51 protein-coding genes and 1 pseudogene (2 of these 52 running past the window's edge) are annotated in these 57,052 nt (G+C 55.8%); 29 read left to right on the plus strand and 23 right to left on the minus strand.

The annotated features are described in order from the left end of the window. On the minus strand, positions 1 to 168 hold the start of the coding sequence (locus JEM67_RS14160; RefSeq protein ID WP_199635881.1) for a MarR family winged helix-turn-helix transcriptional regulator. Its footprint begins 357 nt before the window's first position; 168 of the gene's 525 nt are visible here — the first part of the coding sequence; the start codon lies at positions 166 to 168; its stop codon lies beyond the left edge, outside the window. A 68-nt stretch (positions 169 to 236) separates the two neighbouring features. On the opposite strand from JEM67_RS14160, the gene JEM67_RS14165 reads away from it, so the two are divergent. Together JEM67_RS14165 and JEM67_RS14170 are read left to right on the plus strand one after the other, a co-directional pair. Beyond that, positions 237 to 1,109, plus strand: a complete 873-nt coding sequence (locus JEM67_RS14165) for an EamA family transporter (protein WP_199635882.1) — start codon at positions 237 to 239, stop codon at positions 1,107 to 1,109. A 34-nt stretch (positions 1,110 to 1,143) separates the two neighbouring features. Beyond that, positions 1,144 to 1,761, plus strand: coding sequence for a nitroreductase family protein (locus JEM67_RS14170; protein ID WP_199635883.1), 618 nt, complete (start codon positions 1,144 to 1,146; stop codon positions 1,759 to 1,761). A 1,125-nt stretch (positions 1,762 to 2,886) separates the two neighbouring features. On the opposite strand, the gene JEM67_RS14175 is transcribed toward JEM67_RS14170, so the two are convergent. From JEM67_RS14175 to JEM67_RS14190, 4 genes are all read right to left on the minus strand, one after another. Beyond that, a complete protein-coding gene (locus tag JEM67_RS14175; RefSeq protein WP_199635884.1) occupies positions 2,887 to 3,495 on the minus strand; it encodes a class I SAM-dependent DNA methyltransferase in 609 nt (202 codons plus the stop codon). A gap of 142 nt (positions 3,496 to 3,637) precedes the next feature. Further along, the gene (locus JEM67_RS14180; RefSeq protein WP_199636099.1) at positions 3,638 to 4,345 is read right to left on the minus strand and encodes a GNAT family N-acetyltransferase; all 708 of its coding nucleotides are present in this window, start codon (positions 4,343 to 4,345) and stop codon (positions 3,638 to 3,640) included. A gap of 95 nt (positions 4,346 to 4,440) precedes the next feature. Beyond that, positions 4,441 to 5,394 (minus strand): 2-hydroxyacid dehydrogenase, encoded by a 954-nt coding sequence (locus tag JEM67_RS14185; protein ID WP_199635885.1) that lies wholly within the window; start codon positions 5,392 to 5,394, stop codon positions 4,441 to 4,443. Positions 5,395 to 5,583: 189 nt separating this feature from the next. Continuing rightward, a complete protein-coding gene (locus JEM67_RS14190; RefSeq protein WP_199635886.1) occupies positions 5,584 to 6,480 on the minus strand; it encodes a LysR family transcriptional regulator in 897 nt (298 codons plus the stop codon). Positions 6,481 to 6,564: 84 nt separating this feature from the next. On the opposite strand from JEM67_RS14190, the gene JEM67_RS14195 reads away from it, so the two are divergent. Continuing rightward, complete coding sequence (locus JEM67_RS14195; RefSeq protein ID WP_199635887.1) at positions 6,565 to 7,350, plus strand: NAD(P)H-dependent oxidoreductase; 786 nt, start codon at positions 6,565 to 6,567, stop codon at positions 7,348 to 7,350. 43 nt (positions 7,351 to 7,393) lie between these two features. Here the strand turns inward: JEM67_RS14195 and JEM67_RS14200 are convergent, their stop codons facing one another. Beyond that, positions 7,394 to 7,948: an NAD(P)H-dependent oxidoreductase gene (locus tag JEM67_RS14200; protein ID WP_199635888.1), complete on the minus strand. Its 555-nt coding sequence runs from the start codon at positions 7,946 to 7,948 to the stop codon at positions 7,394 to 7,396. A gap of 105 nt (positions 7,949 to 8,053) precedes the next feature. On the opposite strand from JEM67_RS14200, the gene JEM67_RS14205 reads away from it, so the two are divergent. Beyond that, positions 8,054 to 8,422 carry a winged helix-turn-helix transcriptional regulator gene (locus JEM67_RS14205; RefSeq protein WP_199635889.1) on the plus strand — a complete coding sequence of 123 codons (369 nt, stop codon included), beginning with the start codon at positions 8,054 to 8,056 and terminating at the stop codon, positions 8,420 to 8,422. On the opposite strand, the gene JEM67_RS14210 is transcribed toward JEM67_RS14205, so the two are convergent. From JEM67_RS14210 to JEM67_RS14225, 4 genes are all read right to left on the minus strand, one after another. Further along, the gene (locus tag JEM67_RS14210; RefSeq protein ID WP_199635890.1) at positions 8,403 to 9,359 is read right to left on the minus strand and encodes a bifunctional helix-turn-helix transcriptional regulator/GNAT family N-acetyltransferase; all 957 of its coding nucleotides are present in this window, start codon (positions 9,357 to 9,359) and stop codon (positions 8,403 to 8,405) included. The genes JEM67_RS14205 and JEM67_RS14210 overlap by 20 nt on opposite strands. Positions 9,360 to 9,429: 70 nt before the next feature. Next, positions 9,430 to 10,620 (minus strand): MFS transporter, encoded by a 1,191-nt coding sequence (locus JEM67_RS14215; RefSeq protein ID WP_199635891.1) that lies wholly within the window; start codon positions 10,618 to 10,620, stop codon positions 9,430 to 9,432. Between the two features lie 92 nt (positions 10,621 to 10,712). Continuing rightward, positions 10,713 to 11,186: a cyclophilin-like fold protein gene (locus JEM67_RS14220; protein WP_199635892.1), complete on the minus strand. Its 474-nt coding sequence runs from the start codon at positions 11,184 to 11,186 to the stop codon at positions 10,713 to 10,715. A gap of 97 nt (positions 11,187 to 11,283) precedes the next feature. Further along, complete coding sequence (locus JEM67_RS14225) at positions 11,284 to 12,312, minus strand: alpha/beta hydrolase (RefSeq protein WP_199635893.1); 1,029 nt, start codon at positions 12,310 to 12,312, stop codon at positions 11,284 to 11,286. Positions 12,313 to 12,617: 305 nt separating this feature from the next. On the opposite strand from JEM67_RS14225, the gene JEM67_RS14230 reads away from it, so the two are divergent. From JEM67_RS14230 to JEM67_RS14245, 4 genes are all read left to right on the plus strand, one after another. Then, positions 12,618 to 13,508, plus strand: coding sequence for a LysR family transcriptional regulator (locus JEM67_RS14230; RefSeq protein ID WP_199635894.1), 891 nt, complete (start codon positions 12,618 to 12,620; stop codon positions 13,506 to 13,508). Positions 13,509 to 13,951: 443 nt separating this feature from the next. Continuing rightward, the gene (locus tag JEM67_RS14235; protein ID WP_199635895.1) at positions 13,952 to 14,905 is read left to right on the plus strand and encodes a LysR family transcriptional regulator; all 954 of its coding nucleotides are present in this window, start codon (positions 13,952 to 13,954) and stop codon (positions 14,903 to 14,905) included. 41 nt (positions 14,906 to 14,946) lie between these two features. Further along, entirely contained in the window at positions 14,947 to 15,186 is a 240-nt protein-coding gene (locus JEM67_RS14240; RefSeq protein WP_013812957.1) for a hypothetical protein, read from the plus strand. A gap of 266 nt (positions 15,187 to 15,452) precedes the next feature. After that, positions 15,453 to 16,949, plus strand: coding sequence for a serralysin family metalloprotease (locus tag JEM67_RS14245; protein WP_013812959.1), 1,497 nt, complete (start codon positions 15,453 to 15,455; stop codon positions 16,947 to 16,949). A 51-nt stretch (positions 16,950 to 17,000) separates the two neighbouring features. Here JEM67_RS14245 and JEM67_RS14250 read toward each other — a convergent pair whose 3' ends face one another. Beyond that, entirely contained in the window at positions 17,001 to 17,633 is a 633-nt protein-coding gene (locus tag JEM67_RS14250) for a helix-turn-helix transcriptional regulator (protein ID WP_013812960.1), read from the minus strand. 671 nt (positions 17,634 to 18,304) lie between these two features. Here JEM67_RS14250 and JEM67_RS14255 point away from each other — a divergent pair. Together JEM67_RS14255 and JEM67_RS14260 are read left to right on the plus strand one after the other, a co-directional pair. After that, a complete protein-coding gene (locus tag JEM67_RS14255) occupies positions 18,305 to 19,579 on the plus strand; it encodes a Glu/Leu/Phe/Val family dehydrogenase (protein ID WP_199635896.1) in 1,275 nt (424 codons plus the stop codon). Between the two features lie 164 nt (positions 19,580 to 19,743). After that, positions 19,744 to 20,313 carry a DJ-1/PfpI family protein gene (locus JEM67_RS14260; RefSeq protein WP_004944657.1) on the plus strand — a complete coding sequence of 190 codons (570 nt, stop codon included), beginning with the start codon at positions 19,744 to 19,746 and terminating at the stop codon, positions 20,311 to 20,313. 284 nt (positions 20,314 to 20,597) lie between these two features. On the opposite strand, the gene JEM67_RS14265 is transcribed toward JEM67_RS14260, so the two are convergent. From JEM67_RS14265 to JEM67_RS14285, 5 genes are all read right to left on the minus strand, one after another. Next, on the minus strand, positions 20,598 to 20,975 hold the full coding sequence (locus JEM67_RS14265) for a DUF1493 family protein (RefSeq protein ID WP_199635897.1): 378 nt from the start codon (positions 20,973 to 20,975) through the stop codon (positions 20,598 to 20,600). A gap of 187 nt (positions 20,976 to 21,162) precedes the next feature. Next, positions 21,163 to 22,617, minus strand: a complete 1,455-nt coding sequence (locus JEM67_RS14270) for an efflux transporter outer membrane subunit (protein WP_199635898.1) — start codon at positions 22,615 to 22,617, stop codon at positions 21,163 to 21,165. A gap of 1 nt (position 22,618) precedes the next feature. Then, positions 22,619 to 25,795 carry an efflux RND transporter permease subunit gene (locus JEM67_RS14275; protein WP_199635899.1) on the minus strand — a complete coding sequence of 1,059 codons (3,177 nt, stop codon included), beginning with the start codon at positions 25,793 to 25,795 and terminating at the stop codon, positions 22,619 to 22,621. Positions 25,796 to 25,797: 2 nt separating this feature from the next. After that, complete coding sequence (locus JEM67_RS14280; protein WP_199635900.1) at positions 25,798 to 26,952, minus strand: efflux RND transporter periplasmic adaptor subunit; 1,155 nt, start codon at positions 26,950 to 26,952, stop codon at positions 25,798 to 25,800. A 115-nt stretch (positions 26,953 to 27,067) separates the two neighbouring features. Continuing rightward, the gene (locus tag JEM67_RS14285; RefSeq protein ID WP_199635901.1) at positions 27,068 to 28,582 is read right to left on the minus strand and encodes an MDR family MFS transporter; all 1,515 of its coding nucleotides are present in this window, start codon (positions 28,580 to 28,582) and stop codon (positions 27,068 to 27,070) included. 43 nt (positions 28,583 to 28,625) lie between these two features. Between JEM67_RS14285 and JEM67_RS14290 the strand changes: the two genes are divergently transcribed. Both JEM67_RS14290 and JEM67_RS14295 read left to right on the plus strand, forming a co-directional pair. Next, entirely contained in the window at positions 28,626 to 29,333 is a 708-nt protein-coding gene (locus JEM67_RS14290) for a TetR/AcrR family transcriptional regulator (protein WP_199635902.1), read from the plus strand. 153 nt (positions 29,334 to 29,486) lie between these two features. Then, the gene (locus tag JEM67_RS14295) at positions 29,487 to 30,536 is read left to right on the plus strand and encodes a type II asparaginase (protein WP_199635903.1); all 1,050 of its coding nucleotides are present in this window, start codon (positions 29,487 to 29,489) and stop codon (positions 30,534 to 30,536) included. 46 nt (positions 30,537 to 30,582) lie between these two features. Here the strand turns inward: JEM67_RS14295 and JEM67_RS14300 are convergent, their stop codons facing one another. After that, a complete protein-coding gene (locus JEM67_RS14300) occupies positions 30,583 to 31,776 on the minus strand; it encodes a benzoate/H(+) symporter BenE family transporter (RefSeq protein ID WP_233527671.1) in 1,194 nt (397 codons plus the stop codon). A 297-nt stretch (positions 31,777 to 32,073) separates the two neighbouring features. On the opposite strand from JEM67_RS14300, the gene JEM67_RS14305 reads away from it, so the two are divergent. After that, complete coding sequence (locus JEM67_RS14305) at positions 32,074 to 33,468, plus strand: PLP-dependent aminotransferase family protein (RefSeq protein WP_013812970.1); 1,395 nt, start codon at positions 32,074 to 32,076, stop codon at positions 33,466 to 33,468. 32 nt (positions 33,469 to 33,500) lie between these two features. On the opposite strand, the gene JEM67_RS14310 is transcribed toward JEM67_RS14305, so the two are convergent. Next, a complete protein-coding gene (locus JEM67_RS14310) occupies positions 33,501 to 34,070 on the minus strand; it encodes a helix-turn-helix domain-containing protein (protein ID WP_199635904.1) in 570 nt (189 codons plus the stop codon). A 128-nt stretch (positions 34,071 to 34,198) separates the two neighbouring features. Between JEM67_RS14310 and JEM67_RS14315 the strand changes: the two genes are divergently transcribed. Then, positions 34,199 to 35,104, plus strand: a complete 906-nt coding sequence (locus JEM67_RS14315) for a DMT family transporter (protein ID WP_199635905.1) — start codon at positions 34,199 to 34,201, stop codon at positions 35,102 to 35,104. Positions 35,105 to 35,112: 8 nt separating this feature from the next. On the opposite strand, the gene JEM67_RS14320 is transcribed toward JEM67_RS14315, so the two are convergent. Beyond that, positions 35,113 to 36,096 (minus strand): LysR family transcriptional regulator, encoded by a 984-nt coding sequence (locus JEM67_RS14320; protein ID WP_199635906.1) that lies wholly within the window; start codon positions 36,094 to 36,096, stop codon positions 35,113 to 35,115. Positions 36,097 to 36,594: 498 nt separating this feature from the next. Here JEM67_RS14320 and JEM67_RS14325 point away from each other — a divergent pair. The 8 genes and pseudogenes from JEM67_RS14325 to JEM67_RS14360 all read left to right on the plus strand — a co-directional run bounded on the left by JEM67_RS14325 (position 36,595) and on the right by JEM67_RS14360 (position 44,733). Continuing rightward, positions 36,595 to 37,834 (plus strand): annotated as a pseudogene (locus JEM67_RS14325) (SfnB family sulfur acquisition oxidoreductase). An 11-nt stretch (positions 37,835 to 37,845) separates the two neighbouring features. Then, positions 37,846 to 39,051, plus strand: coding sequence for an SfnB family sulfur acquisition oxidoreductase (locus JEM67_RS14330; RefSeq protein WP_199635907.1), 1,206 nt, complete (start codon positions 37,846 to 37,848; stop codon positions 39,049 to 39,051). Then, positions 39,051 to 40,421 (plus strand): LLM class flavin-dependent oxidoreductase, encoded by a 1,371-nt coding sequence (locus JEM67_RS14335; protein ID WP_199635908.1) that lies wholly within the window; start codon positions 39,051 to 39,053, stop codon positions 40,419 to 40,421. The genes JEM67_RS14330 and JEM67_RS14335 overlap by 1 nt, the downstream gene beginning before the upstream one ends. A gap of 32 nt (positions 40,422 to 40,453) precedes the next feature. Continuing rightward, a complete protein-coding gene (locus tag JEM67_RS14340) occupies positions 40,454 to 41,266 on the plus strand; it encodes a MetQ/NlpA family ABC transporter substrate-binding protein (RefSeq protein ID WP_199635909.1) in 813 nt (270 codons plus the stop codon). 3 nt (positions 41,267 to 41,269) lie between these two features. Beyond that, positions 41,270 to 42,361: a methionine ABC transporter ATP-binding protein gene (locus tag JEM67_RS14345; protein WP_013812979.1), complete on the plus strand. Its 1,092-nt coding sequence runs from the start codon at positions 41,270 to 41,272 to the stop codon at positions 42,359 to 42,361. Beyond that, positions 42,345 to 42,998, plus strand: a complete 654-nt coding sequence (locus JEM67_RS14350) for a methionine ABC transporter permease (RefSeq protein ID WP_013812980.1) — start codon at positions 42,345 to 42,347, stop codon at positions 42,996 to 42,998. The genes JEM67_RS14345 and JEM67_RS14350 overlap by 17 nt, the downstream gene beginning before the upstream one ends. A gap of 23 nt (positions 42,999 to 43,021) precedes the next feature. Then, positions 43,022 to 43,972 (plus strand): sulfonate ABC transporter substrate-binding protein, encoded by a 951-nt coding sequence (locus tag JEM67_RS14355; RefSeq protein WP_199635910.1) that lies wholly within the window; start codon positions 43,022 to 43,024, stop codon positions 43,970 to 43,972. 338 nt (positions 43,973 to 44,310) lie between these two features. Then, positions 44,311 to 44,733, plus strand: coding sequence for an energy transducer TonB (locus tag JEM67_RS14360; protein ID WP_020439079.1), 423 nt, complete (start codon positions 44,311 to 44,313; stop codon positions 44,731 to 44,733). Positions 44,734 to 44,939: 206 nt separating this feature from the next. On the opposite strand, the gene JEM67_RS14365 is transcribed toward JEM67_RS14360, so the two are convergent. The 4 genes from JEM67_RS14365 to JEM67_RS14380 form a co-directional block, all read right to left on the minus strand. Continuing rightward, on the minus strand, positions 44,940 to 46,769 hold the full coding sequence (locus JEM67_RS14365) for a family 2A encapsulin nanocompartment cargo protein cysteine desulfurase (RefSeq protein WP_199635911.1): 1,830 nt from the start codon (positions 46,767 to 46,769) through the stop codon (positions 44,940 to 44,942). Next, on the minus strand, positions 46,744 to 47,676 hold the full coding sequence (locus JEM67_RS14370; protein WP_199635912.1) for a family 2A encapsulin nanocompartment shell protein: 933 nt from the start codon (positions 47,674 to 47,676) through the stop codon (positions 46,744 to 46,746). The genes JEM67_RS14365 and JEM67_RS14370 overlap by 26 nt, the downstream gene beginning before the upstream one ends. A gap of 142 nt (positions 47,677 to 47,818) precedes the next feature. Further along, entirely contained in the window at positions 47,819 to 48,772 is a 954-nt protein-coding gene (gene epsC, locus JEM67_RS14375; protein WP_063199520.1) for a serine O-acetyltransferase EpsC, read from the minus strand. A 53-nt stretch (positions 48,773 to 48,825) separates the two neighbouring features. Then, a complete protein-coding gene (locus JEM67_RS14380; RefSeq protein ID WP_197927214.1) occupies positions 48,826 to 49,266 on the minus strand; it encodes a rhodanese-like domain-containing protein in 441 nt (146 codons plus the stop codon). Between the two features lie 349 nt (positions 49,267 to 49,615). Here JEM67_RS14380 and JEM67_RS14385 point away from each other — a divergent pair, with 349 nt between their 5' ends. From JEM67_RS14385 to JEM67_RS14415, 7 genes are all read left to right on the plus strand, one after another. Continuing rightward, entirely contained in the window at positions 49,616 to 50,566 is a 951-nt protein-coding gene (locus tag JEM67_RS14385; RefSeq protein ID WP_199636101.1) for a 2-hydroxyacid dehydrogenase, read from the plus strand. A gap of 126 nt (positions 50,567 to 50,692) precedes the next feature. Beyond that, positions 50,693 to 52,000 (plus strand): MFS transporter, encoded by a 1,308-nt coding sequence (locus JEM67_RS14390; RefSeq protein ID WP_199635913.1) that lies wholly within the window; start codon positions 50,693 to 50,695, stop codon positions 51,998 to 52,000. 88 nt (positions 52,001 to 52,088) lie between these two features. Then, on the plus strand, positions 52,089 to 52,823 hold the full coding sequence (locus JEM67_RS14395; protein ID WP_013812988.1) for a MurR/RpiR family transcriptional regulator: 735 nt from the start codon (positions 52,089 to 52,091) through the stop codon (positions 52,821 to 52,823). 261 nt (positions 52,824 to 53,084) lie between these two features. Next, positions 53,085 to 54,521 carry a 6-phospho-beta-glucosidase gene (locus JEM67_RS14400; protein WP_199635914.1) on the plus strand — a complete coding sequence of 479 codons (1,437 nt, stop codon included), beginning with the start codon at positions 53,085 to 53,087 and terminating at the stop codon, positions 54,519 to 54,521. Between the two features lie 369 nt (positions 54,522 to 54,890). Beyond that, on the plus strand, positions 54,891 to 55,619 hold the full coding sequence (gene pcaH, locus JEM67_RS14405) for a protocatechuate 3,4-dioxygenase subunit beta (protein WP_199635915.1): 729 nt from the start codon (positions 54,891 to 54,893) through the stop codon (positions 55,617 to 55,619). Beyond that, a complete protein-coding gene (gene pcaG, locus JEM67_RS14410) occupies positions 55,619 to 56,242 on the plus strand; it encodes a protocatechuate 3,4-dioxygenase subunit alpha (protein ID WP_199635916.1) in 624 nt (207 codons plus the stop codon). The genes pcaH and pcaG overlap by 1 nt, the downstream gene beginning before the upstream one ends. Before the next feature lie 98 nt (positions 56,243 to 56,340). Then, a protein-coding gene (locus tag JEM67_RS14415) for a LysR substrate-binding domain-containing protein (RefSeq protein WP_199635917.1) crosses the window boundary here: on the plus strand, positions 56,341 to 57,052 show its 5' portion. The gene runs 224 nt beyond the window's last position; only the first 712 of its 936 coding nucleotides appear in the window; it begins with the start codon at positions 56,341 to 56,343; its stop codon lies off the right edge, out of view.

The raw sequence follows: 57,052 nt of genomic DNA on the forward strand, positions 1-57,052 counted from the left end.
CTCAAATTCCGCAAACGCTAATTCAAGCCTCTGATCCAGCAGTGCCGCACAACGTTTTACTCGCCCAATCGGCCCCATCGGGCTGCAATCCAGGTCTGGTCGTTCACGCTGCCACTGCTCAAGAATGGCATCAACGGCATCATGTGATGGATTAATAAGATCGCTCATTTATCTTGACTTCAAGTTAATTGGTGGACAAACTGATTTTATCTTGAATTGAAGGTAAAGGCAAAATTATGGGTACTTCATTTTCTCTTTCTCACTGGCGTGACGTCCTCCTGACGGCTCTGGCTCCGATTATCTGGGGGTCAACTTATATTGTGACAACGCAACTTTTGCCACCAGATCGACCCTTCACTGCGGCACTGATCCGGGTTCTTCCTGCTGGGCTCTTGCTATTGCTGTTCACACGCCGCATTCCTGCGTACCGTGAAATAGGGCGATTGTTGATCCTCAGCGCACTTAATATCGGCATTTTTCAGGCGCTATTATTCGTTGCTGCCTATCGGTTGCCCGGCGGCCTGGCCGCAGTGCTGGGTGCGATCCAGCCGCTTCTGGTGATGGTGCTACTCTGGGCGGTTGACCACCATTCGCCCAAAAAAACCACGTTATGGGCTGCGTTGGCGGGGGTATTTGGCATGGCAATATTGCTACTTTCACCCCAGACAATATTTGAGCCTATTGGCATAGCCGCAGCTTTGCTGGGAGCGGGGTGCATGGCAACCGGCGTCTGGTTAACACGCCGCTGGCAGATCAACATGCCTGTAATGGCGTTGACTGGTTGGCAACTGGTGTTGGGCGGAATGATGTTAACCCCCGCGGCGTGGCTTTTAGACGCACCTTTACCCACACTGACCGCTTCACAATATGCCGCTTACACCTATTTGAGCCTTGCCGGCGCGTTTGTGGCTTACGGCTTGTGGTTCCGTGGCATCACCCGTCTTCCTGGTGTTGCGGTGGCTTCATTGGGATTACTCAGCCCGTTAACTGCCGTTTTGCTCGGCTGGATCATGCTTTCTCAGACCCTCAGTAGCACGGCTCTCTTTGGATTCATCATCGTGTTGATTAGCGTGCTGGTTGTACAGCGCACGTCAGTTCGCGCTAGTTAAAACCATCAACTCTTCATTTAAACAGGGTATACAAATGACAATTTCGGTGCTTGACGCAATCACCTCACGCGTTTCCATTAATCGTTTTCAACCTGATCGCCCGCTTGAGGATCAAACTATTGCTGAGCTGGTGCGCCAGGCAACCAAAGCACCTTCAGCCTATAACATGCAAAACTGGCGATTTATCGCGGTGCGTACTCAGGAAGGGAAGGAAAAACTGAAGGATACAGCGTTTGCCCAGCAGAAAATTGCCGATGCCTCTGTTGCGTTCATTGTCTGTGGCTCGTTGGCGGCATATCGTCCTCTGCCCGCAATACTTATGCCGAGTGTTGAAGCAAAAATAATGACGCAACGCACCGCAGATGCCTGGTTATCCCAGGCCATAACAAGCCATGAAAATGACCTTATCCTTCAGCGCGATGAAGCTGTGCGCTCTGCATCACTCGCAGCAATGACGTTGATGCTGGCTGCACAGGGAATGGGGCTGGGTTCGTGCCCGATGGTTGGATTTAATCCGCAGGAAGTTGGGGAGGTATTCGGTTTATCAGACAATGAGTTACCCCTGATGATAGTTGCAGTTGGATACCCGGAAGATGACTGTTTGACGCAGAAAATCCGCCGACCGCTTAACGAGGTGCTGTCTTTCGTTTAAGTGTTGTGATGTACGCTGATAAAGATCTTTGCCAGATTTTCTCTGTTTTTATCAGCGTTCTGAAAGAGATCCAGCAACAACCAATTGCGGCTCGTGGCTGTTCAGGGCTAGCCAGTTGGTAAGATTGGTGGTCAGTGGGAGCGCGTTATGGACCAGGGGACCAATAGTGACATTTGGTGACAATGTCACTAAATTATGTTAAATGGCAGATTAGATAACCAAGTGAATAACTCCATATTATTTAGGCGATTAGATGAAGGTTGCGCGGATGATGTTTTGGTATTTCACCTGAACACATTGAAACCGCCCCTGAGGCTTTTGGCATGCTTTATGAGGAGAGCTGGCCAGAAGCCGTCAGAATTCTGCGAACTACGGCGAAGAACCTAAAGAATGCCGATGGTTACAGTGAGGAAGTGCTGAGGTATCGGCTGATTTAAGGGGGAATTAACGGTGCGTTTTGGCTAAATCTGCAAGACCATGGCAGCCAGTTCATTTCAGATTTCACGTAGCGCGATCAAAAAAGAAGGGCCTTTTGAGCGATTCCACCGGTTTCATGCCCATGCTTCAATTACTGGAGGTCCAGCTCCATCTGTAGGCGACGCCTAACAATGCAAATACCGTCGACGAATTACTGCATGACGATTTTGAAGAAACCAGCCGTTTGGAACAACGCTATGACAAAAACGGTAAACAGTTGCCGGACTGGAAATGAAAACTGGTCATCCGCAGATTTTTGCCGAGGGGTCAGCTAATGATGATTACCGAGAGCGTTGCTGAGATATAAAAGTTTACAACTTGATGCAGACGGCAAGGTGGCTCGTCGCAAAGCGCGTTCGTCAATCTGGTGTAGAAAGCAGTGGTCATTGGCAAACGCTTTTTCATCAGGACACGGCGATCGATGAGTGAGACCGGATGTTTAAACCGGGACAATCGGCAAGGATGCGCCTAGCAGATTCTGCGAAAGAAGCCGGCAAAGACTGAAGGTGAGGAGAGATAGAGTCTAAAGGAATAGCCTGGTGCATATCCATTGATACAATTTAACATAATATACATTATGCGCACCTAGGTAGGAATACGTAGATTCTGAGGTTTTGGCCTTTGTCATGACCTTATCTGCATCCTGCCTCAGATCGTGCTTTGCGCTAGCCATACTGTTCTTCCTCGGCATTCAGGATCTTCGAAAACCATCTTCACAACGCGAAAGCCATTTTCATGCAGTAACTGTCGATACTCTGCCGGCACCAGGCTCGAATGATACAATGGCTCGCCTTCAAATGTGCCAATCGCTTCGCCATCACTTGTGCCACTGGTAAACATCAATGCTGCTTTGCTGCCAGCATGCTTGCGGAAAACGTTGAACATCTGACGTTGGTCATTACGAGTAAGATGAAAAAAACTGTCCCAGGCAATCAGCCCACCAAAGGTTTCATCCAGTGCCAATGCTCGCATGTCTGCCACTCGCCACTGCTGATGCGGAAATGTCTTCAAGCATGAGTCGATCATTGATCCTGAGCTATCAATCCCCAGTACGCCAAAACCTTGTTGAATGAAATATTCAGCGATCGGCGTTCCATTACCACAACCGATATCCAGGAGCCTTGCATTTGTCGGTACCAGATTCAGGAATCTGTCCAGCCAGGGTCGCTCAAACAGATCCGTTGTCCGCAACCTTTTCCAGGCTTCAGCATGCTGTTCGTATAAAGTGATGATCTTCGCGGCCGCAGAATGTGTCATTTGCCCTCTTCTTTTTGATCGCGCTACGTGAAATCTGAGAAAGATTGGCACCTCTGGCCTTACAGAATGCGCCAATAGTTACCGATGAAAATCCTACTCAGCAACCAATTTTTCAACTTTTACTATTGCTAAGGACGTATCTTCAAGGCTTGTTGCTTAGAAAAAACGTCTCAAGCCTAAGCTTCTGTGTGCCGTCTCCAGTGAAATTTTCAGGTGAAAGCCAGCCAACAAGAGAGTGCTCGATGACCGGCCATTCAGTATCTATAACAGACAACCAATCGGTATCACGGTTACGCTGTTTACGGGTCATGGCTTGACGAAATCGCCCTTCAAATATGAACCCCATTCTCTCGGCTGCCTTCCTTGAAGCCTCATTCAGTGAATCACAACGCCATACAACGCGGCGATAACCCAGAGAAAAGGCGTTATGCAGCAACAAGTAAATGGCCTCAGTTCCCATGGCGGTTCTTTGCATCAGCGGTGACCAAGTGACATGCCCAATTTCCAGCGCACCGTTAACCGTATCCATATTGCTAAAGCAGACAACTCCAACTGGAGCGGCACTTTTTACGTCCGTCACGGCCCATGAAACAAGGCTGCTGTCTTCGATTTTATTCTTAAGCCAAAACATCATTTCCTGTAAACAGACAGGCCTTTCTGCGGCAAGCCAGGTCCAGTCTCTGTCATCCTCTGCCAGAGAGAATGCATGGAATAGGCTTTCGCAGTGGCTTATCTCAAGGGGCAAGAGATTACAGTATTGACCGTTAAGCGGCCTCTGGGCTGGGAGAGATACCGGCTGCCACTCAGGTAAGGAAAAGCCAACTGGCTGACCATAAATATTGGTATTCAACGCGCTCACCTTTTGTTCTTTCAGCAATTTTTGGGCCTGCAGATTTCGCCAAAATACGTCGTTTAGATGCTGCAAATTAACACGCCTGGCTCTTGTTAAGTGACATTGTCACCTGAAATCACCTGCGTAAGCAACGGTTCTGCCAGGAAATGTGCCGACAGATTATCAATAACCAACTGGACCGTTGCGGCAATGGCCTCGGGAGACCGCCCGGCGATATGCGGCGTTAAAATAACGTTGGTTAACTGCGCAAGTTCCGGCGGTACGGCAGGTTCGCCCTCTACCACATCAAGAGCCGCGCCGGCGATGCGTTGATGTTGCAGGGCCTTGATAAGCGCCGGTGTATCTACCACGCTACCGCGGGCAATGTTGATCAAAAAGCCGTTTGGGCCCAGAGCATCAAGCACCTCCGCGTTAACAATGTGGCTGGTTTGCCTGCCGCCAGGGGTTGCGATCACCATAAAATCGGCCCATTCGGCCAAGGCAACCGGGCTTGCACAATAGCGATACGGCGTGTCGTTACGCGGCTGGCGGTTGTGGTAAGCCACGGGCATCTCAAAACCCCTGGCCCCACGCTGGGCAATCTGCATACCGATGTTTCCGAGGCCGAGGATCCCCAGTTTTTTGCCGAAAACCATCGGGCGCGGTTGCCGTGCTTGCTTCCATTCCCCCCGGCGAACGGCCGCATCGGCCTGTGGGATCCCACGGGCAATGGCCATCAGCAGCGTTATCGCATGGTCGGCAACCGATGCATCATTGGTGCCGGGGCCATGGGTGACGACAATACCCCGCGCCTGTGCGGCCGTCAGGTCGATATTTTCGTAGCCCGCACCGAGTGCGCAGATGATTTCAAGCGCCGGCAGTGCGGATATTTCGTCTGCGCTGAGCCCAATGGAACCGTTGGTTAGCACCGCCTGTACATCGATCCTTGGTTTTTGCGCCGTCCATGCCGCTACCGAGCTGGCGGCATGGACGGTAAAACCAGCCAGTTCGAGGCGGGCATGATGTTCGTGCGCAAGTTCAACCAGTATCAGAAGATGGTGTGTCATAGAAAAGGTTCCGGCGGCAAGAAAGGCTATCGCCAGAATACCGCGACGGCGCCCGTATCTTAAGCCGGAAAGTGCTGATTAAGAATCTGCGACTCAGTTCTCTGTATTAAACCAACGACGCGAGGAAAGGCTATTTTCGCTGCCAGGCGATCGTTAACGCCCCTATTACCTCCATTAATCAATCAGCCGTTAGCTCACTGCCGCGACGATATGCTCACGCAGCCATTGATGCGCCGGATCGCGGTGGGATCGCTCGTGCCACAGCATGGCCATTTCAAATCCGGGGACCTCAATGGGCGCTTCAACCACCTGTAGCGCCCGGTTGTTGCGCACCAGCCGCCAAGGCAGCATGGCCACCAGATCGGAGCTGGCCAGGACAGACATGATAAACAGGAAATGAGGAACCGAGAGCACCACCCGGCGTTGCAGACCGGCCTCTGACAATACGCTGTCCGTATTGCCGAAAAATCCCCCGCCGTCCGGCGATACCACCACGTGCTCCAGCCGGCAGAACTGTTCCAGCGTAGGGGTTACCGCCAGTTGAGGATGACCGGCGCGGCCTGCCAAGACGTATCGTTCGCTAAACAGGGTACGCCGACGCAGATTCTCTGGCGATCCTTCATGAGTATGAAAAGCAAGATCAATTTCCCCTTGCTCCGCCTGCCGGGCGAGGCGAGCGGGCACGGCTTCGAAGACCGCCAACCGGGTGCCCGGAGCCACAGAACGCAGGCCAATCAAGGCGGGCAAGATGATGGTCGATTCACCATAGTCTGAGGCGGCCACCCGCCAGGTATTGCCGGCGCTGGCGGGATCAAAAGGGCTTGCGGGTGCCACGGCTTGCTCCAGCGCCTCGAGCGCCTGTCGCAAAGGCTCACGTAACGCCTCGGCCCGCGCGGTAGGCCGCATGCCTCGTGGCCCCGGCAGCAACAGCGGGTCGCCAAAAATCTCCCTCAGCTTGGCAAGGTGCACGCTAACCGAGGGCTGCGAGAAATTAAGGCGTTGCGCCGCTCGCGTCACATTATGTTCGGCAAGCAAGGCATCCAGCGTCACCAGCAGATTGAGATCCAGTCGTCTGAGATTAGTCATGGTAATACCTGGAATATTAGAAATTCATTTCTACTATACCGGACAAAAACCTACCCTGCTCTTATCTTGCAACGGAGGTCTACCATGAATGTTCTTCTCGTCTACGCACACCCAGAACCGCAGTCGCTGAACGGTTCGCTGAGGGATTTTTCAATCAAGCGGCTGGAGGATGCCGGGCATGCCGTCCAGGTATCCGACCTTTACGCCATGCAGTGGAAAGCCGTGCTCGACGCGGATGACAGCACGGCAACACAAACGGGTGAGCGGTTCGATCCTGTGCACGATTCCCAACGGGCATTTGCGGATGGGCTGCAAAGCAAAGACATTGAACTTGAACAGCGAAAGCTGCTGTGGGCCGATGCGGTGATCCTGCAATTCCCGCTGTGGTGGTTCTCGATGCCGGCGATCCTCAAAGGTTGGGTGGAACGGGTTTACGCCTACGGTTTCGCCTATGGCGTGGGGGAACACTCCGACACCCACTGGGGCGATCGTTATGGTGAGGGCACTCTGGTCGGCAAGCGCGCCATGCTGATGGTCACCGCCGGCGGTTGGGAAACGCATTACGGCCCGCGCGGCATCAACGGGCCTATGGATGATATTTTATTCCCGATCCAGCATGGGATTTTGCATTATCCCGGTTTTGACGTACTGCCGCCGTTCGTGATCTACCGAACCGACAAGATAGACCCGGCGCGGTTTGCCGCGGCCTGTGAGGTACTCGGGCAACGTTTGGACAGCCTGTGGGATACCCCGCCTATTCCGTTCCGGCGGCAAAATGCCGGGGAATACCATATCCCCGAGCTGTCCCTGAAAGAGCATATCGCGCCAGGTCGTTCGGGGTTCACTGTGCACAGCAGCGATAATCAATAACTCTACCGCGCGCGCCATTTAATACGGCGCGCGCGGTAGAGGGCTAGTTCAGATTGGCGATAAACGCTCGATACTCTGACGCACTGCGTTCAATATCATGATGATTTAGGGGTTCAACTTCAGCGTCCGGGGTATTTTCCTTGCCGTAGAATGCATGGAATGAGCCGTATTTTGCCCGCACATAGTTAACCGTGATTTCAAAAGGCCGCAAAATTTCATCCAGTGAATACTGATATCTGCCCTCCTGCGAGTAACCCTTCGCGCTGATCCCCGCCGTGACGGCCAATGCAACCTTGCGATCTTTCATCTTATAACCGCTGCTTGAACCATAGGCCCAGCCATAGGTCAGTACATCATCCAGCCACTTCTTCAGGAGCGGCGGCGAACTGAACCAGAACACCGGAAACTGCAGCACGATTTTTTCATGCTGCTCAATCAGTTGCTGCTCTTTTTCGACATCGAACCGCCAGTCTGGATAGGCTTTATATAATTCATGAATGGTATAAAGATCGGGATATTTCCTCAGCTCGGTCAGCCAGGCTTTATTTATCATCGAGTTTTCGATATCAGGATGAGCGACCACCACCAGTGTTTTCATTCAGACTTCCCCTTTCAATGAGTTCACCGGGGCATCATATGCTATGCTTTATTAATGTAAAATACGCACACTGACTACACATACTAACCTTTAGGAAAGTATCAAATGAACGCTGAAGATATTTGCAGCCCAACGGGCATCGACCTCGAACAGACCGGATATGGCTATACGCTGTCGGTGATCAGCGGGAAATACAAAATGATTATTATGTACTGGCTGGCGCAATATAAACCGGTATTACGCTTCAATGAATTGCAGCGCTGCATTGGCACCATCTCTTATAAAACGTTAAGTTCGACGTTAAAGGAGCTGGAAAGAGACGGCATCGTCATCAGAAAGGAATACCCGCAGATCCCGCCCAAGGTCGAATACAGCCTCTCGGAACGAGGCCGCACGTTGATCCCAGTCATCGATATGATGTGTGCCTGGGGGGAAACTCACCGTTCTGAAGCGCTCAGCCATGCGGACGAATAAATAACTGCTCAGTCATCGGTTGGCCCCACTGTTCACCTTGCTGCTCTTCTGCAAGGACAAAACCGACGCTTTCATACAGATGCCGGGCTGCATCCAGCCCTTTGAACGTCCACAGGTGCGTTTCACGGAATCCGCGTTCGTCGCAAAAGGCCACCGCCCGGTTCAGCAATTTCCGGCCCACGCCGCTGCCGCGCAGGCTGTCATCGATGATAAAGGCACGCAGATGGGCGCGGTTATCGCCCAGTGACTCGCCGTCGATGGAAACCGAACCGATAACACGGCCGCCGCTGAGCGCGGACCAAGTCTCGTTCAGCGGATGAGACAGGCGCCCGGCGAGATCGGCCAGCGCCGCCCCTACCGTAGATTCAAAAAATGCGCCGAACCCAACCGTCCGCGAATAATACTGCATATGCATTTCCAGCGTTCTGGCGACAAAGCCGGGGCGGTAACCACTGGCAATCTCTGCCTCAGGTACCGGCAATGCCCCGTCACCGACCCGGTGCGCGCGCAATGCGGCAGCATAGGTTTGCAGACCGGCGGCAATGCCGGCGCCGGCCGCCGTCGGCAGAGTGTCCAGCGCATTCAGTACCTGCCGTTCGGCAAAGCGATTAATCCCCGCCAAGGTTTGCCGCCCTTGTTCCGTCAGCCGCAGCATTTTCTCCCGCGCGTCGCGCTCGCTGGGTTGCGTAGCCAGTTCTCCTGCCTTGATTAACTTGTTCAGCATGCGGCTGACGCTGGATTTTTCCAGATTGAGCACGGTACACAGCTGCGCGGCGGTATCAACCTGCCGATCGCCGATTTCGATCAACGCATGCACGGCGGACGGCGGCAAATCGGTCCCCGCCAAAGTGCTACCCATAAAGCCCAGCTCGCGCACCAGATGGCGTGACGCATCCCTGATAGGCTGCAAATAAAGACGGCTTTCGGCGGTGGGCATAATGGCCTCTCCCATATATGGTTGCACAATACAACCATATCAGAGAAAGCCACAAATTCAAGAGTACGAATCAAAACCCCTGCTCTGGCCGTTGCAGGCGGCGTCCGTTTCCTATCATCCACGCCGCCAGCATCAGTAAAACTGCGCCGCCAATCAACGGCGCGGCCACGCCGATGGAATCCAGCAAATGCCCGCCGACAGCCCCACCCAGCATGATGGATAACTGAATGGATGCCACCATCAGGCCACCGCCGCTTTCCGATTCGTCATTAATCTCTTTGGCAAGCCAGGTAGACCAGCACACCGGAATGGCCGCGTTCAGCATGCCCCATCCGAGCATCATCACCGCAACGCCGGCAAATATATGACCTGCCCCGACCATGCCTAAGGTCACCATCGCCAGGCCGACCGGCAACCAAACCAGCAGCCGATACAGATGATTGCGCTGCAGCATGGCGCTGGCAAAATGCGTGCCTGCGAAACCTGCTGCCCCCAGGCCCAACAACAGCAAGGAGAGTTTGTCTGCGTCAACACCGGTCGCGCCTTCCAGAAAGGGGCGGAAATAGGTGAATGCGGCAAAGGCTCCGGCAAAGGTCAGCATGACCGCAAGCATACCTATGGCGACATAGCGACGTTTGAGCAAACCGAACAGGCGTGTGAGCGGAATGCTGGCCTGTGGCGGCATCGACGGCAGGCTTTTCGCCTGCCAGACGAGGTTGATCAAAACCAGAGGAACCAGGCTCGCAAAGACCCAACGCCATCCGAAGTGCCCCCCCATATAAGCGCCAATCGGCGCTGCAAACGCGGTGGCGACCGCATTACCCATGTAAATGGTGCCGAGCGCGTTGGGGACTCGGTGCGCAGGAACCAGGCGGATCACCGTGGCGGTAGCCAGCGACCAGAAACCGCCCACGGCTAAACCCAGCAGTGCGCGGGCGACCATTAGCAAGGAAAAGCTGGGTGCCAGAGCGATCAGAATCAGTGACAACAGCATAAGCACCGTCATGCTCATCAAGACATAGCGGCGATCAAAGCGGCCTGCTATCGGAGCGATAAACAAGCTGGCCAACACGGCGAACAAACCTGAGATGGAAATTGCCTGCCCGGCCATGCCCTGCGTAGCATGCAGATCGCCGGCGATAGGCGTCAGCAGGCTGACAGGCATAAACTCTGAGGCGATCAGTAGCGCTACGCACAGCGCCATGGAGCCGACGGCACTCGCCAAAGAACCTCCTGACGAGGATCGGGTTGAGGTGGTCATGGGTTACTCCGAAATGAAAATATCCCCGTAAAATAACGGGGGCATATTATGGGCAAGGAAAATGAATGAACGCAGTCAAATACACATCAGATTCAATTCCCAAGGGTGATTGTTACGCGCATTATTCCCGGTTGGTTAAGGGCCTCAATGCCTGAAGTAATTTTGCCCATTTTGATAACCCCTGCGGCTTCAGGTCCCGGGTCTCGGTAAAAAGCAATGTTCCCCCACGGGGCATAATAAGCAATATCCCCGGTGGCGCCGGCATCAGACTCGGGGGCCGCGTCTTGCGAAAGGCGATGTGGCAGCGCGCCACTGATTTTTTCCGCATCGCCGTAGTCTTTAAGCGTTAAGGTAAGTGGCAGCAGCTCAATGAAACTCCGCGCCGTCGGATTATCTTCAAGCGTTGCCGTCAGAGAGGTGGAACCAATTACGAGCTGAATATCATGCATTTTTACGGCCTCCTTCTGGTTCTCAGAATCGTCCTGGGCTGCTTGTAATGTGCCGACTGTCGACAGCATAAAGAGCAGTGCTGCATATTGGCTAACCCGCATAGAGGTCTTTTCCATGACATGTCCTTTTATAGTCGACGTCTTCTCCATGCTGTTACCCGTGAAATAAGCTCAGGTTGCAGGCCGCGTGGGTGTGCGCGGCCTGAGGAAACGCTTACTTCAGATGGCTATGGAAGAAGGAAGCCAGCTTGGCGAACGGGATCAGGTCGGTACGGTCGTACAGATCGACATGACCGGCGCCCGGCACGATGACCAGTTCTTTCGGTTGACCGGCCAGTTTATAGGCCTCTTCGCTGAACTCACGCGAGTGAGCTTCAGAACCCGTGATGAACAACATCGGGCGAGGAGAGATCGTCTCAATGTCATTGAACGGATAGAAGTTCAGGAACTTGACGATGCTGGTCAGCGTCGGATGGGTCGTCAGCGCCGGTGACGAACCTTTAGGGGTGAATTTGCCGCGTGGCGTGCGGTAGAAGTCATAGAACTCACGTTGAATAGCCGGCGTGTCCGCTGTCAATTCATGCACAGTACCACTGACGTATTCGGTTTTTCCGCCCGCGAACTCCACATCACGCTGTTCGGATGCGGCGGCGATCATCTGCTTTCTCTGCTCCAGCGTTTGCGAGTGTTTGAGTCCATTGCGCACTGCCGCCCCCATATCATACATACTGACCGTCGCAACGGCTTTGATGCGCGAGTCGATTTTCGCGGCGCTGATGACGAAGCTACCGCTTCCGCAAATGCCCAGCACGCCAATCTGCTCTTTATCAACCCAAGGTTGGGTTCTCAGGTAGTCAACCGCTGCGCTGAACGCTTCTGCGTAAAGGTCTGGCGCAACAACGTTACGGGGTTGCCCCTCACTCTCCCCCCAGAAAGACTGATCGATAGCGAGGGTGACAAAACCTTGCTCAGCGAGTTTCTGCGCATAAAGGTTCGAACTCTGCTCTTTCACCGCCCCCATTGGATGTCCGATGACTATCGCCGGGTAGCTGACGCCCTGTTTCCGATTTTTGGGCATGTACAGGTTCCCTACAATCTTCATTTTGAATTGATTGTTAAAGGTGATCTTTTGCGTCGTTACCTTATCGCTCAGGTAAAAGTTATTTGCGCCGTGAGACATATCGGCGGCCATAGAGGTGAATGAACTGACCAGCAGGGCCAGGGATAACGCTATTTTCTTCATCGGATTACTCTCGGTTGAAATAGTGAAGTTAATTTCTTCGGTATTCGTATAAGTAAATCGGGGAATCAAAAATCAAACCTGAACGCGGGTCATTTATGTAAACGACTCATTTCAAGTTGATGTAAAGGGCCTGTCGACGCAGTCAATATAGCAACAATGATTAGAACAATTAATGCCAAAAATCTTTACGCTTTTGTGAGAGAAATTCATCAATGGTTTTCCCTCAGCCTGCATTTGGGTAAGATGATATGCACTCAGGCACCCGCCCAATCAACACCTGAATCCAGCCCCAGAGGAGAAGCAAAATGGATGATCTTAAAGCCTTTCTGTGCATTGCCAGATTGCAGAGCTTTACCAAAGCGGCGGCGGAGATTGGCGTCACCCCATCAGCCCTGAGCCATACGATTAAAACGCTGGAGGAAAAACTGGGGTATCGCTTGCTGACCCGAACCACCCGCAGCGTGGCCCCCACCGAAGAAGGCGAAATGCTCATGCGCAGCCTGGGGCCCTTATTCGAGCAGATAAACGATGAGCTGGAAAAGTTGGGGGCGATGAGGAACACCCCGACCGGGACGATTCGCCTGACCGGTTCCGATGATTCCGTTCAGTACCTGATTCGGCCTGTGCTGGCCGATTTTCTAAAAAAATATCCCGAGATTAATATTGAAATCGGTATCGATTACGGCTTTACCAATATCGTCCAGGAGCGCTTTGATGCGGGTATACGCTTGGGCGAGTCTATTGACAAGGACATGGTGGCGGTAAGGATCAGCCGGGACTGGCGACTGTGCGTGGTGGCGACGCCCTCTTATTTCCAGCAATATTCCGCCCCGCAAACCCCTAACGATCTTATCCGGCATAACTGCATTAATATCCGTCATTCAATCACCAGCGGCGTTTATGCCTGGGAATTTGAAAAAGGCAAACATCAGTTCAGCGTAAAAGTTAAGGGGCAATTCACGGCAAACAGCACCCTGCATCAGTTAGACGCCGTGCTGGCGGGCATCGGCATTGCTTACCTACCCGATTACCTGGTAGCCCCTTATCTCCATAGTGGGCAACTGACAGAAATCCTCGCTGAATGGTGCCCGTATTTTCAGGGGTATCATCTTTATTATCCTCATCGCCGCCACGGTTCGCCGGCCTTTATGGCCCTGGTTGATATCCTGAAGGAAAATTACCGCAATCATCTTTAGCCACTCGCAGACCTTCACCTTCGTTATCCCCGCCAGATCTGGCGGGAAGACATCTGGAAATTGCCCCCTAAAGCCAGATCGTTTTTTTGGTAAAGATAGAAGTTCTTATATGGAAGTAATTGCCTGACTACGGTATCCCTATTTTGTTTTTTTTGCCTATAATAAATAGGAAAAGACTTAAATTTCAAGTGCTGAAAGTTTGTTTTATTATAAGCTTATGGTGTGTGGTTATATAACTTCCCTGCGTTCAATGCTCAATATGAAATTTACTCATCGACAAAGGTCAGAATTTACAGCTGATGTTTTTCAGGTAAACTGCGCACAGTCATGGAAATGTTCATTTTTGTGATTATTTTACTTATTTAAGTACAGCCTATCACCCATTTATCGCAGCCTGATATTTATGATGGGAATATCCGTATGTTTTACATGAGAATGCCCGCATGTCCGTACTTAAAACCTTACCCAAACAAATATCGTTATGGGATTTAAACTTGTTTTTCCTTGTGGCCAAATGGCTTAGCTTCAACCGGGCAGCTCAGGAAATGGGTATTACGCCTGGATACGTAACTAAGTGTATCCATTCGCTTGAAAAAGCCCTGGATACCAAGCTTTTTGTTCGTACTACCCGTCAGGTGATGCTGAGTAAAAGCGGTGAGTTCTTTTTTATTAAAGTTAAAGATATTCTTGGTGACGTCGAAGATGCCATTTTTGGCATAAATGCCTTACAGGACGTGGCCAGCGGTAATGTGAGGATCAGCTGTAATACCTATTTGGGCCAAAACCATCTGGCGCCGGTATTGTCTTTAATGGAACGGCAGAACCCCGGCTTAAACATATGGCTGGATCTGACCAATCAACAAAACGATTTGATTGCAGACGATATTGATATCGATATCCGCATTGGCAGCGTGAAAGAGCCTCATCTTGTGGCTTACAAAATAGCCACCAGCTTTCGTGTGCTTTGCGCCTCGCCGCTCTATCTCAAACGCCACGGCACCCCCGAGGAGCTTGACGATCTCAGCCATCATAACTGCATCCTGTACCGTCCGCGCGAGGAAAGTATGGGGCTGTGGAGGCTGGCGGACAGCCGCTGCGGGACAGAAAGCAAGGTTAAAGTGAGCGGTACGCTGTCCGCCAGCCACAGCGACGTGGTCAAAACCTGGGCAATTAAAAATCACGGTATCGCCATGCTGCCGCTTTGGGGGGCAGCCCCGGAATTGGCCTCTGGGGTATTGGTCAGAGTTTTACCGCACTACCGGCAATCAGCCGATATCATCGCGGTAATCAAGAATCAGGAGAAGAAGACGCACCTCATTCGTAGCTGCGTAGATTTTATAAAAACTCACTTACAGGTCGGCCTTCCCCAAAATAATCATCTTGATGATTCAAAATAGGGCTGCACTTCGTTAACGCAATAACATGGAGAGAAACCGCAATGAAGCAAGGTATAGACATCAAAATTTTTGGCCTCACCGGCGATGTGCAGGATATCAATGCAGAAGTCTATGCAATATTGGACAAATGCTTTACCCATATCTCGGCCGGAAAAAAGACCGTTAACAAATCAGGCGTATTGGCCTATTTAGTGGAGGAAATAGAAGCGCAATCCTGTGATTACACCAGGAAACTATACCGCGTCGCAATTGAAATGGTTGGGATGACGCCATCTGAATAACCATTCACCTTTATTTTCCTCAAAATAATTACTTCCTGTTTGGAAAGTGACTTTTTCCCTCGGAAGAGTGTACAGCACAAAAAGTCATGACTAGATTTTCTGGATTACGAAAATGATTCAATCACATGTAAATAGCATTATCGATTTATTTTGGCGTAACCTTCCGCCCTTCTTCCTCACCAGCGATATATCCTCGCTCACCGTGGCATTAGCAAATGCACAGGTGGCCGAACAAACCGTAACAGTAGGTAAAATGAGGGGTAGCAATGAGTGGAAAAAACTATATCTATAGCCAGTATGATAACTCCGTTTTGGCTGATGGCGACGATCAATCCGTTTATAAAAGTATCGATCTCTTCTGGCATTATCAGGAGCGCGGCAGTTTTACACTGAATGGTAAACCGTCGCAAAGCGCCGAGTCGGCAGGGATCAACCTGGCTCGCCCCCTGCTAACCTGGAATGGCACAGGTCAGGAGGCGACAGGTAAAGGCGCAACGGTCACTTTTGCTTTCCCGACCTGGAGTGAGTATGAAAAAAATGGTTCTGGTGATGGCGGGTTAAGCGGGTTGGACGCTACGCAAAAGGCTTTTGCCAAAGCATCGCTGCAAGCCTGGGCCGATGTCGCCAACCTGAAATTTAAGGAATTGCCCGCTTCTCAAAGCCAAAATGCGCAGATCAAATTCGGTAATTTTACTCAGGTTAAAGATGATGACTCTAACTATGCGTTGTATCCGCATACGTTAGAAAATAACCAACCTATCCTCGACGATTGGGGCAATGACATGTCAGGCCAGGTATGGGTTCTTGATCTGCCAGAAAACCGCGATCCTAGCTCAGGCGGGGGTTACGGCGCACAGGTTTTTACTCATGAAATTGGCCATGCGCTGGGGCTTGATCACCCGGGAAGTTATAACGGTGGCGCTCCTACCTATCGAAATGACGCAGCCTACGTGGAAGACACCAACCAGTTTTCCATAATGAGCTATTTCTCCGAGGTTAGCCCAGCGTCCAACCCAACGATCGGCGACTTCAAAGGTTATTACGCCTCTGCCCCGTTGATGGATGATATTGCCGGCATGCAATACCTATACGGTGCCAACACCACAGCGTTTAACACGAGCACCGTTTATGGCTTCCATTCAAATACCGGGCGCGGTTATCTGTCGGCCACCGACAGCAACAGCAAACTGATTTTCAGCGCCTGGGACACCGGTGGCAATGACACCTTCGATTTTTCCGGCTTTGCCGGCAACCAGCGCATTAACCTTAACGAAGGCGCGTTCTCTGACGTTGGCGGGCTGAAGGGCAATGTGTCCATTACTCAGGGAACCCACATTGAGAACGCCATCGGCGGCAGCGGTAACGATATTCTGGTCGGCAATGCACTGAACAACCAGTTGAAAGGGGGGGCCGGCAACGACTTTATCTTTGGCGGCGCAGGTGCGGATACCTTATGGGGCGGAGCAGGTAAAGACACCTTTGCTTATGCCGCCGCCTCGGATTCCACCGCCAAAGCGCCAGACTGGATCAAGGACTTCACCACCGGCGTCGACAAAATTGATTTGAGCGCGTTTGCCGGTGAAATCAACTTCGTCAAAGCGTTCACTGGCGAGGCCAATGAAGCGACCTTAACCCTCAATAGCGGCAACAGCGTTCTGGCATTGGATCTGCGCGGTCACGACGCAGACAACACCGGCTGGCAACCTGATTTCCTGGTGAAGATCGTCGGCCAGGCTAACGCCAGCACGGATTTTATCGTTTAACCCTTTACTGAGGCATAAGCGGGGATCCTCCCGCTTTTCGGCGAGGGCTTCTTAGGGGGCGCCCTCGCCTTTTTTTAGTTCTTTCAGGTATTTGTAGACCGTCGCGCGCCCAAGGGATAACACGTTGGCGATATAATCGGCGGCGCTTTTGGCCTTGAATGCGCCTTCATTGTAGAGATCGATCACCAATCGCTTTTTTTGCTCACGGCTTAATGATGACAGCGAGGTGTTCTGAAGGCGGATCCACTCATGCAGGAAGGTATTAATCTTCTCTTGCCAGTCATCCTTGAACAGCTGCTGCGGTTGTGGCTGCAGACGAGTCACCGACAAGAACATGTCCAGTGCGTTTCTGGCGTCCTCAAAGATGCTGGTGCTCAGGTTAACGCACAGCAGATAGCTCGGATTGCCCTGTTCATCGCGGGCGGGAATGCTCACCGAGCGCATTTTTTTGCCATCCCAGTTGAGCTTCTCGTAAGGGCCGGTGACCGGCGCGCCGCTGTTGATATCAAAATCGTCCAGGCCGGCATCGTCACCCGGTTTGCGTTTCGACAGATTATTGGCGAGATAGGCGACTTTGTTGGTCGACAGATCGTGTATCACCACTTCCACATTAGGGAAAAACAGCGCTGCGATACCGTCGGCGACCGACTGCAATAATTCAAGTTGAGGCGTGGGTTTCAGCACCGGGCTGTTTCTCCGTAACGATAAGCATGATGATAATGGCCGATTCTCATCATCTGGACAGCCGCTTAGCATACCTTACTTGCCGTGTAATGCCGAGCCCGCCCTCCCTTGGTTCACCGCTGCGGTGATGGAACATGTTGAGCCTGAGGCGGCAAAATGCCACCAGCCCTTTTGTTAACGGAAAGTGAATATCGCCCCGAATCATAAAACGACGGCGCGAACTGCGCTGTAGCCCACACTTTGCGTGAACAGTCCGCTAATGGCATAAGATTTTCAATATATCAGTCAGTTGACGCTATTTTCGTTTAATAAAAATACGATGACAGGCCGTGTTTACATGAATTCCACTCCGCCGTCAGGAAACGGCATTGTCAACATGGTGGTTAAATAAAATGAAACTTTTTGATCACATTCAAGCTTCTGACAAATAGATAAAGGCAAGATTTATGCGTTTTTTGTGCATAAAGCATGAATACCTCGCCAAACCTCCCGACAAAAGTACTTAACTATTCATTTTTACCCGTCAAAACCCATTGGAAACCGGCCTGCAGCCCGATCAGGGGGGGCTAACAACCGGCAGGTTTAATGGTAAATTTAGCGTCGCAAAAGTGTTATGCACTTAGTAATCCACGGTTAAACAAAATAAATACCTATATAAAAAAAGGTTGGTTATGGAAAAGCTATCCTACGCTTCAGAAAGCAGCACAACGGCCTGGGCCACCTACTTGCAACAAATCGACCGCGTTGCACCTTACCTCGGTGACCTGACTCGTTGGGTTGATACCCTCCGTCATCCCAAGCGTGCGCTGATTGTCGACATCCCCTTGCAGATGGACGACGGTTCTATCCGCCACTTCGAAGGTTTCCGCGTTCAGCACAACCTGTCGCGCGGTCCGGGTAAAGGCGGCATCCGTTACCATCCGGATGTTGATCTCGATGAAGTCATGGCGTTGTCAGCATGGATGACCATCAAATGTGCGGCGGTCAACCTGCCTTACGGCGGTGCCAAAGGCGGTATCCGCGTCGATCCTTTCAAACTGTCTGAAGGCGAGCTGGAGCGACTGACCCGCCGCTACACCAGCGAAATCGGTTTTATCATCGGGCCGCAGAAAGATATCCCTGCGCCGGACGTCGGCACCAACTCGAAAGTCATGGCCTGGATGATGGATACCTACTCCATGAACCACGGCACCACTATCACCGGCGTGGTCACCGGCAAGCCTATTCACCTCGGCGGTTCTCTGGGCCGTGAAAAAGCCACCGGTCGCGGCGTGTTCGTCACCGGCAGCGAAGTGGCCAAGCGTCTTGGCGTTGAAATTGAAGGCGCTAAAGTCGCGGTACAGGGCTTTGGTAACGTAGGCAGCGAAGCCGCTCGTCTGTTCGTTGGCGTCGGTGCCCGCGTAGTGGTGATTCAGGACCACTCAGCCACCCTGTTCAACCCGGACGGCATCGATCTGGCCGCGCTGACCGAATGGCAGACCAAGAACAAGCAGATCGCGGGTTTCCCTGGCGCCAAAGAGATTGAAAGCGAAGCCTTCTGGTCGGTTGACATGGATATCCTGATCCCAGCGGCGCTGGAAGGCCAGATCACCCGCCAGCGCGCAGAAATCCTGAGCGCCAAGCTGGTGCTGGAAGGCGCTAACGGCCCAACCTATCCAGACGCGGACGACGTGCTGCGTTCACGCAACATTACCGTAGTGCCTGACGTTATCTGTAACGCCGGCGGCGTGACCGTCAGTTACTTCGAATGGGTGCAGGATATGGCCAGCTACTTCTGGAGCGAGAGCGAAATCAACGAGCGTATGGACAAGATCATGACCGACGCTATGGTTCACGTCTGGAACAAGGCCGAAGAGAAAGCGTGCAGCCTGCGCACAGCGGCTTATATCGTCGCCTGTGAGCGTATCCTGACCGCACGTAAAGAGCGTGGCATTTACCCAGGTTAAGACGTTGTACTGCCCGGCCTGCTTTGCGGGCCGGGATATTTCCCTTTCCCCCGCGTTAAACCGTTTCACTGCCTTTCCAGTGCCGATCTTCGTTTTTCTGGTTCGCGCTCCCTGCCCGCATAAGCTATATGTTAGGGATCCTTTCCCCTCCGGAGAACTTCCTCATGAGCAAGAAAAAGATCCTGATGCTGGTCGGCGACTATGCCGAAGATTATGAAACCATGGTGCCTTTTCAGGCATTGCAGATGATTGGTCACCAGGTGGATGCCGTCTGCCCCGATAAAGTCAAAGGCGACTACATCATGACGGCGATCCATGATTTTGACGGTGCGCAGACCTACAGTGAAAAACCCGGCCACCGCTTTATCCTGAATGCCGATTTTGCCGCCGCACGGGAGGAGGATTATGACGCCCTGCTGATCCCCGGCGGCAGAGCGCCCGAGTACCTGCGCCTCAACCCGCAAGTGATCAAGTTGGTGCAGGCGTTTGACGCCGCACGCAAACCGATAGCCGCCGTCTGCCACGGCCCGCAACTGCTGGCCGCCGCCAATGTGTTGAAAGGCCGCACCTGCAGCGCCTACCCAGCCTGCGCCCCTGAAGTACAGTTAGCCGGCGGGCATTATGCGGATATTGGTATCGATCAGGCCCACGTTGACGGCAATCTGGTGACCGCTCCAGCCTGGCCGGCGCATCCGCAGTGGCTGGCGAAGTTTGCCGAGGTGTTGGAGCAATAAACCCGGCATAAAAATGGCCCGCAATCGGACATGCGGGCCAACAGCACAAGGCATCTATTCTGATGCTGCCTCTATACCCGTCGTCTTTCAAGCTGCAGCGTCGTTACCTGCACGCGTTCACCCCAGTCACTTACCGGAGTAAGCTCCTGCGGATGAACGAGCTGGGCGCCTAGCTGCAGCTTGAAAGCCATAGGGTATTCATAAGAAGTTCTCTTTTCCGCTGGCGTTAATTTAGCGTCCGGGAACAGAAAATAATGCGTTATGTTATCCGTACCGGTTTCGCATCATTTTAATTGTTCAATCAGAAAATGGATATCATAAAGCCAGCGTTTGGCACGGGCGGATCGTACCAGCATGTAAACATACAGCGGCCGGATCCTTTCCATCTCCAGATCCCAGTTATTCACGCGGCGAGGTGATGCGGAGAATAATATCCCCGACTTTGCTTCTTGCCGAAAATACAGATCGTGATTGTAGCTGCTGTTGTCTATGTCGAAGGTGTCGAAGTAGCCGCGCATCAGTGTCTTCGACATCGGTAAGGTTAAGCTAAGCTCTTTGTTTATCTCGGTATTCAGAGTGACGGCGATGCCCTTTTTAAGAAAGCCGGGCGTGTTATATCTGTCGATAACGGAAATCACTTGCTGCTGAATATCACTGTCCATTTCAACCTCAATATATTTGATATTTGGCCGCGGGAAAGATGCGATATTTCTCTGACCTTTCTTATTGTATCGAGTTCTGCGGGGCGGGGTTATTTTCCTTTTCTTTACATTTCCCTCACCGGATAAATATAAAAACGCAGGGTGATAACACCACCCTGCGTAATCGGTTTATTGGCTGCGAATACATTTAACGGGTCAGGGTCGCGCTATTGGCGACCAGGCTCTCCCCCTGCTTCTCCGCCGTAATGCCGCCCCCCAGCACCTTATACAGCGTAATCAGGTTCTGGTACTCGGTTTGCTGCGCGCCGATCAACGATTGGCGGGCGGTGTACAGCGTCCGCTGCGCGTCCAGCATGTTCAGGTAGGTATCTACGCCGTGCCGATAACGCAGTTCAGCCAGGCGGTAATATTCCCGCGAGGCTGCCACGTAGCCGGTTTGCGCCGCCAGCTGCTCCCCAATGGTGCCTTTGCGCGCCAGTGCATCGGCCGTTTCCTGGAACGCCGTCTGCACCGCTTTTTCATAGGTGGCGACGTACAGATCCTTTTGCGCTTTGGTGTAGTTGAGCTGTGAGGTGTTATAGCCGCCGGTGAAAATCGGCAGGCTGATGCTTGGCGCAAAGGACCAGACGCCGGCGCCCTTGCTGAACAGGGACGACAGCTCCCCGCTGCTCACGCCGCCGCTGGCGGTCAGGCTGATCGACGGGAAGAACGCCGCACGCGCAGAGCCGATGCTGGCATTGGCTGACTTCAGATTATGCTCGGCTTCCAGGATGTCCGGCCGGTTCAGCAGCACCTGCGACGACACATTGGCCGGCATGTCTTTCATGATGCCGGATAGCGCCTCGATCCCGTTCGGCAACAGGCTTTCGGGCACGCTTTGCCCCACCACCAGATCCAGCGCGTTTTTTGCCTGCGCGGCACTGGTGGTGTCGCTGGCGACGTCTGAACGCGCCTGCTGATAAACCGTGTCCGCCGAAGCCACATCCACCATCGACAAAATGCCGTTTTGCTGGTTTTTACGCGTCACTTCCAGCGACAACCTGGCGCTTTCCATCGTGTCTTTGGCGGCCGCCAACAGGCTGCGTTCCGCCGCCACGTTCACCCAGTCGGTGACGATATCGGCGATCAGCGTCAGGCGCGTACTTTTTGCCGCCTCGGACTCCGCCAGATAGGTCTCGAATTTTGCGTGCGACAGGCTGCGGTTTTTACCGAACAGATCCAACTCAAACGAACTGGTGCTGGCGCTGGCTTCGTAGCTCTGGCCGATCGCGGTCGCATTGACATTGCCGGTCAAAGAGCGTGAGCGCGTGCCGTCTACCCCTGCGTTGATGGTTGGGAACAGTTCGGAACGTTGTTCGCCGTATAACGCTCGCGCCGACTCAATGCTGGCGATCGCTTCACGCAGGTCACGGCTGCTACTCAGCCCCATCGCCACCACCTGCCGCAGCCGCGCATCCACCACATAATCGCGCCACGGGATATCCGGGTAGCTCAGCGAAAGCTTACCGCTCGGCGTGGCATAGGCGGCACCTTGCGGCAGGTTTGCCGGTACCGGCGCCTGCGGCCGTTGGTAGTCCGGATCCAGTGAAATACAGCCTGCCAGTAACAGGGGGAATGTCAGAGTTATCAAACGTTGCAGCACATTATTCTCCTGCCTGTGGCGTGGTGCTTTCTACCTGTTTGGCGACGACCGGTTTACGTGCAAATACCCGGCGTACCAAAACGTAGAACAAAGGAACAAAGAAGATCGCCAATAGCGTCGCGGTAAGGGTGCCGCCGATAATCCCGGTGCCAATGGCTATACGGCTGTTGGCGCCGGCGCCGGTGGAGATTGCCAGCGGCAACACCCCGGCGGTAAATGCCAGCGACGTCATCAGAATCGGCCGCAAGCGCATACGGGATGCTTCGACCGCCGAGGCGATCAGCGTTTCTCCGTGCTGGTACTTCTCTTCGGCAAACTCCACGATCAGAATGGCGTTCTTGGCCGACAGGCCAATAATGGTCAACAGCGCCACCTGGAAGTAGATATCGTTTTCCAGACCGCGCAGCGTGACCGCCAACAGCGAACCCACCACGCCCATCGGCACCACCATCATGACCGCGAACGGGATCGACCAGCTCTCATACAGCGCCGCCAGGCACAGGAACACCACCAATAGCGCGATGGCATACAAGGATCCCGCCTGGCCGCTGGTCAGACGCTCCTGATAAGAAAGCCCGCTCCAGGAGTAGCTGCTGCCCGCGGAGAACTTCGCCGCCAGTTTTTCCATTTCATCCATCGCGGTGCCGGAGCTGGTGCCCGGAGCGCCTTCGCCGGTGATTTCGAACGACGAAAGCCCGTTATAACGCGACAGGTTTTCCGGCCCGTAGATCCAGCGCGATGAGGCAAAGGCCGAGAATGGCGTCATGCTGGTCGTGGTTGTGGTCGTGCCTGAAATGATGTTGGTTGAGCTGCCGCGCACAAACCATTTATCCAGATCCTCCGGTTTTGAACGGAACTCCACATCCCCTTGCATATAGACTTTCTTCACCCGGTTGCGGTCGATAAAGTCGTTAACATAGGTGCTGCCGAAAGAACTGGTGAGCGTGCTGCTGACGTCGCTGGCGCTCAGGCCCAACGCTTGCAGCTTGTCATTATCGATATCCACCTGCAGCTGCGGGGTATCCGGCAAGGTGTTGGCGCGCACGGCGATCAGGCCCGGATTTTTACCGGCGGCGGCAATAATCTGGTCACGCATCGCCTGCAATTCCGCACGGGTCGTTGCGCCTTTGGCCTGCAACTCGAAGGTGAATCCGTTGGACTGGCCAAACCCGTCGATCGACGGCGGGCTCATCGAAAACACCTGAGCATCGCGAATGCTGGCGAAGTGCCCCATGGCGCGTTTGGCAATCGCGTCAGCGGTGTTCTCGCTGCCGCTGCGCAGGCTCCAGTCCTTGAGGCTGACGAAAGCCATGCCGGCGTTCTGGCCGCTGCCGCTAAAACCAAAGCCGTTGATGGTAAAAATGCTGTTGACGTTGGCCTTCTCATTATTGAGGAAGTAATCCTTCACCTCGTCGCTGACCACCGAGGTACGAGCGTCGGTAGCGCCAGCCGGCAGCGTATACTGCACCATCACCATCCCCTGATCTTCGTTAGGCAGGAAGCCGGTCGGCAGGCGCATATACATGACGGCGGCTGCGATCAGCAACAGGCCGTACATCAGCAGGTAACGCATTGGGCGGTGGATCACCCTGCCGACCTTGTCGGCATATTTCGCCTGCAGCCGGTCATAACCCCGGTTGAATTTGCCCAGCAGGCCTTTGTCGGTCAGTTCCTCATGCGCGGGTTTCAGCAACGTGGCGCACAGCGCCGGTGCCAGCGTCAGCGCCAGGAGCACCGAAAGCGCCATGGAAGAGACGATAGTGACGGAGAATTGGCGATAGATAACCCCGGTGGACCCGCCGAAGAACGCCATCGGCAGGAACACCGCAGACAGCACCATCGCAATGCCCACCAACGCGCCGGTGATCTCTTTCATCGACTTTTCCGTCGCTTCGCGCGGCGGCAGTTTTTCTTCGCGCATCACGCGCTCGACGTTCTCCACCACCACGATGGCGTCATCGACCAACAGCCCGATGGCCAGCACCATGCCAAACAGCGTCAGGGTGTTGATCGAATAACCGAACACCGCCAGCACGCCAAAGGTGCCGAGCAGCACCACCGGCACGGTAATGGTCGGGATCAGCGTCGTACGCAGGTTCTGCAGGAAGATGAACATCACGATCACTACCAGCACCACCGCTTCGAACAGCGTCTTCACCACTTCCTCAATCGAGATGTTGATAAAGTCGGTGCTGTCTTTCGGATACGCGACCTTGTAGCCGTCAGGCATGGATGACTGATATTCCGCCACCTTGGCCTTGACCAGCTTGGCGGTATTGAGCGCATTGGCTCCTGCGGCCAGCTTGACCGCGATACCCGCCGCCGGGTGACCATTCAGGCGTGCGCTGGAAGAGTAATCCTCATTGCCCAGCTCAACCCGCGCCACATCACCCAGGCGAACCAGGGCCCCGCTGCTGTCGCTTTTCAGGATGATATTGCGAAATTGCTCCGGGGTTTGCAGCCGGGATTGCGCCTTGACCGTGGCGGTCAGTTGCTGATCGGCGCCGGCCGGCAGATCGCCGACTTTACCCGCAGAAACCTGGGTGTTCTGCGCCTCAATCGCCGTCTCCACATCGGACGGCATCAGCGAATAAGACGCCAGTTTGGTCGGGTTCAGCCAGATACGCATGGCGTATTCCGAGCCGAATACCTGCACGTCACCCACACCGTTGATGCGCGACAGCGGGTCTTGCAGGTTACTGACTAGATAGTCGGCGATGTCTGCCATCGTCGCTTTATCGGTCTCATCATACAGACCGACGATCAGCAAAAAGCTGCTCTGCGATTTCTTGACCGTTACCCCTTGCGAGGTGACCTCGGACGGCAAGCGGCTTTCCGCCTGCTGAACTTTGTTTTGCACCTGTACCTGGGCGATGTCCGGATCGGTACCCTGATCGAAGGTGACGTTGATGCTCACCGAACCGTCGGAACTGCTGGTCGACGAGAAATACAGCAGGCCGTCCAGGCCGGTGAGCTGCTGTTCAATGACCTGCGTCACGCTGTTTTCCAGTGTTTCCGCATCCGCGCCCGGATAGGTAGCCGAAATGGCGATCTGCGGTGGGGAAACGTCCGGGTATTGCGAAATGGGCAACGAGTTGATCGACATCAGGCCACACAGCATGATGATGATCGCGATCACCCAGGCAAACACCGGCCGCCGAATAAAGAACTGCGCCATGATTACTGCTCCCCACCGTTAGCCGTGCCGGTCGCCGTCTGCTTTTGCACTTCAACCGCGTTAACTTCGACCCCGGCGGCCACCTTATTGGTGCCTTCGACGATCAGGCGATCGCCGTCGTTCAGCCCTTTACTGACCAGCCAGTTGCTGCCGATCACCCGTTCGGTGGTGACCGTGCGCTGCTCAACCTTGTTTTGCGCATTCACCACCAACGCAGTGGCCTCACCTTTGGCATTGCGGGTGATGCCCTGCTGCGGCGCCAGAATGCCTTTCGGATCGACGCCGTTATCGACTCTGGCGTGAACGTACATGCCCGGCAGCAATTCATGCTCAGGGTTAGGGAATACGGCGCGCAGTGTAACGGAGCCGGTAGACTCATCCACCGACACTTCCGTCAGTTCCAGTTTGCCGTCATGCGTATAAGGCGTGCCGTCTTCAAGCTTGATGGCGACCGGTGTGACATCGTCACGTTTTAAGGAAGCCTGCAGTTTGCGCAACCTGAGCAGTTGGCTGCTGGACTGCGTGAGATCGACATAGATGGGGTCCAGCGCGCGGATAGTGGCCAGCGCATCGGTCTGGCTGGCGGTAACCAGCGCACCCGGCGTCACCGAGGAAATACCGATACGGCCGGAAATAGGTGCGCGTACCTGGGTATAAGCGAGATTAATTTGGGTGGTTTCCAGCGCCGCCTGATACTGGTCGACAGCGGCGACCGCCTCCAGAAAGGCCGCCATCGCATCGTCCGCATCCTGTTTGGAGACGCCATTCTCTTTCACCAGCGCCGCGTAACGTTGCGCCTTCAGTCGGCTGGATTTCACCGTCGCCTGCGCGCTTTTCAACTGTGCGGCAGCCTGGTTATAACTGGCCTGATAGGTGGCGGGATCGATTTGATACAGTACCTGGCCGGCTTTTACCTCGGCCCCTTCGGTAAACAGGCGTTGTTTGATAATGCCGTCAACCTGCGGACGAACGTCCGAGGTCATGGTGGCGTTCACTCTGCCGCTCAGATCGCTGCTCAGCGTGACCGGTTGGCCATGCAGCGTCGCGACCCCCACCTCCGGCGTGCCGCCCGCTCCCATCGGGGCCCCGCTGGGTTTGCCATCACAGGCGGTCAGCAATAACGCCAGGCTGACAAGAAAAATCTGTTTGCTCTGCATCGAGTATCTATCCTATTGAGAACGTTTATTCTCAATATATAGATTCTGATCTTTCTAGTCTGACAGGGTTACGTAAGGATTCGGTAAAAGTCCTTCGCAAAGCATGAGAGACGCCCTATTTTTGCCTCAGCGGCACGTCTTTAAGCAGCCAGGTCAGCGCAAAGGCCAGCACCATTACCCAGGCGGCAATCTGGTACACCGAGTGGATCGCCCCGCCGAAAGCCTGCAGATAGTCTTGTTGCAAGGCCGCCGGTAAATGGTGCACCGCCGCCGCGCCCAAAGAACGCGGCAGTTGCGCGTCCTCCGGCAACAACACGGCCAGGCGGCTGTGCAGCACGTTGGTAAAAATCGCGCCAAACACCGCCACGCCGATCGAACCGCCAATCGAGCGGAACAACGTGGCGCTGGAGGTAGCGACCCCCATATGCTGCGGCTCTACGCTGTTTTGCGCCGCAAGAATCATCACCTGCATCACCATGCCCAATCCCAGCCCCAACAGGCTGATATAGAGATACAACAGGTGCACCGGCGTCGAATTTGTCAGCGTGCCGAGCAGGATCATGCCTGCCAACGCGCACAGGGTGCCGATAATCGGGAAGATACGGTATTTGCCCCTTTTGCTGATCAGCCTGCCGCTGACGATCGAACTGATCATGATGCCGCCCATCAGCGGCAACAGCTGCATCCCGGCCTGCGAAGGCGTCGAGTCTTTCACCACCTGCAAATACAGCGGCAGGAAGGTCACCGAACCAAACAGCGACATGCCGATGATAAAGCCGATCAAACTGCACAATACAAAGGTGCGATTACGAAACAGTCCCAGCGGAATGATCGGCTCGCTTGCCAGCCGCTCTTCGTAGATAAACCCGCCCAGCGACACCAGCCCAAAGGCCAGAATGCACCACAGTTGCCCGTCCGACCAGGCCATGACCGTGCCGCCCTGGCTGGTAAAGAGGATGATGCAGGTCAGCGCCAAGGCGAGGTAAGCCGCCCCCAGATAGTCGATTTCGTGTTTAACCCGATTGACCCGCGACTGGAATACCGCGCCGATCACCAACAGGGCGAAAACTCCCAGCGGAAGATTGATATAAAAAATCCAGCGCCAGGAGAAATGCTGCACCAACAGCCCGCCGATCAGCGGCCCGACCACCGTCGCCAGGCCAAATACCCCGCCGAACAACCCCTGATAACGCCCGCGATCGGCCGGTGGGATCACGTCGCCCACCACCGCCATGGTCACCACCAATAAACCGCCGCCACCCAGCCCTTGTAACGCGCGCATCAGGATCAATTGCGTCATGTTCTGCGCCAGCCCGCACAGTACCGAACCGAACAAAAACACCACGATGGCGACTTGCAGCACGATCTTGCGGCCGAACAGATCGCCGAACTTGCCATACAGCGGCACCACGATGGTCGATGCCAGCAGATAGGCCGTCACGACCCAAGACAAATTCTCCAACCCGCCGAACTCGCCGACGATGGTCGGCAACGCGGTCGAGACGATGGTCTGATCGAGCGCCGCCAGCAGCATCACCAGCAGCAGCGCGGAGAACAGCAAACGGATCGAGGGCGCCTGTTCAGACGCCCTGCCGTTATCTTCGTGGCCTGCCGTGTTATCAATGCCCATACGAGTGAGTCCGCTTGTAATTAATTAACTGAGTAATTAATATATGAGTTATTCTTTTCTCCGGTCAATGGATCTCGCCGCGATGACAGCACAAAACGTTAAAAAACCCACCTCTCCACGCCGCCCTGGCAGGCCCAGCGGCGCTGTCAACGGGGCAGAGAAACGGGAGCATTTGCTCGACACGGCGCTGAACTTGTTCGCCCGCCAGGGCATTGCCGATACCTCGCTGAATGCCATTGCCCGCGAGGCCGGCGTTACCCCGGCGATGCTGCACTACTACTTTCACAACCGTGAACAGCTGCTCGATGTGCTGATAGACGAACGTTTCCTGCCGGTGAGAATCGCCGCAGGCGACGTTTTCGACGCCAACGAAGACGATCCGGTAGCGGCTTTCACTGAGTTGGCGCAGCGATTTATCGATATTTCCATCGCACATCCGTGGTTCGCCCCGCTGTGGTTACGCGAAGTGATGAGTGACAGCGGCGTATTGAAGCAGCGGATGGACGAGCGCTTCGGCGACAAGCAACGCAAAACGGCGATGCAGTCCATCGTACGTTGGCAGACGGAAGGCAAACTGCATGCCGATCTGGAGCCATCTCTGCTGATTGTCACCCTGTTTGGCATGACGCTGCTGCCGTTAGCCACGGCGTCAAAATGGCAGCGCGATAACTCTCTCAGCCCGCTGCGCGCCGAAGACATTGCCCGGCATGCCATTACGTTACTCACCCACGGCCTGGGGCCGCAACGCTGAAAAGAGATCCATTCTGGTGCGGGCACTCCCGCACCGGGTGCAAGCCCCACCTTGACCCGCTCGCTTTCCCGCTATTTGCGCCCGTCGCTTAACTGGCACCCTTTTTGCTTTGGCTACTCCGCCTAATTTGGCTTTTTAATCAGGGGTAGCGCTATGTTTCAAATAATTAGAGTGGCATTTGTTTTATTGACCTTAGGATGCGCCAACGCGGCGACCGCCGCCGGGGAGTTACCGCACATCGTTATTTTGGCCACTGGCGGCACCATCGCCGGTTCGGCAGCCTCCAATACCCAAACCACCGGCTACAAAGCCGGGGCGCTCGGGGTTGAGACGTTGATCGCCGCGGTGCCGGAAATGCAGAAAGTCGCCCGGGTGGACGGCGAGCAGATTGCCAATATCGGCAGTGAAAACATGACCAGCGAGATCCTGCTCAAGCTGTCAAAACGCGTCAACGAACTGCTGGCGCGCGATGACGTCGCCGGTGTGGTGATCACCCACGGTACCGACACGCTGGACGAATCGCCCTACTTCCTTAACCTGACGGTAAAAAGCAACAAACCGGTGGTGTTCACTGCCGCCATGCGCCCGGCGACCGCCATCAGCGCCGACGGCCCGATGAACCTGCTGGATGCGGTGACCGTAGCCGCCGATAAACAGGCTGCAGGCCGAGGTGTCATGGTGGTGCTGAACGATCGCATTGGTTCCGCCCGCTTCAGCACCAAAACCAACGCCACCACGCTGGACACGTTCAAAGCGCCGGAGGAAGGCTATTTGGGAGTGATTGTCGGCGGCAAACCTTACTTTGAAACCCGGGTGGACAAAATTCATACCACCCGTTCGGTGTTTGACGTGCGCAATGTCAGCGCGCTGCCGAAAGTCGACATTATTTACGGTTATCAGGACGATCCTGAATACATGTATGACGCCGCCATTCAGCACAAGGTAGACGGGATTGTTTATGCCGGCACCGGTGCCGGGTCGGTTTCAGTGCGTAGCTCGGCCGGGATCAAAAAAGCGGAAAAAGCCGGCGTGCTGGTCGTTCGCGCCAGCCGCACCGGCAGCGGTATTGTTTCTGAAGATGCGGGCCAGCCCGGCCTGGTTTCCGACTCGCTCAACCCGGCTAAATCACGCATTCTGCTGATGCTGGCGCTGACAAAAGCCCATAACCCGCAGGTGATCCAGGACTATTTCCATACCTATTAATCTGCTCTGTCACGTCCCGGCAACAGGCCGGGACGCTCATGAAAGACTATCTGGCCAACAACGGTCGGCGACCAGAAAGCAGAGTCAGGGAGAAGTGCGCAGCCAGCCCGAAGATCAATCCCCAGAATACCGATGCCATGCCTAAAAAGTTCATGCCGGACGCCGTGACCAGGAAAGTGATTAACGCCGCTTCCCGCTGTTTCTCATCGGCCATTGCACCGGTCAACCCGGTGCTGATAGCGCCAAACAGCGCCAGCCCGGCCAGCGAGATAATCAGTTCTTTAGGCAATGCAGTAAACACCGAGGCCAGCGTCGCGCCGAAAATCCCCATCACAATGTAGAAAATCCCGCAGGCCACGCCGGCGATGTAGCGTTTGCTTTTCTCCCGGTGCGCCTCTTCGCTGGTGCAAATCGCGGCGGTAATGGCCGCCAGATTCACCCCGTGCGAGCCAAATGGCGCCAGTAACACCGAGGCAATCGCGGTCATCGAGACGATCGGCCGGGCCGGCGTGGCGTAACCGGAGGAGCGCAATACCGCCATGCCGGGCACGTACTGACCGGTCAGCGTTACCAGCGTAAGCGGCAGTGCGATATTAATGATGGCATGCCAACTCCAGGCCGGGGTAATCAGGACCGGATGCGCGACGCTGACGACGATATCCCCGCTGTTCAACATGCCGCTCATTCCCGCCACTGTACCGCCGGCAAACAGCACGGCGACAATGGCGTAGCGCGGCAGCAGCCGCTTAAACAGCAGATAGGTTATGAACATGGCCATGACCAGCGTCGGTTGCAGCTGAATGGACACAAACATCTCGGCGCCAAAGTGGAATAAAATCCCGGCCAGCATGGCGGCAGCGATCGACCGCGGTAATTTGCCGATCAGTTTATCGAAGGCGCCAGACAGACCAATAACGGCGATAATGACCGAAGAAACGATATAGGCCCCCACCGCCTCGTTGATCGTCACCCCAGGCAGTAACCCGACCAGCAACGCCGCGCCGGGCGTTGACCAGGCGGTGATCACCGGCACCCGCAGACGCCAACTCAAAATCAGGCCAGTAACGCCGCTGCCGATGGAGATGGCCCAAATCCAGGAGGAGATCACCTCCGTGGGCAAGTGCGCCGCACTGGCGGCCTGAAACACGATGATCAACGGGCCGGCGTAAGACACTATCACCGCAATGGCCCCCGCCACTACCGCCGAAAGAGAAAAATCCTGTCGCAATCTGTCCATCATTACCCCTATCAATGCACATCGATTAAATCGATGTAATAAACCAGAAAAGAAAAACCCCGATAAATTAACTTAAAAACAACAAGTTACTACGTTGCACTTAAACACTCACCCTTCAATAACACCAATTGAATCGAATCAATTTAAGTCGATTGTATCCGTGTAATTCTTTCTGTGTTAATACTTATTACATCAATTTAATGACTGCCTTATACTGTAATCGTCTTATTCCCGGCTTGCCGCCAACACCGTGCAGCAGGAAGCTCGTGGGGATAGCCGTTCAAAGCATACAGAGGGTCTATGTGGACACCGCGCTTCAGTGAGAAAAATGCCCCGGTGTATTTGCTGATTGCAGATGCGCTGCAAAATGACATCAACAACGGCGTGCTGCCTGCCGGTTCACGCTTGCCTACATTGAAAGAGCTGGCGCAGACGCTGGCCGTGACGCCGGGCACCGTTAATCGCGCTTATGAAGAAGCTGCGCGGCGCGGGCTGGTTCAGGGCGAAGTGGGCCGCGGGACCTTTGTGCTGGCCTCGCCCGAAAGGGCCATGGAAAGCGCGCGCCTTCCGCACTTCAGCCCTTCATCTTCCGCCCAGCGGGATCATATCGATCTGTCGGTGATCAAGCCGGAGGTGCAGGCCCAGGAACAGGGGATCCGCACCGCGCTCGAGCATCTGGTCGCCAGCCCTGAGCTGGGGCTGGCGCTCGACTATTCGCCGGAAGGCGGACATCCGGCGCATCGCGACGCCGGCGCCAGCTGGCTGCGGCGTTTTTTGCCTGACGTACACTGGCAGCAAGTGGTGTTGACCGCCGGCGCTCAGCACGGTTTGCTGGTCGCCATCAATGCCCTGACGGCGCACCAGGATCTTATCCTGTGCGAAGCGCTGTGTTATCCGGGTATTATCTCGCTGGTACACGGCAATGGGCGGCGGTTGCGCGGGGTTGAAATGGATAGCGAGGGTATCGTGCCCGACTCGCTGAGAGCACTGTGCCGCCAGGAAAAACCGGCGATGCTGATCTGCGTGGCGAGCTGCCAAAATCCCACTACGGTGGTGATGTCTAACGCCAGACGGGCCGAAATCGCGCAGATTGCCCGCGAGTTCGATTTTTATATTCTCGATGACGATATTTATGGTTTTCTTACCGCAGAGCCGGTCGAGGCACTGTCTTCGTTTGCTCCTGAACGCTCGGTGTACCTGACCAGCCTGTCGAAAAGCATCTCACCGGCGTTGCGCATCGGTTATCTGCATGCGCCGGCGGAAACCCTGTCGCGGTTGACGTCGATGGTGCGAACCAGCATCTGGATGCCTTCCCCGCTTATCGCGCAGTTGGCCAGCAATATCATTACTTCCGGCATTGGGACTGAAATGCTGCAAACCCAGAAGCAAGAAGCGGCGGCGCGCCAGGCCATCGCCGCAGAGGTTTTCCACGGGTTGGAGGTCGCTTCGCAACCCTACGGTTACCACATTTGGGTCACTCTGCCCGAGCCCTGGACCAGCGATGAGTTCGCCAATCTGGCGCGCGCTCAGGGGGTGAATATTTCCAGCGGCACGCAATTCCTGGCCGAACGCAGCGGCCATACCCGTGCCGTACGCATCGTGCTGATGTCGCCAACCAGCCGCAGTGAATTGAAATTTGCCCTGACCAAGCTGCGCAGCATGATCGAATCTGCAGAACCCCGCCTGTATTACTGAGGCCCTGACCCGGCGCTCTTTGGCGCGCCGGGTTAGCCTTGTTCAATCAGCATTACCGCCGTGGTATCCGCCTCCAGGGCTTCAAAAATATGCTCTCGATCGGCGGAGTAACTGATGTAATCCCCCGCACTCAACTCCACCGGCTGCTCCGTCGGCCCGATTCGCGCCCTGCCGCTGCTGATAATCACGTGCTCAATGGTGCCCGGCATATGCGGGCGTGAAACCCGGGTCTCGCCCGGCTGAACGCGCAAGCGGTAAATATCGCGTTGTGCTCCCGGCGGGCAGGTTGCCAGCAGCGTAGCGGCATAGTTGGCCTGTTCGGAAACCGTGGTGACCCCTTCGTTGGCACGGATCACCTGTACGTGCTGGCGCGGTTGAGAGATTAGCCTGCTGACCGGCACGTCGAGGGCCATCGCCAGCGACCACAAGGTTTCCAGGCTTGGGTTGCCACTGCCGGTTTCCAATTGCGAAAGCGTCGATTTTGCGATGCCGGCGCGGCGCGCCAGTTCGGTGACCGACAGCCCCAACCGCTCGCGTTCGCGGCGAATGGCGGCCGAAAGCAGGCCGATGGGCGTGCCGGTATTGCAGGAGTTATCGTTCATTGTTCACCATAATGTTCATTTGTTCGACTTGACGAACAGGTGCGCACTGTTCATCATAATGTTCAGTTGTTCATTTTAATGGTGTTCGTCGACGGCGGCAAGCACGGCACTCAATCAGGAGAAGGCAAATGAAGGTAAACACCCGCGGCGTAGTACAGATGACCCTGGCGATGGTGATCTCCGGCACCGTCGGCTGGCCGGTGATCGCGCTAGGGCAACCGCCAACCACGGTCGTTTTCTGGCGTTGCGCGTTTGGCGCGCTGGCGATGTTGATCGCCTGTGCCCTGCTTGGCCTGTTGAAGAAAGGCATGCTGACCCGACGTCAGGCCGCCGTGGCGGTACTGTGCGGTATGGCGCTGGTGCTGAACTGGACGCTGCTGTTTGGCGCTTATGCCCATGCCTCTATCGCCGTGGCCACGATTACCTACCACGTTCAGCCCTTTATGCTGGTCGGGCTGGGCGTACTGTTCTTTGGCGAAAAACTGACGGCGAATAAACTGGGCTGGCTGTTGCTGGCCTTTGGCGGCATGCTGCTGATTATTACCGGCCGCTCTGGCGCTAGCGGTTCAGGATCGGATTACTTTATCGGCGTGCTGTTGGCATTAGGCGCTGCGTTTATGTATGCGGTGGCGGCGGCGATCGTCAAAGGGCTAAAAACCGTGCCGCCGCATTTGATCGTGTTGATCCAGCTCAGCGTCGGTGTGGTTGTATTGGCGCCGTTCGCCGGCCTGACCCACCTGCCGTCAACGGCCCATGCCTGGCTGCTGCTGGCGACTATCGGCCTGGTGCATACCGGGCTGATGTCTTCGCTGCTGTATGGCGCGATCCAGAAAATCCCCACCAGTCTGGTCGGCGCATTGTCGTTCATCTACCCGCTGGTGGCGATTATCATCGATTGGGCGGTATTCGGGCATCGCCTCAGCCTGATGCAGCTATTAGGCGCAGCCGCCATCCTGATTGCCGCTGCGGGCATGAACTTTGGCTGGCGGGTGATACGTGCGGGTAAAACCGTCCGCACGGCGGAGGGGCAGTAACCGGCGGGTTATTTTTTCAAGGCGTGCAGGCTGGCGATCACTTTCTGCAACGCCCTGCTCAGCGGCTTATCCTGGCGCAGTACGATGCCTAAAGTGCGCTCAAGCGCGGGCGTAAGAGAGTCTCCCCGGGTGCCGGACAGTGCCATGCGCGGTACAATGCTGTACCCAAGCCCGGCGGCAACCATCTCTTTGATCGCCTCGATGCTGCCCAGTTCCATTACCGGCGCCGGTTTAACCCCAGCGCCAAGGAACCAGCCATCAATCAGGCGACGGGTGCTGCTGCCGGATTCAAAAGCCACCCACGGGAGCGCACCCAGGGTTTGCGGGGTGAACGTGGCAGGCAAATCGGGGGAGTCTGCGGGGAAAATGACGGCAAACTCGTCCTGCAACAGCGGCGTCAGCTGCAAACTGCGTCCATTGGCCGGAAAGGTCACCAACGCGATGTCGATGCGGTTTTCTTCCACCGCTTTCACCATGTCATCGGTGTTGCCGGTGCGAACCCCGACGTTCAACAAGGGATAAGCCTGTTTCAACTCCCGCAGCAGCGTCGGCAGCAGATGGATACAGGCCGTGGCACCGGTGCCCAGGGTCACGGTGCCGGCAATCTCCTGCGCGTGGCCTGCCATGTCGCTCAGCGCATTATCCACCGCCGCATTGATGCGGCTTATGTGTTCCAGTAGCGCCTCACCGGCGGACGTCGGCCGCACGCGCCTGGCGACCCGCTCCAGCAGCCGAACTTGCAGCCGCTGTTCCAACTGCCGGATTTGCAGGCTGACCGCGGGTTGGCTCAGCCCCAGCACTTCCCCTGCGGCGGAAAAACTCCCTTGCCTGACCACCAAAGCAAAGGTCTGAAGTTGGTCCAAATTAAGCTTGCCCACCACGAAATACCCCTTATGCAAAATGCACGATGCCGGTCCACCACATGAGGAACCGGCATCGCTGAGTGTATCCTTGTGGGCCGCCTTTGTAATCAGGCCGCACCCGGCGTGCATTGCGTTATGCGTAATGGAGAGCCTTGATGGCGTTTTTGCAGAAAACCTGACGGCGGTGAACCTATTATCCCGAAAACCTCAAAAGCTAAGCGAAATAACGTATTCGACCCGTTTTAAAATAGCTGTTACCTCTATTAAGCAGACACGGAGGAGGAATTAACGATGACGCGTTATGTGTGGAATAACCGGCTGAAACAGCGCATCCGTTTCAGCTACTGGAATGAGCTGTGCGTCACTGGCTGCGCGGGCAGAGCCCTCTCTTACCCGCCACTATTCGTTATCGGAGCGGGAAAATCATCACCCGCCTATCGCAAAGCTAATTAATCGCTAAGCAAGGGACTATTTATAATAAGCCTTTGCTTTACACCGCAACCTGCAAATTATTATTATCACTTCGTACCCCACCGCTGTATCAACTTAAATTTTAATTATATTTCATCGCGCTACGCCCGCGGCAGCGCGCTATTTACTGCTGTCTCCCGTATTGAGGACATCGTTATGGTTGTTTCTGTTTCGCCTGCGCCGGATGCGGCCAATTTCCCTCCCGCAGAAGAACGGACCCACAGGATTGTTGACGACCCACAGGCGCTGGATGCAGCACGACAAGTCGCCGTGGCCGCCGCGCCTGAAGCCCAACTGCGTGACCGCCAACGGCGCTATCCGCTGCAACAGCTGGCGCTGTTTACCCAGTCTGGCCTCGGTAGCATTTCCATCCCGCGTGAATACGGCGGACCGGAACTGTCCTTTACCACGCTGGCGGAAGTGTTTCGCCTGATTTCCGCCGTTGATCCGGCGCTGGGGCAAATCCCACAAAACCATTTCGGCCTGATTCAGTTAATCCGTGATGCCGGCAGCGAAGAACAGAAAACGGCGTATTTTCGCGGCGGTGCTGGCCGGCCAACGCATCGGGAACGGTGGCCCGGAGAAAAACAGCAAGCACACGCTGGATATGCAGAGCCGCTTACGGCAAACCGCAGACGGCCTGCGCTTTACCGGCGACAAGTTTTACTCCACCGGCGCGCTGTTCGCCCATATCGTCGCCGCCAAGGCTCTCGACGATCGGCAGCAGCCGGTACTGGCATTGATCCCCCACCCGACTGCAGGCCTGGAGATCGTTGATGACTGGTCCGGCATGGGGCAGCGCACCACCGCCAGCGGTACGGTGCGCCTGCGTGAGGTCCTGGTCGATCCGGCCAATGTGATCCCGCTGTTGCCGCTGGCAGAAAAACCGACGATTCAGGGCGCCGTTTCCCAACTGATTCAGGCCGCCATCGATGCCGGCATTGCGCAGGGCGCGCTGGACGAGGCCACCCAGTTTATTCGCGAACGTTCCCGCCCCTGGATCGACGCAGGCGTCGAACGCAACGCTGACGATCCCTACATTCTGGCCGACGTCGGCCGACTCAGCATGGAGCTGAGCGCGGCGAACGCCCTGTTGCGCCGTGCGGCGCGGACGCTGGATGAGGTTGACCGCCGGCCGGTGACCGCCGAGAGCGCCGCAGCGGCGTCGATCGCAGTCGCCGAAGCCAAGGTGCTGACCACGGAAGTGGCGCTGTTGGCCAGCGAAAAGCTGTTCGAATGGTCCGGCAGCCGAGCCACGTTGGCGGAGCACGGCCTCGATCGTCACTGGCGTAACGCACGCACCCACACGTTGCACGATCCGGTGCGCTGGAAATACCACGCCATTGGCGAGTACTACCTCAACGGCCGCTTTCCGGCGCGCCATTCGTGGATTTAAAGGAGCGGAACATGACCACCCAGGTAGCCCCTCAACACGTGGCGCAACGCATTACCAGTCCCGAACAGGCGCTGGAGACCGCACACCGGCTGGCGGAGCAATTCAGCCCGACCGCCGCCGAGCGTGACAGCCAACGGCGATTGCCGGTTGCCGAACTGGCAGACCTGTTCGCCTCCGGCCTCGGCGCGATTACCGTGCCGCAAGAATTTGGCGGCCCGGGGTTGTCGAACCGCGTGCTGGCGCAGGTCATCGCTATTCTCAGCCAGGGCGATGCGTCGATCGGCCAGGTGCCGCAAAACCATTATTACGCGCTGGAAGTGCTGCGAGTGAACGGTTCACCGCAGCAGCAACGGCGCCTGTACCAGGAAGCGCTGGACGGCGTGCATTTCGGCAATGCGCTGGCGGAGTTTGCCAGCAAGGCCGCCCACCACCGCAGCACCTCGCTGTCCAGGCATGAAGGCCAATGGCAATTGTCCGGCCAAAAATTTTACGCTACCGGCGCGTTGTACGCCGGGCGCATCCCGACCGCCGCGCGGGGTGAAGACGGTAAAGAACAGTTGGTATTTTTGCCGCGCAATACCCCTGGCCTGAGCATCACCGACGACTGGTCCGGCTTTGGTCAGCGTACCACCGGCAGCGGTAGCGTGACGCTGGAACAGTGCTCGGTGGATGAAGAGGATATCGTGCCCTTCCAGACGGCGTTTGAACGGCCGACGCCGGTTGGCCCGCTGGCGCAAATCATGCACGCCGCCATCGATCAGGGCATCGCCAAAGCCGCGTGGCAGGACATGCTGCAATTTGTTCGCAGCCGTTCGCGCCCGTGGATTGATGCCGGCGTCGAACACGCCAGCGAGGACCCGCTGACACTGGACCGCATCGGCAAAATTTCCGCCCGCATTCAGGCCGGTGACGCCCTGCTGGCCGTGGCCGGTGACGCCATCGATGTCGCTCAGCGCCACAGCGATGCCCTGTCGGTCGCGCAAGCCTCGATTGAGGTCGCCACGGCCCGCGCCTGGACCACCGAGGTCGCGCTGGCCGCCGGCAATCTGCTGTTTGAGCTGGCCGGTAGCCGTGCCACGTTGCAGGAAGATAACCTCGATCGCCACTGGCGCAACGCCCGAACCCACACCTTGCACGACCCGGTACGCTGGAAATACCCGGCGATCGGCAATTACGTGCTGAACGGGGTGCTGCCGCCGCGCCGGGGGACTCTGTAATGAGCGCTATCGCCAAAGAGGTTCTGCTGAACGCCTTCAACATGAACTGCGTCGGCCATATTCATCACGGCATGTGGACCCATCCGCAGGATCGCTCCACCGAGTTCAATCAACTCAGCTACTGGACCGAGCTGGCGCAGTTGCTGGAACGTGGGCTGTTCGACGGGTTGTTCATCGCCGATATCCTCGGCGTTTACGATGTCTATCAGCAAAACATCGCCCTGACCGCCCGCGAGTCGATACAGCTGCCGGTTAACGACCCGCTGCTGCTGGTGTCGGCGATGGCCGGGGTGACCCAACATCTGGGCTTCGGCATCACCGCCAACCTGAGTTATGAAGCGCCCTATCCCTTTGCCCGCCGCTTATCGACGTTGGACCATCTGACCCAGGGCCGCATCGGCTGGAATATCGTCACCGGCTATCTGGACAGCGCCGCGCGTGCGATGGGGTTGAACGAACAGATCGGTCACGATCGCCGTTACGATCAGGCCGATGAGTTTCTCGACGTTGCCTATCAGTTATGGGAAGGCAGTTGGGAAGATGACGCCGTGTTGGCCGACCGTCAACGACGGATTTACGCCGATGCGCAGAAGATCCACAAGGTTACCCATCGCGGCGAATTTTATCAGGTGGAGGGCTATCACCTGTCTTCGCCTTCGCCGCAGCGTACCCCTTTGCTGTTCCAGGCCGGCAGCTCGGCACGGGGTATTCAGTTCGCCGCCCGCCACGCGGAGTGCACCTTCGTTAACCACGCCACCCCGGCGGTAATGAAAGCTCAGGTGGACAAGCTGCGTACCGCAGCGGTGGCGGCCGGCCGTCAGCGACAAGATTTGAAAGTGTTTATGGGGGTCGGCGTTATCGTTGCGCCAACTGCCGCCGAGGCGCAGGACAAATACCGTGAATATCTGCGTTACGCCAGCCCCGAAGCCGGTCTGGCGCATTTTTCCAGCTCGACCGGCATCGATCTTTCACGCTTTGGTCTGGACGACCCGATCCAGGCCGGGCCGACGCAGGCCATTGAGTCGGTCACCCAAACCTACCGCGGCTGGACCCGCCGCCAACTGCTGGAACAGCACGCCATGGGCGGGCGTTATCCGTTGGTGGTGGGCGATCCGCAACAAGTGGCGGATACGTTGCTGCAATGGGTGGATCAGGCCGATATCGACGGGTTTAACCTGACGCGCATCGTTAACCCAGGCAGCTACCGCGATTTTATCGATCTGGTGGTGCCGGAGTTGCAAGCGCGTGGCCGCTACAAAACCGCCTACCGCGCCGGCAGCCTGCGGCAAAAGCTGTTTCGACAGCAGGACCGCTTGCCGCACAGCCATCCGGCGGCCGGCTGGCGTCCGGGTGCGCCTTTACCCGTTTGAACCCTTACTTTTTCTTTTGAAGGAACACCCCTATGACAATACCCTTTCGGACATTAACACGGCTGTTTTCGGTGCTGTTGGCACTCTCAGGTGCGGCGGCTGCGGCCAATGATTACAGCGGAGCCCTGAAAGTCGGTACCACCGCCGCCTTCGCCCCGCCGCTGGAAGTGGCGGCGGAAGAGGCTCGCAAACAGGGATTGAAGGTCGACATCATCGAATTCAGCGACTGGACCGCACCGAACGTCAGCCTGGAAAACGGCGATATCGACGTCAACCTGTTCCAGCACCTGCCGTTCCTGCACAACGCCAATAAAGAAGGCAATTTCCACCTGGTGGCCTATGCCCCGGCAATCATCAATAACGTCGGGCTGTACTCCAAAAAATACCAGAGCATCGCCGATCTGCCGGAGGGCGCCAAAGTGGCGATCGCCAACGACGTGATTAACGGTGGCCGCGGCCTGTTGCTGTTGCAAAAGGCCGGGCTGATTAAACTCAAACCGGGCTCCGGCCTGCAGGCGACCCAGGCAGACATCGTCAGTAACCCTAAACACATCAAAATTATCGAAGTGGAAGCGGTGCAACTGGCACGCACGCTTGAGGAAGTTGACCTGGCGCAGGGCTATCCGCACTACCTGCGGCTATCCGGCACCGTCGATCCCAACAGCGCCCTGCTGTTCGACGGCCTGGAAAACCCGGAGTACGTGATCCAGTTCGTGGTCCGCGATGGCCATCAGGATGACCCGCGCCTGCGCAAGTTTGTCGACGTTTACCAGCATTCGCCGGTCGTGCGCGCCAAACTCGACAGTTTCTACGGCAAGCTGTATCAGCCGGGCTGGAGCCAGTAGTTTATGTCCAGCCTGATTTTGACTAACCCAGATGCCCTCGTCGCCGACGAGGTGGTGCGCCGCCATGATGACACCCACCTGCGCTTTACCCGGCTCAGCAAGCGTTACCCCGGCCAACTGACCGAGGCGCTGAAGGAGATCTCCCTGGGCATTCGCCGTGGGGAGATATTCGGCATTATCGGCCGCAGCGGCGCCGGCAAGTCGTCCCTGATCCGCACCATCAACCGGCTGGAACGCCCCAGCGGCGGCAGCGTGGAGGTCGATGGCGTTGATATCGGCCAATTGAATGAAGATCAACTGGTAGCCTACCGGCGGCGCACCGGCATGATTTTCCAGCACTTCAACCTGCTGTCGGCCAAAACCGTCCGGCAGAATATCGAGTTGCCGCTGCGGGTGGCGGGCGTGCCCGTCGCCGAGCGGCGCAGCAGAGTGGACGCATTGCTGGAGCTTGTCGGGCTGAGCGACTACCCGGACGCCTACCCGGCGCAGCTTTCCGGCGGGCAGAAACAGCGGGTCGGCATCGCCAGGGCGCTGGTGCATAACCCCGAATTGCTGTTGTGCGATGAAGCCACCTCCGCGCTCGATCCGGAAACCACCCGCGCCATTCTGGCGTTGTTACAGCGCATCAACCGTGAGTTCAACATCACCATCGTGCTGATTACCCATGAAATGGAGGTGATCCATGATATCTGCCACCGGGTGGCGGTGCTGGAACGGGGTGAGATTATCGAATGCGGCCCGGTGTGGCAGGTATACGGCAACCCGCAGCAGGAAACGACCCGCATCCTGCTGACCCCTTCACACGATCGCTTGCCGGAAGAATGGGTTGGGCGGATCGCCGCCACGCCCCCCACGCCGGATGCACCGCAATTGATCCGGTTACGCTACCGCGGCCAAGGAGCATCGCTGGAGTTAAACCACGTACTGGCGGCTTTTCAGGGTAGTGTGACGCTGGTGGAAAGCGCCATTGAGCATATTCAGGGGCACGCCATCGGTTATCTGTTGCTAACCGTGACACCGTCACCGAATAATCGAACCATTCCGCAGACGCTGGCCGACAGCGTGGAGGTCCTGGGCTATGTCACTGTTGCTTGAACGGCTGTGGGCCGGATTTCTCGATACATTGCTGATGGTGGGCGTTTCTTCCCTGTTGGCGCTGGTGCTGGGATTGCCGCTGGCGATCTTGTTGGTGGTCAGCGAACGCGGTGGATTGTATGAGCAGGTTGGCGTTCAGCGGGTGCTCGGCTGGTTGGTAAATTTGTTCCGCTCGATCCCCTTTTTGATCCTGATGGTGGCGCTGATCCCCTTCACCCGCATGATTGTCGGCACCTCTTACGGCGTATGGGCCGCCGTAGTGCCGCTGACCATCGCCGCCATGCCGTTTTTCGCGCGTATCGCCGAAGTCAGTCTGCGAGAGGTGGATCACGGCCTGGTTGAAGCTGCGCAGGCAATGGGTTGCCGCCGTGGGCATATCATTCGCCATGTGCTGTTGCCGGAAGCCATGCCCGGCATTGTCAGCGGTTTTACCATTACCCTGGTGACCATGATTAACGCCTCTGCGATGGCCGGCGCAATAGGCGCGGGCGGTCTGGGTGACCTGGCTTACCGTTATGGGTACCAGCGTTTTGACACCCAGGTAATGCTCACCGTCATCGTGGTGTTGGTGGCGCTGGTGACCCTGCTGCAATTTTTTGGCGATCGGCTTTCCCGCCGGTTAAACCACCGTCATTAACCTTTACTGACTGGATACGTGTAATGAAAAAACTGAAAGCCTCGCTGATCGCCGCTTCGCTGCTGTTGGGGACATTCGCCCTGCCGACCGTTGCGGCGCAGGCAAAACCGCAGCAAATCACCATCGGTTACCAGAAAGCCAATATCTTCGCCCTGCTGAAATATCGCGGTACGCTGGAGAAAACCCTGACGCCGCAGGGCATCAAAGTGCGCTGGATTGAGTTTCCCGCCGGGCCGCAAATGCTCGAAGGGCTGAACGTCGGCAGCATTGATCTTGCGGCGACCGGCGATGCACCACCGGCCTTTGCCCAGGCAGCCAAAGCCGATTTGATCTATCTGGGGCATTCGCCGGCCAGCCCGAAAACCGAAGCCATTGTAGTGCCGCAGGGTTCGCTGATCAAAACCGTTGCCGACCTCAAAGGCAAACGCGTGGCGCTGAACAAAGGCTCCGACGTCAATTACCTGTTGGTCAGCGCGCTTGAACAGGCCGGGCTGAACTACAAAGACGTGACGCCGGTGTATTTACCGCCGAGTGACGCCCGCGCCGCCTTCCAGCGCGGCAGCGTAGATGCCTGGGTGATTTGGGACCCTTACTACGCCGAGGTGGAAACTCACGCCAACGCCCGTCTGCTGAAGGATGCCGAAGGTCTGGTGCCGCATTACACCTTCTATCTCGCCAGCCGCCACTTTGCCGAAACCTACCCGGACAGCGCAAAATTGGTGATCGACCAGCTAAGTGAACTGAGCGCTTGGGCCAATGCCCATCAGGACGACGCGGCAAAGATCCTGGCGCAAAGCACCGGGTTGGAGCAGGCTATTTGGGCCAGAGCCCTCGCCCGCATGCCGTTCGGCAGCCAGCGCATGACGCCGGCGGTATTTGCCGAACAGCAGCAATTAGCCGACAAGTTCACCGCGATTGGCCTGCTGCCGGTCAAGGTGGACGTCAGCGCCGCACGCTGGTCCGAGGATAAGTAACTTACTGAATATCTTTGTATTAATTCAGCTAAGCAAAGCGATATTCGGCATTTAACCTGTGGGGATATTTTTATTATTATCGGGATATGTCTCTGGGAGCATTTTCTTTCAGGGCCTGTCTACCGGAGTTTTTGTCCTTGTTTCGTTCGTCGCGAACTTTATTTTGGCCGCACTTTTGTGCGGCTTTTCTTTTTGTGGTTAAAAACACGCTAAACGTGCAATTTTCCACGTTATTCAGGCTCCCCCTCTATAATGTTTCCAGTGAAAAAATATGCCCCCTAAATGGTGGAATGGGAGTTAAATAGCTCCCTGACGGAAACCTGAGCAGGAACCATGACATGACACGTTTTATCCTTATGCCGCTTGCCACTGTTATTCTGGCAGGTTGTACGCCAATGAAACCCTCAGGATGTGAAAAAACCAGCGCCGTGGGTGATTGTATTTATGCAAGGGGTGCCGAAAACACCACGTCGAAGGTTGTTCAGCCGCCCAATTTGGGCTGTGACGGGCAAGTTTTTTACGAACGTCCGTTTTATCCCGCTGCCGCAATGGCGAAAAAGATTGACGGTAAAATAACCGGTACGTTTGACGTTGATGATAGAGGTAAAGCAAAGAATATCGAACTAACGGGAAATCCAGAATTCTATTATGAAGCGAAAAGCGCTATTGCTCGTAGCTGCTGGAAACCCGGTAGCTTGCATGAAAAAGTCTCGTTTACCTTCAACGTTACCGGTGATGCAACTCTGGGGGCCGGGGGATAAAAAAACCGGCGCAGAGTGCTCTGCGCCGGCCGGGTTATCGCGTCTTGGCCTAATAGTGCTGCAGGTGAAGTGCATGCAGAGCGCCGACACGCCGTGAATCCATCCATGGAGGCTCGTATCGCGCGTCCATGCGCTCAACGGTCGGCTAACCTGCATGCTCCCCACCCGTATCAAGCTTGGGGTGTCGCGGTATTAAACGCAGTTATTCAGCGCCCTTTTGCCAGTTTGTGCAAGGTTGCCGCCAACAGATCCACTTCCTCGTAGGTATTGTAAAACGCCAGCGATGGCCGCACCGTCGCCTCGACGCCAAAGCGCCGCAGGATCGGTTGGGCACAGTGATGACCGGAACGCACCGCAATGCCTTCACGGTTAAGCGCGTTGCCCACTTCTTCGGTACGGTAGCCGCTCAGCACAAACGACAGCACGCTGGCCTTATTGGCTGCGGTGCCAATCAGGCGCAGGCCCGGAATGCGGATCAACTGCCCGGCGGCGTACTCCAGCAATTCATGCTCGTAACGGTTGATATTATCGAGCCCCAGGCGTTCGACGTAGTCCAACGCCGCCCCCAATCCCACCGCGTCGGCGATGTTGCCGGTGCCGGCTTCAAACCTGGCCGGTGCCGGCTGGTACAGCGTTTTCTCAAAGGTGACATCGGCAATCATATTGCCGCCACCCTGCCACGGCGGCAGGGTTTCCAGCAGCTCCGCCTTGCCGTACACCGCGCCGATGCCGGTTGGGCCAAACACCTTGTGGCCGGAGAACACGTAAAAGTCCGCGTCCAGCGCCTGCACGTTAACCTTCAAGTGCGATACCGCCTGTGCGCCGTCTACCAACACCCGCGCTCCGGCCTGATGAGCCAGCGCAATCACCTGCTCGACCGGCGTCACCGTGCCCAGCGCATTGGATACCTGGGTGATCGACACCAAACGGGTACGCGGCGACAAGAGCTTGCGGTATTCATCCAGCAGAATCTGCCCGCTGTCATCCACCGGGATCACCCGAATTTTAGCCCCCACGCTGGCGGCAAGCTGCTGCCAGGGCACGATGTTGGCATGGTGTTCCAACTGGGAAACCACGATTTCATCGCCTTCGCCGATGTGTTGGCGGCCAAAGGTGTTGGCAATCAGGTTGATGGCTTCCGTTGCCCCTCGGGTAAAGATAATTTCCGCCGATGATTTGGCCCCCAGAAAACGGGCAACGCTGTTTCTGGCCCCTTCATAGGCATCCGTTGCCCTGGCAGCCAGCTCATGCGCCGCACGGTGGATATTCGAGTTTTCATGGGCGTAGAAATACGCCAGCCGATCGATAACCACCTGCGGTTTATGGGTGGTGGCGGCGTTATCCAACCACACCAGAGGTTTGCCGTTAACCCGTTCCGCAAGAATGGGGAAGTCGCGGCGTACGGCATGCACATCAAAACTGCTGCGCGGCCGTTGCTGCGGTGCGGCTTCTCGCCGTGGCTGCCCCTGTTCCAGAAAATAATACTGCCCGCTGGTCGCATCTTGCGCTACGCCGCTAACCGGTGCGGTGACGGCAGGAAACAGCGATCCGATAACCGACTCCAGCCCGCCGTTGACCGCCCCGGCGAAGGGTTGGTCACTAAGATGAGCCTGACCGGTGAGCGCCTGGTTCGCCAGGCCATCCAGCCCGGTATCCGGCGGCAAGCGTTTTTGCCGGTCCTGATTTTCGCTCAGAAAATAGAACCCCGCCGTCGCCGCCGGATCCCGTGGCTGAGGCAGCGTTGGCGGAGCCAAAAAGGCCTGCCGCTGCGCGCCCTGCTGCCAACCGGACAATGTTTGCGCCTCCAGACCGTCGGAGGCCAGTGCCGGCTCTAGAGCCGGCGTAGCGGTCTGTTGCAACACCGTCGTGGCGCGTTCGCTGCCTGCGGTCGGTTGCAGCCCCGCACCAGCCTCACGCCCAGGCAAGGCACTGAAGATCTGATTAGCCAGGTTAGCCAGCGCGTTAACGTCCGGCAAACCGGCTGGCGGCTGCGCCTCGTGAGGCAATGAACTACTTGTAACTGTCTGGATAGTCATGATATTTGCTCACATCAACATCGTCTAAAACGGCAACGGCATCTTCAGTCAGAACCGCCAATGAGCAGTAAAGGGAAATCAGGTAGGAGGCTATCGCATTGCGGTTAATCCCCATAAAGCGCACCGACAGCCCCGGGCTTTGCTCACCGGCGACGCCCGGCTGGTAAAGGCCAATGACGCCCTGACGTTTTTCCCCGGTACGCAGCAGGATAATTTTGGTTTTGCCTTCTTCGTCGATGGGCAGCTTATCCGAGGGGATCAGCGGCAAGCCTCGCCAGGTGAGAAACTGCGAACCAAACAGACTGACGGTTGGCGGCGGCACGCCACGGCGGGTGCACTCGCGGCCAAAGGCGGCGATGGCTAACGGATGAGCGAGGAAGAAACCGGGTTCTTTCCATACTTTGGTGATCAGTTCGTCCAGATCGTCCGGCGTCGGCGCACCGGTCAGCGTTGAAATACGCTGGGCTTCATCAACGCTGGCCAATAAACCGTACTCAGGATTATTGATCAGCTCGTTTTCCTGGCGCTCTTTAATGGTTTCAATGGTCAGGCGCAGCTGCTCGCGAATTTGATCGTGCGGACTGCTGTATAAATCGGAGACGCGGGTATGCACATCCAGAATGGTGGTAACGGCATTGAGAAAATACTCGCGCGGCGCTTCTTCGTAATCCACATAGGTCTGGGGTAATAACCCTTCATCGCGCTGCGAGCAGGCTACCTGAACATTTAACGGGTTCTTGACCTTGTTCAGGCGGAATATCCCTGCCTCGACCGGTGTCCATTGCAGCAAATGCACCAACCAGCGTGGTGTGATAATGGATAATTGCGGGACGGTTTTTGTCGCGTTAGCCAATTGCCGTGCTGCATTATCCCCTAATGCAAGCCGGGCGTCATTGTGTTGAGACATGGTTGTTTCTCCTGAAAAAAATAGGCTGGTGATAAATAATTAATAATTACCGGTTAAATAGCGCGTTAAATAAAATATCGATTTATTGAATCCGTTTCGCAGACCTCACTGCGGGTTATTAACAGGGTTGAAATGCGCCACATTAAATACCTGAGCCAAATTCATGACTGTCGCTCTGGATATTTGCCTGGCGAATATTGCTGCCCGGTTTGACGCTGCGCGTCAGCCAGACGTTGCCGCCAATGGACGATCCCTTGCCAATGGTAATTCTGCCCAACAAAGTGGCACCGGCGTAGATCACCACATCGTCTTCAATAATCGGATGGCGTGGCTGCCCTTTTTGCAGAATGCCGGACTCCTCGGTGACAAAGCGTTTGGCGCCCAGCGTGACCGCCTGATAGAGACGTACCCGCTTGCCGATAATGGCGGTTTCGCCAATCACTACGCCAGTGCCGTGGTCGATAAAAAAGCCGTCATCGATTTGTGCACCGGGATGAATATCGATACCGGTTTCACCGTGAGCCTTTTCGGCGATGATGCGCGCCAGCAAAGGAACGCCCGCGAGATAGAAATAGTGCGCCAACCTGTGGTGGATAATGGCGTTGACGCCGGGGAAACACAGTAACACCTCGTCCACGCTGCGCGCCGAAGGATCGCCGTGATAAGCGGCCAGAATGTCGCTGTCCAACCGGCGACGAATGGCCGGCAACACGGTGGCGAACTGCCGCACCAGCGTCACCGCCTGCGCATTGAGCGAGTCCCCAAGCTCTGCGTCGTCGCCCTCAGAACGGCTAAACCCCAGAGCAAGGCGCACCTGAATCAGCAGTGCATTCAGCACCGCGTCCAGCGTATGACCAACGAAGTAGTCTTCGCTTTCATGGCGCAGATCGTCCGGCCCCAAGCGCATCGGGAATAAAATCGCTCGCAGCGATTCGGTTATTTCGCTGACCACACTTTTCGACGGCAGCTCCTTTTGCCCGGAAAGCGACGCCTGGCCGCTGCGCTCGCGCCAGGAGAGCCGCGCTGAGCGCAGCTCATTAACGATATCGGCAAGTTGCCAGTTGGTATTTTCTTGCGGCTGTGAAAAGCGAGTCATAATTCCCTCTGTTTATGTGATAACGCCCAATGACCCACTCGGTTCGAGCGCCGTCAGGCTGTCTTTAGCCAGGGCAAGTGTCGTGCGCCCTCAATCCCGCCTTGTACGCCGTAAGCCTGCGTATAACCGGCTTTAAGGGCCGCCAGCACCGCATCGGCGGAGCGTTTGCCGGTTTGGCACAGCAGGATGACCTGCTGCTGTTTGTCGACGACTTTGCTTAACTCAAGGAAAAAACGCGGGTTGCGGATTTTGTTCGAGCCGGTTAACCAGGGAACCCGCGCGGATTCCTCAACGTAGCCAAAGGTTTTGCGCTCTTCCGGGGTGCGGATATCCACCAACACCGCCGCCCCGCTGTTGACTAATTGCCAACTGGCTTCCGGCGTCAGATCGCGTTCAAAAGCGGCGGTATTTTGGGCGACGTAGTTATCCCTGCCTGGGTTATCCGCATTCACGTTGGAATGGGTTTTAAACCTTTGTGCAGATGCGTAGGACATATTCACCTCCGGCATATTCTCTATTTTTCAGTAGGGTTGTTTTCGTTCATTAACTTCAATTTATTACCCTTTCCGACCAGCAATAAATAACTTTTCATTAGGGCTTATAGTAAAAGCATCTAGCCCGACTTAGCTAAAATCAGGCTAATGAAAACCAATTATTGGCTTATGAATTTCGATTTTCGCGTGGCTATGTTACAGCGCGCTGTTACCCGTTTTCTCCCGTCGATCACATTACGGGTAACACAGTTTGTTAACACTCTTCAGCGTGATATCTGTCGCAAAACCGCCGTCTGAAAACCGCTTTGATAACAACAACGAAACCATGGTGTTTTCTGAACAGGTAAAAATGATGACCGATACCCCCAATGACGTATTGTTGATCGCCCCGCTAATGGACAGCCTGCTTGCCCGCCTTGAGGCCAACTTTGTCGTGCACCGTCTCTACGAACAGGCCGACCCGGCCGCCTTCCTGGCGGCCAATGGCGGAACCCTCACCGCACTGGTCACCCGTGGCGATATTGGCGTTGCTACGTCGGTACTGGAACAACTGCCGAATCTGGGGCTGATTGCCGTTTTCGGCGTGGGCACCGACGCCATTGACCTGAGTTATACTCGGCAGCGCGGCATCGCGGTCACCATTACCTCCGGCGCATTGACGGAGGACGTGGCGGATATGGCGCTGGGGCTGCTGCTGGCAACCGCGCGCCAGCTGTGTCACTACGACCGTTTTGTGCGTGAAGGCCGCTGGCTGCAGGAAGCGCCGGGCCTGTCGGTGCAGGTCAGCGGCAAGCGCCTCGGCATTTTTGGCATGGGCAACATCGGCCGCGCTATTGCCCAGCGCGCTGCCGGTTTCAACATGCATATTCAATACGCCAGCCACCAACAGGATGGCGCATTACCCTATGCTTACTTCCCTGATCCCCTCTCCCTGGCGCGGGAGAGCGACTTCTTTGTTATCGCCATTTCCGGCGGCAAAGACAGCATCGGCCTGGTGGACAAAACGATCTTCAATGCTCTGCCGCCGCACGCGCTGGTGATTAACATTGCCCGCGGCAGCATCGTTAATGAACAAGATCTGATCGATGCCCTGCAAAGCGGCGCCATCGCAGGCGCCGGGTTGGATGTCTACGCCGACGAACCCAGGGTTGCCGCCGCGCTGATTGGCATGAACAATGTGGTGCTGCAACCCCACGTCGCCAGTGGCACGCACGAAACCCGGCAAAAGATGAGCGATATCGTGTTCGCCAACGTCAGTGCCTATTTCAGGCACCAGCCTCTGCCCAACGCTATCGAATAATTAACAGGTTTTACTCATTTTGAACGACAGAACCTTATTTATACCCTATGAATTTCAAGCTGCAGCCAACAACGCTGCGGCTTGAAAGGCGACGGGTATACCCTGTGCCCGCAAAGAGAGATCGCTATGGATAATAAAATCCCCAACACCCGCTGGCTGCGGGTTATTGCCCCGATCCTGATCGCCTGCATTATTTCTTTTATGGACCGGGTTAATATCAGTTTTGCGCTGCCCGGCGGCATGGAAAGTGATTTGGGCATCACCAGCCAGATGGCCGGCCTGGCCAGCGGCATTTTCTTTATCGGTTACCTGTTTTTGCAGGTGCCCGGTGGGCGCATCGCGGTTAACGGCAGCGGCAAACGTTTTATCGCCTGGTCTTTGTGCGCCTGGGCAGTAGTTTCGGTGGCCACCGGATTTGTCACCAATCACTATCAATTGCTGGTGCTGCGCTTTGTTCTGGGCATTTCCGAAGGGGGTATGCTGCCGGTGGTGCTGACCATGATCAGCAACTGGTTCCCGGAGAAAGAGCTGGGGCGCGCCAACGCTTTCGTCATGATGTTCGCCCCTCTTGGCGGCATGCTTACCGCACCGATCTCGGGTGCCATCATCAATCAGCTCGACTGGCGTTGGCTGTTTATACTCGAAGGGTTGCTGTCGCTGCTGGTGCTGGCCGTCTGGTGGCTGTTGATTAGCGATCGTCCGCAGGAGGCGCGTTGGTTGCCGGCCCTCGAGCGTGAATATCTGATAACCGAATTGGCGCGTGAACGCCAGGCGCGCAGCAAAACACAGCCGGTCAGTAATGCCCCGCTAAGAGATGTGTTTCGCAATAAAGGGCTGATGAAGCTGGTACTGCTGAACTTCTTTTATCAAACCGGCGATTACGGCTACACCCTGTGGCTGCCCACCATCCTGAAAAATCTCACCGGCGGCAATATGGCCTCGGTTGGGTTCCTGGCCATTTTGCCGTTCGTCGCTACGCTGCTGGGAATTTACCTGATTTCGGTACTCACCGACAAAACCGGCAAGCGACGCCTGTGGGTGATGGTTTCACTGTTCTGCTTCGCCGCCGCGTTGTTGGCCTCGGTGGTACTGCGCCATAACGTGGTGGCGGCCTATATCGCCCTGGTGGTCTGCGGGTTCTTCCTGAAAGCCGCCACCAGTCCGTTCTGGTCGATGCCTGGCCGCATCGCCTCGGCGGAGGTGGCCGGCGGCGCGCGCGGCGTGATCAACGGCCTGGGCAATCTGGGCGGTTTTTGCGGGCCTTATCTGGTGGGCGTGATGATTTATCTGTACGGCCAGAACGTCGCCGTCTGCGGGCTGGCCGTCTCGCTGATTATCGCCGGTATTATCGCCTGGCGGCTGCCGAAGGAGTGCGATCTGACCGGGTCCGAACCGGCACATGACGCCCTGCTGGAAAAGGCTAAACGCGCCTGAAAAGCAACGGAAACCACGAGCGGGCTGCGGCAAAATTTGCTATGTTAGCCCGCTGATTACGCTCTGTTGCCACTAGCCGGATAAATCTATGTTTACCCATAAAGCAATCGCCGAACTCAACGCGCTGGAAATGATGGTTTATAACTACGTCATCAAAAACAAGAACCCGGTGATGTACATGACGATCCGCGAACTGGCCGAGGCCGCTGGGGTGTCTACCACCACCGTGTTGCGTTTTTGCAAGAAAATGGGGTGCGAGGGGTATTCCGAATTCCGTATCCGTTTCAAGCTGTATCTGGAACAGGCGGAAGTGATGCCGATGGATTTTGGCACCAGCGAAATCATCAGCTTTTTTAAAAGCATCAACAACGACGAGTTTAATCAGCAAATCGATCAGGCGGTGCAGCATATCGCCGCGGCGGAACGCATTATTTTCGTCGGCGTAAGCACCTCGGGCGCGTTAGGCAGATACGGTGCGCGTTTTTTTTCCAACGTCGGGAAATTCAGCACCCATATTGACGATCCTTATTATCCGATCAACAGCGATATGTATAAAAGCGCGGTGGCGATTATGCTTTCGGTCTCCGGCGAAACCGAAGAGATCCTGCGTCTCGCCAGCCAGTTCAGTCTGCATCACTGCAAGATTGTCAGCATCACCAACAACGAAACCTCGTCGCTGGCAAAAATTGCGGACTTCAACCTCTCCTACCACGTCCCCCAACAGCTCATTGCCGGCCAACATAATATCACCACCCAGATCCCGGTTATTTACATTATTGAAACCATCGGCAAGCGGCTGGGAAATATTAATACCACAAAATAAAACAGCCTGTTTTTTAAATGTGACAAGTTACCGAAGCGGCAATTTGTTATATCGTGACATTTAATTCCAACTTGCTACTCTATTCTCAGACGCTAACAAAATATACCCTTCATACTTGAAGCTGCATCTGTGTTGGCCGCGCCCGCGCACCCCAGTCACTTAGCTTACTAAGCTCCTGGGGATTTACGGTCTTGCCGCCGTGATGCAACTCCAATTATTTTGCGTATAGCCTTTCATTAATAAACGAATGAGAATCCAACAATGAAACAGCAACAGTTACCGAAAGATTTTCTGTGGGGGGGCGCCGTCGCCGCGCACCAGGTTGAAGGCGGTTGGGATCAGGGCGGTAAAGGCCCAAGCATTGCCGACGTGTTGTCGGGCGGCTCGCACGGCGTGGATCGCGTGATGACCGATGGCGTGCTGGAAGGTTACAGCTACCCGAACCATGAAGCCGTGGATTTCTACGGCCGCTATAAGCAGGACGTGGCGCTGTTTGCCGAAATGGGCTTCAAATGCTTCCGCACCTCAATAGCCTGGACGCGCATCTTCCCTAAAGGGGATGAGTTGGAGCCGAACGAAGCCGGCCTGCAATTCTACGACGATCTGTTCGATGAACTGCTGAAATACAACATTCAACCGGTGATCACCCTGTCCCACTTTGAAATGCCTTATCACCTGGTGAAGGAATACGGCGGCTGGAAAAACCGCCAGGTGGTGGATTTCTTCGTGCGTTTCAGTGAAGTGGTGCTGCGCCGCTATCAGCACAAAGTGAAATACTGGATGACCTTTAACGAGATCAACAACCAGAGCAACTACCAGTATCCGCTGTTTGGTTACTGTTGCTCTGGCGTGGTGTACAGCGAAGAGCTGAATCCGGAGCAAACGCTGTATCAGGTATTGCACCATCAGTTCGTCGCCAGTGCGCAGGTAGTGAAACTCGGTCACCAGATTAACCCGGAATTCAAGATCGGCTGCATGCTGGCCTGCGTGCCCTTCTATCCGTTCTCCTGCAAGCCGGACGACGTTATGTACAGCGTCGAGGCGATGCACCAGCGTTACCTGTTCACCGACGTGCAGGTACGCGGCTACTACCCGTCTTACCTGCTGCGTGATTGGCAGCGCAAGGGCTTCCAGATTGAAATGCAGCCGCAGGACGAGCAAACCCTGCGCGAAGGTTGCGCGGACTACATCGGTTTCAGCTACTACATGAGCAACGCCCTGCAGGCGGATGCGCCAAGCAGCAGCGACGCCATGTTCGGCTTCCCGGGCAACGTGCCGAACCCGCACGTTAAAACCTCCGACTGGGGTTGGCAGATTGACCCGGTTGGGCTGCGTTATTCGCTGAACGTGTTGTATGAACGCTACCAGAAACCGCTGTTTATCGTTGAGAACGGTTTTGGCGCCTTTGACAAAGTAGAGGCCGACGGCCAAATCAACGACGACTATCGCATCGACTACCTGAGCGCGCATATCGAGCAGATGAAGAAAGCGGTGATCGAAGACGGCGTAGATCTGATCGGTTACACCCCGTGGGGCTGTATCGACTGCGTTTCCTTCACTACCGGCGAGTACGGCAAGCGTTACGGCTTTATCTACGTCGACAAGCATGACGACGGCACCGGCACCCTCGAGCGTTCGCGCAAAAAGAGCTTTGACTGGTACCGCAACGTGATCGCCAGCAACGGCGAGCAGCTTTAAAAATCACGGTTTTTTTTATGAAAACGCGAATGAGCCACAGCGATGTGGCTCATTCTTATTGGACCTTTGACATTCTCACTCGCTCAATAAAAACAATCAAAGCGCCAATTAACATTGATACGAAAAGCATTAAAACAAAAGTGACTGACGTCCGAGTTCTTTTGCCTCTTAGTATCTCCTCGGAGCATCCTGTTTATGCGCTTTCATTACATAACCTCAGGTTATGTAAAAAGCCGCTAAATGTCACTTTATCGTAACACTTCGGCTTGCGTAGACTCAGTGTGGGGACAGGGTTTCTCCCCTTCGCGCTGACATAACAACAAAACAGATCAGCCCTTTGTATCCTGCCTATGCCATGAGGATTTCCGCATGAGCCAGATAAACGAACTGTACCATCGCAACTACGATCGGCACCCGCCGGCGCTGGTGCCGGAATATAAAACCAGCGTGCTGCGCTCGCCGAAGAACGCATTGATCTCGCTGCAAAATTCGCTATCAGAAATCACCGGCCCGGTGTTCGGCCAGCGTGAGCTTGGGGCGCTGGATAACGATCTTATCCTTAATTACGCCAAACAGGGTCTGCCCATCGGCGAGCGGATTATCGTGCACGGCTATGTGCGCGACGAGAACGGCCTGCCGTTGCGCAATGCGCTGGTAGAAGTGTGGCAGGCCAACGCCGGCGGGCGTTACCGCCATAAAAAGGATCAGTATCTGGCACCGATAGACCCTAATTTCGGCGGTTGTGGCCGTATGCTGACCGACGATAACGGCTATTACTTCTTCCGCACCATCAAGCCCGGCCCCTATCCGTGGCGCAACCAGGTCAACGACTGGCGCCCCGCCCATATTCATTTCTCGCTGTCCGGCGACGCCTTCGCCCAGCGGCTGATCACCCAAATGTATTTTGAGGGCGATCCGCTGATTGCCAGTTGCCCAATCGTCCGCGCCATCAAAAATGACGATGCGGTACGCTCGCTGATCGCCGGGTTGGATAAAACCGCCTCGATTCAATTGGACAGCCTGGCTTATCGCTTCGATCTGGTGCTGCGCGGCCACCGCGCTACGCTGTTTGAAAACCGTCTGCAGGGGAAAGCATAATGCCGCAACAGTATCTGCCGGAAACGCCGTCGCAAACCGCCGGGCCTTATGTGCACATCGGCCTGGCCCCCTTTGCCGCCGGCTTCGATATCTTTGAAAACAACTTCAATCACGTGCTGACCCAGCCGGAAACCCAGGGCGAACGCATCACCCTCGAAGGCCGAGTGTTCGACGGCAGCGGTTCGCCGATCCGCGATGTGCTGCTGGAAATCTGGCAGGCCAATGCGCACGGTCGCTACAACCACCCTGGAGATCAACAGCACGACAAGCCGCTGGACGGCGCTTTTCGCGGTTGGGGCCGCAGTTGTTCGGATTTTGAAACCGGCCACTATCGCTTTGAAACCATCAAACCCGGCGCAGTTTGCGGGCGTGACGGCCGCCTGATGGCACCGCACGTTAATCTGTGGATCGTCGCGCGCGGTATCAATCTTGGGCTGCATACCCGGATGTATTTTGCCGACGAAGATGCCGCCAACCAGCAAGATCCGGTGCTGAATCTGATCGAACTGGAAGTCCGCCGCAAAACGCTGATTGCCCATCCCGAACGCCGTGGCGACGAGTTGGTGTATCGTTTTGACATTGTTATTCAGGGCGATCGCGAAACGGTATTCTTCGACCTGTAGTTCCCGCCACCGCTGCGGCCGCAAAAAATCTGCACGTCAGTGTAAATATGCGGCCGCCGTCACTTGTTGCCACTGGGGAAAACTCCCTACACTGGGGCATGAAAAAAGCCAATTTATTTATACAGCGCATGCGCTTGCGCCACATCAACGGGTTCGTCGCGGTGGCGCAGGAGCGCTCGCTGAGCCGTGCCGCCGACAAACTGAGCCTGAGCCAGCCGGCCCTGTCGAAAACGCTGAGTGAACTGGAAGCCTTGACCGGTAACCGCCTGCTGGTACGCAACCGGCAAGGAACCCGGTTGACCGAACAAGGCGAACAGTTTTTGGGGTATGCCACGCGGGTGCTGGAGGCGCTGACCGCCGCCGGGCACGCGCTGGACAGGCTGGACGACGCACCGACGCGGGTGCTGCGCATCGGTGCATTGCCGACTACCGCGCTGGGCATGTTGCCGCAGTCCATCGGCCAGTATCAGCAGGCGCACCCTTATTCACGTATTCAGGTGATCACCGCAAAAAATACCGAATTGCTGGCGCAGCTCAAAGCGGGCGACATCGACGTGGCGATTGGCCGCATGGCCGAACCGGAAATGATGAGTGGGATTGCCTTCGAACTGTTGCTGCTGGAATCCTTGCTGATGGTGACACGTCCTGGGCATCCGCTGTTGAGCGAGACCATCACCCTCGAGCAGGCGCTGAGCTATCCGGCCATTTTGTCGCCCAAAGGCACGGTGCCGCGCCACAATACCGAGAACCTGTTATCCACCCAGGGGTTCAACCTGCCAGGCCAGTATATCGAGACGCTGTCGGCCTCTT

It is taken from the genome of Serratia sp. PAMC26656 (assembly GCF_016469055.2).
Lineage (GTDB): Bacteria > Pseudomonadota > Gammaproteobacteria > Enterobacterales > Enterobacteriaceae > Serratia > Serratia plymuthica.

What these genes read in the sequence shown, in the direction of transcription:
- JEM67_RS14385 (WP_199636101.1), top strand. Translation starts at nt 49,616, where the DNA reads ATGATGACCGATACCCCCAATGACGTATTGTTGATCGCCCCGCTAATG.
- JEM67_RS14230 (WP_199635894.1), top strand. Translation starts at nt 12,618, where the DNA reads ATGGATGATCTTAAAGCCTTTCTGTGCATTGCCAGATTGCAGAGCTTT.
- JEM67_RS14190 (WP_199635886.1), bottom strand. Translation starts at nt 6,480, where the DNA reads ATGACTAATCTCAGACGACTGGATCTCAATCTGCTGGTGACGCTGGAT.
- JEM67_RS14290 (WP_199635902.1), top strand. Translation starts at nt 28,626, where the DNA reads ATGAGTTATTCTTTTCTCCGGTCAATGGATCTCGCCGCGATGACAGCA.
- JEM67_RS14360 (WP_020439079.1), top strand. Translation starts at nt 44,311, where the DNA reads ATGACACGTTTTATCCTTATGCCGCTTGCCACTGTTATTCTGGCAGGT.
- JEM67_RS14380 (WP_197927214.1), bottom strand. Translation starts at nt 49,266, where the DNA reads ATGTCCTACGCATCTGCACAAAGGTTTAAAACCCATTCCAACGTGAAT.
- JEM67_RS14400 (WP_199635914.1), top strand. Translation starts at nt 53,085, where the DNA reads ATGAAACAGCAACAGTTACCGAAAGATTTTCTGTGGGGGGGCGCCGTC.
- JEM67_RS14345 (WP_013812979.1), top strand. Translation starts at nt 41,270, where the DNA reads ATGTCCAGCCTGATTTTGACTAACCCAGATGCCCTCGTCGCCGACGAG.
- JEM67_RS14285 (WP_199635901.1), bottom strand. Translation starts at nt 28,582, where the DNA reads ATGGGCATTGATAACACGGCAGGCCACGAAGATAACGGCAGGGCGTCT.
- JEM67_RS14260 (WP_004944657.1), top strand. Translation starts at nt 19,744, where the DNA reads ATGAGCAAGAAAAAGATCCTGATGCTGGTCGGCGACTATGCCGAAGAT.
- JEM67_RS14355 (WP_199635910.1), top strand. Translation starts at nt 43,022, where the DNA reads ATGAAAAAACTGAAAGCCTCGCTGATCGCCGCTTCGCTGCTGTTGGGG.
- JEM67_RS14200 (WP_199635888.1), bottom strand. Translation starts at nt 7,948, where the DNA reads ATGAAAACACTGGTGGTGGTCGCTCATCCTGATATCGAAAACTCGATG.
- JEM67_RS14235 (WP_199635895.1), top strand. Translation starts at nt 13,952, where the DNA reads ATGTCCGTACTTAAAACCTTACCCAAACAAATATCGTTATGGGATTTA.
- JEM67_RS14300 (WP_233527671.1), bottom strand. Translation starts at nt 31,776, where the DNA reads ATGATGGACAGATTGCGACAGGATTTTTCTCTTTCGGCGGTAGTGGCG.
- JEM67_RS14170 (WP_199635883.1), top strand. Translation starts at nt 1,144, where the DNA reads ATGACAATTTCGGTGCTTGACGCAATCACCTCACGCGTTTCCATTAAT.
- JEM67_RS14240 (WP_013812957.1), top strand. Translation starts at nt 14,947, where the DNA reads ATGAAGCAAGGTATAGACATCAAAATTTTTGGCCTCACCGGCGATGTG.
- JEM67_RS14195 (WP_199635887.1), top strand. Translation starts at nt 6,565, where the DNA reads ATGAATGTTCTTCTCGTCTACGCACACCCAGAACCGCAGTCGCTGAAC.
- JEM67_RS14225 (WP_199635893.1), bottom strand. Translation starts at nt 12,312, where the DNA reads ATGAAGAAAATAGCGTTATCCCTGGCCCTGCTGGTCAGTTCATTCACC.
- JEM67_RS14205 (WP_199635889.1), top strand. Translation starts at nt 8,054, where the DNA reads ATGAACGCTGAAGATATTTGCAGCCCAACGGGCATCGACCTCGAACAG.
- JEM67_RS14280 (WP_199635900.1), bottom strand. Translation starts at nt 26,952, where the DNA reads ATGCAGAGCAAACAGATTTTTCTTGTCAGCCTGGCGTTATTGCTGACC.
- JEM67_RS14305 (WP_013812970.1), top strand. Translation starts at nt 32,074, where the DNA reads ATGTGGACACCGCGCTTCAGTGAGAAAAATGCCCCGGTGTATTTGCTG.
- JEM67_RS14315 (WP_199635905.1), top strand. Translation starts at nt 34,199, where the DNA reads ATGAAGGTAAACACCCGCGGCGTAGTACAGATGACCCTGGCGATGGTG.
- JEM67_RS14335 (WP_199635908.1), top strand. Translation starts at nt 39,051, where the DNA reads ATGAGCGCTATCGCCAAAGAGGTTCTGCTGAACGCCTTCAACATGAAC.
- JEM67_RS14320 (WP_199635906.1), bottom strand. Translation starts at nt 36,096, where the DNA reads ATGCACGCCGGGTGCGGCCTGATTACAAAGGCGGCCCACAAGGATACA.
- JEM67_RS14255 (WP_199635896.1), top strand. Translation starts at nt 18,305, where the DNA reads ATGGAAAAGCTATCCTACGCTTCAGAAAGCAGCACAACGGCCTGGGCC.
- JEM67_RS14295 (WP_199635903.1), top strand. Translation starts at nt 29,487, where the DNA reads ATGTTTCAAATAATTAGAGTGGCATTTGTTTTATTGACCTTAGGATGC.
- JEM67_RS14265 (WP_199635897.1), bottom strand. Translation starts at nt 20,975, where the DNA reads ATGGACAGTGATATTCAGCAGCAAGTGATTTCCGTTATCGACAGATAT.
- JEM67_RS14310 (WP_199635904.1), bottom strand. Translation starts at nt 34,070, where the DNA reads ATGAACGATAACTCCTGCAATACCGGCACGCCCATCGGCCTGCTTTCG.
- JEM67_RS14390 (WP_199635913.1), top strand. Translation starts at nt 50,693, where the DNA reads ATGGATAATAAAATCCCCAACACCCGCTGGCTGCGGGTTATTGCCCCG.
- JEM67_RS14275 (WP_199635899.1), bottom strand. Translation starts at nt 25,795, where the DNA reads ATGGCGCAGTTCTTTATTCGGCGGCCGGTGTTTGCCTGGGTGATCGCG.
- JEM67_RS14365 (WP_199635911.1), bottom strand. Translation starts at nt 46,769, where the DNA reads ATGACTATCCAGACAGTTACAAGTAGTTCATTGCCTCACGAGGCGCAG.
- JEM67_RS14175 (WP_199635884.1), bottom strand. Translation starts at nt 3,495, where the DNA reads ATGACACATTCTGCGGCCGCGAAGATCATCACTTTATACGAACAGCAT.
- pcaH (WP_199635915.1), top strand. Translation starts at nt 54,891, where the DNA reads ATGAGCCAGATAAACGAACTGTACCATCGCAACTACGATCGGCACCCG.
- JEM67_RS14210 (WP_199635890.1), bottom strand. Translation starts at nt 9,359, where the DNA reads ATGCCCACCGCCGAAAGCCGTCTTTATTTGCAGCCTATCAGGGATGCG.
- JEM67_RS14220 (WP_199635892.1), bottom strand. Translation starts at nt 11,186, where the DNA reads ATGGAAAAGACCTCTATGCGGGTTAGCCAATATGCAGCACTGCTCTTT.
- JEM67_RS14330 (WP_199635907.1), top strand. Translation starts at nt 37,846, where the DNA reads ATGACCACCCAGGTAGCCCCTCAACACGTGGCGCAACGCATTACCAGT.
- JEM67_RS14185 (WP_199635885.1), bottom strand. Translation starts at nt 5,394, where the DNA reads ATGACACACCATCTTCTGATACTGGTTGAACTTGCGCACGAACATCAT.
- JEM67_RS14245 (WP_013812959.1), top strand. Translation starts at nt 15,453, where the DNA reads ATGAGTGGAAAAAACTATATCTATAGCCAGTATGATAACTCCGTTTTG.
- JEM67_RS14350 (WP_013812980.1), top strand. Translation starts at nt 42,345, where the DNA reads ATGTCACTGTTGCTTGAACGGCTGTGGGCCGGATTTCTCGATACATTG.
- epsC (WP_063199520.1), bottom strand. Translation starts at nt 48,772, where the DNA reads ATGACTCGCTTTTCACAGCCGCAAGAAAATACCAACTGGCAACTTGCC.
- pcaG (WP_199635916.1), top strand. Translation starts at nt 55,619, where the DNA reads ATGCCGCAACAGTATCTGCCGGAAACGCCGTCGCAAACCGCCGGGCCT.
- JEM67_RS14340 (WP_199635909.1), top strand. Translation starts at nt 40,454, where the DNA reads ATGACAATACCCTTTCGGACATTAACACGGCTGTTTTCGGTGCTGTTG.
- JEM67_RS14215 (WP_199635891.1), bottom strand. Translation starts at nt 10,620, where the DNA reads ATGACCACCTCAACCCGATCCTCGTCAGGAGGTTCTTTGGCGAGTGCC.
- JEM67_RS14165 (WP_199635882.1), top strand. Translation starts at nt 237, where the DNA reads ATGGGTACTTCATTTTCTCTTTCTCACTGGCGTGACGTCCTCCTGACG.
- JEM67_RS14370 (WP_199635912.1), bottom strand. Translation starts at nt 47,676, where the DNA reads ATGTCTCAACACAATGACGCCCGGCTTGCATTAGGGGATAATGCAGCA.
- JEM67_RS14395 (WP_013812988.1), top strand. Translation starts at nt 52,089, where the DNA reads ATGTTTACCCATAAAGCAATCGCCGAACTCAACGCGCTGGAAATGATG.